General features: G+C 41.4%; 48 protein-coding genes (1 of these 48 only partly in view). 26 read left to right on the top strand and 22 right to left on the bottom strand.

What is annotated here, in order from left to right:
- Positions 1-795: 795 nt before the first annotated feature.
- The 3 genes from V7L07_RS19385 to V7L07_RS19375 all read left to right on the top strand — a co-directional run bounded on the left by V7L07_RS19385 (position 796) and on the right by V7L07_RS19375 (position 4,247).
- Positions 796-1,287 (top strand): VOC family protein, encoded by a 492-nt coding sequence (locus tag V7L07_RS19385; protein ID WP_335060531.1) that lies wholly within the window; start codon positions 796-798, stop codon positions 1,285-1,287.
- Between the two features lie 133 nt (positions 1,288-1,420).
- Positions 1,421-2,302 (top strand): ribosome biogenesis GTPase YlqF, encoded by an 882-nt coding sequence (gene ylqF, locus V7L07_RS19380; protein WP_335060530.1) that lies wholly within the window; start codon positions 1,421-1,423, stop codon positions 2,300-2,302.
- A gap of 292 nt (positions 2,303-2,594) precedes the next feature.
- The gene (locus V7L07_RS19375) at positions 2,595-4,247 is read left to right on the top strand and encodes an adenylate/guanylate cyclase domain-containing protein (protein ID WP_335060528.1); all 1,653 of its coding nucleotides are present in this window, start codon (positions 2,595-2,597) and stop codon (positions 4,245-4,247) included.
- A gap of 226 nt (positions 4,248-4,473) precedes the next feature.
- Here the strand turns inward: V7L07_RS19375 and V7L07_RS19370 are convergent, their stop codons facing one another.
- Positions 4,474-5,097 carry a Uma2 family endonuclease gene (locus tag V7L07_RS19370; RefSeq protein WP_335060526.1) on the bottom strand — a complete coding sequence of 208 codons (624 nt, stop codon included), beginning with the start codon at positions 5,095-5,097 and terminating at the stop codon, positions 4,474-4,476.
- 227 nt (positions 5,098-5,324) lie between these two features.
- On the opposite strand from V7L07_RS19370, the gene V7L07_RS19365 reads away from it, so the two are divergent.
- On the top strand, positions 5,325-6,692 hold the full coding sequence (locus V7L07_RS19365; protein WP_335060542.1) for an NAD-dependent succinate-semialdehyde dehydrogenase: 1,368 nt from the start codon (positions 5,325-5,327) through the stop codon (positions 6,690-6,692).
- Positions 6,693-6,853: 161 nt separating this feature from the next.
- Complete coding sequence (locus V7L07_RS19360; protein WP_335060524.1) at positions 6,854-8,497, top strand: acetolactate synthase large subunit; 1,644 nt, start codon at positions 6,854-6,856, stop codon at positions 8,495-8,497.
- A 249-nt stretch (positions 8,498-8,746) separates the two neighbouring features.
- Here the strand turns inward: V7L07_RS19360 and V7L07_RS19355 are convergent, their stop codons facing one another.
- Positions 8,747-8,983, bottom strand: coding sequence for a hypothetical protein (locus V7L07_RS19355; RefSeq protein ID WP_335060522.1), 237 nt, complete (start codon positions 8,981-8,983; stop codon positions 8,747-8,749).
- A gap of 243 nt (positions 8,984-9,226) precedes the next feature.
- On the opposite strand from V7L07_RS19355, the gene V7L07_RS19350 reads away from it, so the two are divergent.
- Positions 9,227-10,186: an AAA family ATPase gene (locus V7L07_RS19350; protein ID WP_335060540.1), complete on the top strand. Its 960-nt coding sequence runs from the start codon at positions 9,227-9,229 to the stop codon at positions 10,184-10,186.
- Positions 10,187-10,218: 32 nt separating this feature from the next.
- Here the strand turns inward: V7L07_RS19350 and V7L07_RS19345 are convergent, their stop codons facing one another.
- Positions 10,219-10,533 (bottom strand): hypothetical protein, encoded by a 315-nt coding sequence (locus V7L07_RS19345; protein ID WP_335060520.1) that lies wholly within the window; start codon positions 10,531-10,533, stop codon positions 10,219-10,221.
- Positions 10,534-10,897: 364 nt separating this feature from the next.
- Here V7L07_RS19345 and V7L07_RS19340 point away from each other — a divergent pair, with 364 nt between their 5' ends.
- Positions 10,898-11,980, top strand: coding sequence for a class I fructose-bisphosphate aldolase (locus V7L07_RS19340; RefSeq protein ID WP_335060518.1), 1,083 nt, complete (start codon positions 10,898-10,900; stop codon positions 11,978-11,980).
- Positions 11,981-12,066: 86 nt separating this feature from the next.
- Here V7L07_RS19340 and V7L07_RS19335 read toward each other — a convergent pair whose 3' ends face one another.
- Positions 12,067-13,527: an inorganic phosphate transporter gene (locus V7L07_RS19335; RefSeq protein WP_335060516.1), complete on the bottom strand. Its 1,461-nt coding sequence runs from the start codon at positions 13,525-13,527 to the stop codon at positions 12,067-12,069.
- Positions 13,528-14,325: 798 nt separating this feature from the next.
- Positions 14,326-14,994: a ribonuclease T2 family protein gene (locus V7L07_RS19330; RefSeq protein ID WP_335060514.1), complete on the bottom strand. Its 669-nt coding sequence runs from the start codon at positions 14,992-14,994 to the stop codon at positions 14,326-14,328.
- Between the two features lie 172 nt (positions 14,995-15,166).
- Between V7L07_RS19330 and V7L07_RS19325 the strand changes: the two genes are divergently transcribed.
- Entirely contained in the window at positions 15,167-16,333 is a 1,167-nt protein-coding gene (locus V7L07_RS19325; RefSeq protein ID WP_335060512.1) for a pyridoxal phosphate-dependent aminotransferase, read from the top strand.
- Positions 16,334-16,468: 135 nt separating this feature from the next.
- Here the strand turns inward: V7L07_RS19325 and V7L07_RS19320 are convergent, their stop codons facing one another.
- A complete protein-coding gene (locus V7L07_RS19320) occupies positions 16,469-16,657 on the bottom strand; it encodes a hypothetical protein (protein WP_334706471.1) in 189 nt (62 codons plus the stop codon).
- Between the two features lie 284 nt (positions 16,658-16,941).
- On the opposite strand from V7L07_RS19320, the gene V7L07_RS19315 reads away from it, so the two are divergent.
- The 4 genes from V7L07_RS19315 to V7L07_RS19300 all read left to right on the top strand — a co-directional run bounded on the left by V7L07_RS19315 (position 16,942) and on the right by V7L07_RS19300 (position 20,696).
- On the top strand, positions 16,942-18,129 hold the full coding sequence (locus V7L07_RS19315) for a tetratricopeptide repeat protein (RefSeq protein ID WP_335060510.1): 1,188 nt from the start codon (positions 16,942-16,944) through the stop codon (positions 18,127-18,129).
- A 50-nt stretch (positions 18,130-18,179) separates the two neighbouring features.
- Entirely contained in the window at positions 18,180-18,626 is a 447-nt protein-coding gene (locus V7L07_RS19310) for a DUF3592 domain-containing protein (protein WP_335060508.1), read from the top strand.
- Positions 18,627-18,648: 22 nt separating this feature from the next.
- A complete protein-coding gene (locus tag V7L07_RS19305) occupies positions 18,649-19,113 on the top strand; it encodes a GAF domain-containing protein (RefSeq protein WP_335060506.1) in 465 nt (154 codons plus the stop codon).
- Positions 19,114-19,418: 305 nt separating this feature from the next.
- A complete protein-coding gene (locus tag V7L07_RS19300) occupies positions 19,419-20,696 on the top strand; it encodes a ribulose bisphosphate carboxylase small subunit (protein ID WP_335060504.1) in 1,278 nt (425 codons plus the stop codon).
- A 190-nt stretch (positions 20,697-20,886) separates the two neighbouring features.
- Here V7L07_RS19300 and ilvB read toward each other — a convergent pair whose 3' ends face one another.
- The 3 genes from ilvB to V7L07_RS19285 form a co-directional block, all read right to left on the bottom strand.
- On the bottom strand, positions 20,887-22,776 hold the full coding sequence (ilvB, locus tag V7L07_RS19295; RefSeq protein ID WP_335060502.1) for a biosynthetic-type acetolactate synthase large subunit: 1,890 nt from the start codon (positions 22,774-22,776) through the stop codon (positions 20,887-20,889).
- 150 nt (positions 22,777-22,926) lie between these two features.
- On the bottom strand, positions 22,927-24,204 hold the full coding sequence (locus V7L07_RS19290; RefSeq protein WP_335060500.1) for an MFS transporter: 1,278 nt from the start codon (positions 24,202-24,204) through the stop codon (positions 22,927-22,929).
- Between the two features lie 92 nt (positions 24,205-24,296).
- Positions 24,297-24,911, bottom strand: a complete 615-nt coding sequence (locus tag V7L07_RS19285) for a hypothetical protein (RefSeq protein ID WP_335060498.1) — start codon at positions 24,909-24,911, stop codon at positions 24,297-24,299.
- 384 nt (positions 24,912-25,295) lie between these two features.
- Here V7L07_RS19285 and V7L07_RS19280 point away from each other — a divergent pair, with 384 nt between their 5' ends.
- The 5 genes from V7L07_RS19280 (at position 25,296) to V7L07_RS19265 (ending at position 30,356) form a co-directional block, all read left to right on the top strand.
- Positions 25,296-26,075: a DUF3137 domain-containing protein gene (locus V7L07_RS19280; protein WP_335060496.1), complete on the top strand. Its 780-nt coding sequence runs from the start codon at positions 25,296-25,298 to the stop codon at positions 26,073-26,075.
- Positions 26,012-27,124, top strand: a complete 1,113-nt coding sequence (locus V7L07_RS19275; RefSeq protein WP_335060494.1) for a ferrochelatase — start codon at positions 26,012-26,014, stop codon at positions 27,122-27,124. The genes V7L07_RS19280 and V7L07_RS19275 overlap by 64 nt, the downstream gene beginning before the upstream one ends.
- Positions 27,125-27,525: 401 nt before the next feature.
- Positions 27,526-27,633, top strand: a complete 108-nt coding sequence (locus tag V7L07_RS19270; RefSeq protein ID WP_335060492.1) for a hypothetical protein — start codon at positions 27,526-27,528, stop codon at positions 27,631-27,633.
- 39 nt (positions 27,634-27,672) lie between these two features.
- Positions 27,673-27,870 carry a hypothetical protein gene (locus tag V7L07_RS33515; RefSeq protein ID WP_442936069.1) on the top strand — a complete coding sequence of 66 codons (198 nt, stop codon included), beginning with the start codon at positions 27,673-27,675 and terminating at the stop codon, positions 27,868-27,870.
- Between the two features lie 311 nt (positions 27,871-28,181).
- Positions 28,182-30,356: a lipoxygenase family protein gene (locus tag V7L07_RS19265; RefSeq protein ID WP_335060490.1), complete on the top strand. Its 2,175-nt coding sequence runs from the start codon at positions 28,182-28,184 to the stop codon at positions 30,354-30,356.
- 211 nt (positions 30,357-30,567) lie between these two features.
- Here the strand turns inward: V7L07_RS19265 and V7L07_RS19260 are convergent, their stop codons facing one another.
- The 5 genes from V7L07_RS19260 to V7L07_RS19240 form a co-directional block, all read right to left on the bottom strand.
- Entirely contained in the window at positions 30,568-31,113 is a 546-nt protein-coding gene (locus V7L07_RS19260; protein WP_334779320.1) for an NADPH-dependent FMN reductase, read from the bottom strand.
- 344 nt (positions 31,114-31,457) lie between these two features.
- Positions 31,458-34,403 carry a DUF3769 domain-containing protein gene (locus V7L07_RS19255; RefSeq protein WP_335060488.1) on the bottom strand — a complete coding sequence of 982 codons (2,946 nt, stop codon included), beginning with the start codon at positions 34,401-34,403 and terminating at the stop codon, positions 31,458-31,460.
- Between the two features lie 136 nt (positions 34,404-34,539).
- Positions 34,540-34,656 (bottom strand): photosystem II reaction center protein I, encoded by a 117-nt coding sequence (locus V7L07_RS19250; protein WP_041566417.1) that lies wholly within the window; start codon positions 34,654-34,656, stop codon positions 34,540-34,542.
- A gap of 395 nt (positions 34,657-35,051) precedes the next feature.
- Positions 35,052-35,753, bottom strand: a complete 702-nt coding sequence (locus V7L07_RS19245) for an acyltransferase (RefSeq protein ID WP_335060486.1) — start codon at positions 35,751-35,753, stop codon at positions 35,052-35,054.
- Positions 35,754-36,545: 792 nt separating this feature from the next.
- Positions 36,546-36,710, bottom strand: coding sequence for a hypothetical protein (locus V7L07_RS19240; protein WP_179063512.1), 165 nt, complete (start codon positions 36,708-36,710; stop codon positions 36,546-36,548).
- A gap of 610 nt (positions 36,711-37,320) precedes the next feature.
- Here V7L07_RS19240 and V7L07_RS19235 point away from each other — a divergent pair.
- Both V7L07_RS19235 and glgP read left to right on the top strand, forming a co-directional pair.
- A complete protein-coding gene (locus V7L07_RS19235) occupies positions 37,321-37,644 on the top strand; it encodes a hypothetical protein (protein ID WP_179066084.1) in 324 nt (107 codons plus the stop codon).
- Between the two features lie 538 nt (positions 37,645-38,182).
- On the top strand, positions 38,183-40,747 hold the full coding sequence (gene glgP / locus V7L07_RS19230; protein ID WP_335060484.1) for an alpha-glucan family phosphorylase: 2,565 nt from the start codon (positions 38,183-38,185) through the stop codon (positions 40,745-40,747).
- Between the two features lie 72 nt (positions 40,748-40,819).
- Here glgP and V7L07_RS19225 read toward each other — a convergent pair whose 3' ends face one another.
- Positions 40,820-41,287: a DUF29 domain-containing protein gene (locus tag V7L07_RS19225; protein WP_335060482.1), complete on the bottom strand. Its 468-nt coding sequence runs from the start codon at positions 41,285-41,287 to the stop codon at positions 40,820-40,822.
- 37 nt (positions 41,288-41,324) lie between these two features.
- Positions 41,325-42,092 (bottom strand): DUF429 domain-containing protein, encoded by a 768-nt coding sequence (locus tag V7L07_RS19220; protein ID WP_335060538.1) that lies wholly within the window; start codon positions 42,090-42,092, stop codon positions 41,325-41,327.
- A 151-nt stretch (positions 42,093-42,243) separates the two neighbouring features.
- Between V7L07_RS19220 and V7L07_RS19215 the strand changes: the two genes are divergently transcribed.
- Positions 42,244-43,464, top strand: coding sequence for a glycosyltransferase family 4 protein (locus V7L07_RS19215; protein WP_335060480.1), 1,221 nt, complete (start codon positions 42,244-42,246; stop codon positions 43,462-43,464).
- 201 nt (positions 43,465-43,665) lie between these two features.
- Positions 43,666-44,532, top strand: a complete 867-nt coding sequence (locus V7L07_RS19210) for a calcium-binding protein (RefSeq protein WP_335060478.1) — start codon at positions 43,666-43,668, stop codon at positions 44,530-44,532.
- A gap of 248 nt (positions 44,533-44,780) precedes the next feature.
- On the opposite strand, the gene V7L07_RS19205 is transcribed toward V7L07_RS19210, so the two are convergent.
- The 3 genes from V7L07_RS19205 to V7L07_RS19195 form a co-directional block, all read right to left on the bottom strand.
- A complete protein-coding gene (locus tag V7L07_RS19205) occupies positions 44,781-45,683 on the bottom strand; it encodes an XDD3 family exosortase-dependent surface protein (RefSeq protein ID WP_335060476.1) in 903 nt (300 codons plus the stop codon).
- A gap of 597 nt (positions 45,684-46,280) precedes the next feature.
- A complete protein-coding gene (locus tag V7L07_RS19200) occupies positions 46,281-46,406 on the bottom strand; it encodes a hypothetical protein (RefSeq protein ID WP_335060474.1) in 126 nt (41 codons plus the stop codon).
- Between the two features lie 64 nt (positions 46,407-46,470).
- Positions 46,471-47,604, bottom strand: coding sequence for an SAM-dependent methyltransferase (locus V7L07_RS19195; RefSeq protein ID WP_335060472.1), 1,134 nt, complete (start codon positions 47,602-47,604; stop codon positions 46,471-46,473).
- A 128-nt stretch (positions 47,605-47,732) separates the two neighbouring features.
- Between V7L07_RS19195 and V7L07_RS19190 the strand changes: the two genes are divergently transcribed.
- The 4 genes from V7L07_RS19190 (at position 47,733) to V7L07_RS19175 (ending at position 52,220) form a co-directional block, all read left to right on the top strand.
- Positions 47,733-48,836 carry a fatty acid desaturase family protein gene (locus V7L07_RS19190; protein WP_335060470.1) on the top strand — a complete coding sequence of 368 codons (1,104 nt, stop codon included), beginning with the start codon at positions 47,733-47,735 and terminating at the stop codon, positions 48,834-48,836.
- A 435-nt stretch (positions 48,837-49,271) separates the two neighbouring features.
- Positions 49,272-50,282 (top strand): tryptophan--tRNA ligase, encoded by a 1,011-nt coding sequence (gene trpS, locus V7L07_RS19185; protein WP_335060468.1) that lies wholly within the window; start codon positions 49,272-49,274, stop codon positions 50,280-50,282.
- Between the two features lie 58 nt (positions 50,283-50,340).
- Positions 50,341-51,261, top strand: a complete 921-nt coding sequence (locus V7L07_RS19180; RefSeq protein ID WP_335060466.1) for a methylenetetrahydrofolate reductase — start codon at positions 50,341-50,343, stop codon at positions 51,259-51,261.
- 122 nt (positions 51,262-51,383) lie between these two features.
- Positions 51,384-52,220, top strand: a complete 837-nt coding sequence (locus V7L07_RS19175) for an Rpn family recombination-promoting nuclease/putative transposase (RefSeq protein WP_335060465.1) — start codon at positions 51,384-51,386, stop codon at positions 52,218-52,220.
- Positions 52,221-52,286: 66 nt separating this feature from the next.
- Here the strand turns inward: V7L07_RS19175 and V7L07_RS19170 are convergent, their stop codons facing one another.
- Both V7L07_RS19170 and V7L07_RS19165 read right to left on the bottom strand, forming a co-directional pair.
- Positions 52,287-52,835 carry a phosphate-starvation-inducible PsiE family protein gene (locus V7L07_RS19170; protein ID WP_335060464.1) on the bottom strand — a complete coding sequence of 183 codons (549 nt, stop codon included), beginning with the start codon at positions 52,833-52,835 and terminating at the stop codon, positions 52,287-52,289.
- Positions 52,836-52,923: 88 nt separating this feature from the next.
- Positions 52,924-53,847, bottom strand: a complete 924-nt coding sequence (locus V7L07_RS19165; protein WP_335060463.1) for a tetratricopeptide repeat protein — start codon at positions 53,845-53,847, stop codon at positions 52,924-52,926.
- A gap of 265 nt (positions 53,848-54,112) precedes the next feature.
- Here V7L07_RS19165 and V7L07_RS19160 point away from each other — a divergent pair, with 265 nt between their 5' ends.
- A complete protein-coding gene (locus V7L07_RS19160; protein WP_335060461.1) occupies positions 54,113-56,161 on the top strand; it encodes an elongation factor G in 2,049 nt (682 codons plus the stop codon).
- Between the two features lie 50 nt (positions 56,162-56,211).
- Here V7L07_RS19160 and V7L07_RS19155 read toward each other — a convergent pair whose 3' ends face one another.
- Positions 56,212-56,222, bottom strand: the 3' portion of a protein-coding gene (locus V7L07_RS19155) for a hypothetical protein (RefSeq protein ID WP_335060459.1). Its footprint extends 460 nt past the window's final position; only the last 11 of its 471 coding nucleotides appear in the window; its start codon lies beyond the right edge, outside the window; its stop codon occupies positions 56,212-56,214.

Below are 56,222 nucleotides of genomic sequence, written 5' to 3'. Positions count from 1 at the left end.
CTGCTTAGTGCTGTAGATTTTCATCTCTGAAGTCTGTTTCTTTTCAACTCAGCGTTGCTGAGTCTTTTCTTGTTGCCTAGTCTAAACTCCAGAAGCAAAGTCCACCTCCGTGGACTAATAATGCGAAATCAAGGGTTTTTTAACCTGCTTAGATGGGTTTTACTTACTCAGTCCTGAGTGCTGAGTAAGTAAAAAACTACTCAGAACTCAGCACGGGCTAAACGCCCCGCTACCGCTAACGGAACTCAGGACTCTTCATGTGTGTAGCGGTGATTTCTAATCGTCAAAATATATGAAAATAAATGTTTAAAATATCTTCTTGAATCTATGCAGTTGGTGACGAGTAATTATGAATTATTCGGTTAAATAATATGAAATACTAAATACAAATATTGCTAAGAGAACAGGAATTATTTTACTAAATTGTATTCGCTTTTTTTGAGCCATTTCTAAACAAGATATAGGAATCATCAGAGGCCAGAAGATAGTTGTTACCAGAAACATCACAAAGGATAAAAATTTATCTTCGGAAGTGGAAGTAGGATTACGTAGGGAAAATATTAACCAATTGCTTAAAAAATAGCATGACATTAACAAATAACTAATAGTTAAAGTCAGTTGTATCTGATTCACCGTAAGTACTCCTGAAGTTATATGAGCAATTGTGCCACACGTGGTTCCCTTGTTTTCAGCCTAAACTGCTTTGACTCTACTTTCTTAGTTTCTCACAATAATGCTTGGTTGATTTCCGCCGTGCTGTACTAGTAAGTTAAAAGTTCAAAGATACGGGCAAATATGGTTTTACAGTACACTAACGCATTTGTCACCATAGCATCGGTTAATTGGGAAAATTTAGTAAATTTCTATACTAAATTGTTGGAGCAAAAGCCAGTTCTTTTGACACCGAATGCTTATGCTGAGTTTAATTTGGTTGGTATGCGATTAGGTATTTTTCAACCAAAGAACACAAACGAATCTGAATTTGAAGCGATATCTAACGACAACCCTTTCGGGTTTGAGAGTGACACTCTCGGACTCGCTAATGCTGTGTTAACAACGGGAACCGCCAAAACTACGACCCCTGCACCACTTTATTTCTACACCAAAAGTAAGATAAGTTTGTGTTTAGAGGTGAGCAACTTAGAAAATGCGATCGCTCACCTAACATCTTTGGGCTATCCTCCACCAGGAGAAATTTCCATTGCTTCCCACGGCAAAGAAATTTATGCCTATGACCCTGATGGTAATCGCCTTATTTTACATCAAGCCAAAGAGAGTGATGAGTGATGAGTGCTGAGTTAGGAGTGATAAGTTAGGAGTAGAGACGCGATTAATCGCGTCTCTACAAGAGTTAGAAGGTATTATTCTCCCCAATCCCTCTTATTGGCGATAATAAGTAATTAATAGTTAATAATCAAAAATGGCCATAACTCAAAACTATAGATTAAACCTGATTCAATGGTATCCAGGTCACATTGCAAAAGCCGAAAGGAAGCTCAAAGAACAGCTGAAGCGCGTAGATGTAGTATTTGAGGTACGAGATGCCCGGATTCCCTTAGCGACTCACCATCCCCAAATAGGGGAATGGGTGGAAGGTAAAACACGGGTGCTGATACTTAACCGAGTAGATATGATTACGCCACAAATGCGATCGCTATGGATCGATTGGTTTAAACGTCAAGGAGAAATCCCTTATTTTACCAACGCTCAACATGGTAAAGGTATAGCAGAAGTAGCACGGGCAGCACAAGCCGCTGGGGTAGAACTCAATCAAAGAAGAAGCGATCGCGGGATGTTACCCCGTCCAGTGCGGGCTGTGGTGATTGGTTTTCCTAATGTCGGTAAATCAGCTTTAATTAACCGCCTGTTGGGAAAGCGAGTAGTAGAAAGTGCAGCCCGTCCTGGGGTAACTCGTCAACTACGCTGGGTGCGAATTTCCGAACATTTGGAATTGCTAGATGCTCCTGGTGTCATCCCTCTAAGATTAGAAGACCAAGACGCAGCATTAAAATTAGCTATTTGTGATGATATTGGTGAAGCATCTTACGATAACCAGCTAGTAGCAGCAGCCCTAGTGGATTTACTTAACTATTTGGAAGCTGTAGCCGCAGATTTATTACCAAAAAAACCATTAGAGTCTCGTTATCAACTCGATTCAACATCAGACACCGGAGATACCTATTTACACGCCTTAGCGGAGCATCGTTACAAAGGTGATATAGAGCGGGCTGCAAGGCAACTTTTAACAGATTTCCGCAAAGGGTTGTTGGGTGAAATTAGTTTAGAATTACCGCCCAATTAAATTACAATCATTTTCAGCCTGTTTTTGAGTAGTGTTCAAAAATCTGGACACTCGACTTTAGTAAAAACTGAGTGATAGTAGTAGGTCAGAACTGTTTGATGTACTACTTTTTCAGGTGATGTCACAGATGCGATCGCTCCATCACAAGAGCATTATTTAATGTAATATCTGTCACATGCAGTTGTCGGAATGCATTTAACAGTGTCATAAAGCAAAGGTGAAGGTTAACCTGTAGGGTATAACTTAACCTTAAAGTTGCTTGACCCCTAGCTTCGATGGATCTATCACACCCATGACTGAACTCACACTACGCCTACAAGAGGGAGATAACGAGACAACGATCGCAGTTGACCAAGATGTATTTACAATTGGTCGTTTGCCGGAATGTAACTTGTACTTACCTTTTGCTGGAGTATCCCGCAACCATGCTCGCCTGGTGAAAACAGCTGACGGGGTGTGGACTATTGAGGATATGGGCAGCAAAAACGGAACGCAAGTCAATAAATATCTTGTTAACTATCCCCAAGAGTTACATCACGGCGATATCATTTGGCTGGGCAATGTTAGCCTGGTAGTACTGCTCACCAGCCCTGTTTCTCAACCGACACCTGGGTATCCCGGAATTTCGGACATTAATGAGCAAAGAACAATTCTTCACAATGTCGAACAACTACAACAGCAATGGATTGCAGCTGATAGCAAGGATGGCAACATCAATAATAAAGACAAAACCATTGCCCGTCTCAAAGATTTAGTAGACATAGCGAAAAATCTCTGTGCAGCAGCCTCTATAGAAGAGATTTTTTCTCAAGTACAGCAAGTAGTTTTTCGTTACCTTGATAGTATCGATCGCTTGGCATTACTCATTGATGTCAATGGTTGCGGCCAATTGGAATTAGTGAATGCTGCTACTAGAAATATTTCTCAACAAAAACATCTCCCCGCTGATGGTAGTTGGATTAGTCGTAGTATCTGTCAAAAGGTATTTGAGGAAAAAGTCGTCATTCAAACTGGTGATACTCATCAGGATGAACGGTTTGCTAGCGAACAGAGTATTTTAGTCAAAGGCATTCGCAGCGCGATGGCTGTGCCTTTATGGGATGAAAATAAAGTTGTAGGCGTACTATATGCAGATGCCAACTTTTCTTCTTACCATTGGGCTAATGAAGGCGAAGAAGAATTGAGCTTTTTCTCAGCTTTAGCAAACCTTGTGGCTTCTAGTGTGCAACGTTGGCTATTAGTAGAGAAACTCAAAACTGAAGAGATGATTCGTCACCGACTAGAACGTTATCATTCTCCCGCAGTTGTACAGCAGTTAATCTCTGTAGGTGGATTACCAGGTGGTCGTTTAGCTCCCGCTGAGAGCGAAATCAGTATTTTGTTCGCGGATTTAGTTGGGTTTACGGCAATTTCTGAAAGGTTAACACCAACTGCGATCGCTCAACTATTAAATAATTTATTTGAAGAAATGCTAAAAGAAGTGTTTACTTGCGGCGGCACTTTAGATAAATACATTGGCGATTGCATTATGGCATTTTTTGGCGCTCCAGAACCGCAACTAGATCACGCCGATCGCGCTGTTACCGCTGCCAAGGGAATGCTTACTCGCCTCGAACATCTTAATGCCAATGGTTTTTGGCACGAACCTCTGCAATTACGCATTGCGATTAATAGCGGTAAGGCTGTTGTGGGAGATGTCGGTAGTTCCCAAAGGGTAGATTATACAGCATTAGGCGCGACGATTAATCTTGCCGCTCGGATGGAAGCAGTTTGTCCTCCTAGTGAATGCGTGATTAGTGAAGCTACCCATAAAATGCTTTCACAACCCTCAGACTTCCAAGAAATGGGAGATTATCGTTTCAAAGGGATTGAGCGACTAGTTAAGGTTTATCAGACAAATTTGCAGCAAGTGCCAACTATCATTGCTCCAATTATTAATCTTTAGGGATTGGGCTTTGAGGTCTAGATTCTGTAACCCATTTAGTGGTTTGTCCCATTAAATTTGAGGGTTAAGAGAACGAACCGCATTCGCGCAGCGTCTCGTTAGAGAAGGACGCAAAGAGCGCAAAGTTAAGAGGTAAAGAAGAGAAATTGAAATTTGATTCATCTATCAAAATGAATTTCACGGTTAAAGAGACGCGATAAATCGCCGTCTCTACAGGGAATTTATTTTAGCTGATCATACCAGCACTAAAAATTTGCTCTGCTGTCAAATCTAACTCTGGAAAAGTTGTCGACTGGATACGATCATTTCCTCGAAATTTACTAACGCGATACTCACCTTCTTCTAAACAGCAAATTAAAATAGTCGGTTGTTTGGGTTTGCCAATAAATTCCCTACCGCCCAATGCACTATAATCAACAATCCAGTATTCAGAAATTCCCATTTCTTCATAGTCAGCGTATTTTTTCAGATAATCATCACGCCAGTTTGTACTTACCACCTCAATTACTAAAGGGATTGATGCTGCTTGAGTAACAGTTGATGCTTTTTTCCACAGAGGTTCATTAACTAAATTAGTAAGATTTAGGAGCAGCAAATCTGGCGAGTAAGCTGATTCATTTTCAAGTGGTTTAACTAATACTGTTTTTGGTATACCATAGGTTAGACTGAGACGACTATATTCTAAAGTGATTTTTGTTGATAAAAATACAACAATCTCTTCATGGTCGCCTGTTGGTTGCGGTATTTCTACTACTACTCCGTCATATAATTCGTAACGTTGTCCCCTGTTATCTGGATATTTAGCAACGAACTCATCAAATGTAACTACTTTGCCTAAGACTTGAGTCATAGCTTGATTCCTCAATTGTGCAAATTATAGCAACTTTACTTGTATTGAATTCATCAATATTAATACTTATCGATTGGTATACTTTAATTCAATTAAAATTGCGAAATTGTAATATTCAGCAGCTAATTTTTGGCTAAAAGACTAGAATTTGGGTGGTAGCTTCCTCAGTTTATATGTATAACATTAGGAAGCCTACTTCAAGCTATTTTTTAACGGGAGGTCAGGTAATGGCGATCGCCACCATTAATCCCGCCACTGGGGAGACGCTCAAAACCTTTGAGGCGCTCAATGATACAGAAATTGTCGCTAAACTCGATTTAGCTAATCAGACTTTTGAACAGTATCGTCAGACTAGTTTTTTGACGCGATCGCAGTGGCTCGAAAAAGCTGCCGATATTTTAGAGCAAGACAAAGCAGAATTTGCGAAGTTAATGACTCTAGAAATGGGTAAACCATTTAAAGCTGCGATCGCGGAAGTTGAAAAATGCGCCCTCGTCTGTCGCTACTATGCCGAACACGCCCCTAGTTTTCTCGCTGATGTCAGTATAAAAACTGATGCCAGTCAGAGTTTTGTACGTTATCAACCAATGGGTGCGATTCTCGCGGTGATGCCGTGGAATTTCCCCTTTTGGCAAGTGTTCCGCTTTGCCGCACCAGCTCTGATGGCAGGGAATGTCGGCTTACTCAAACACGCTTCTAACGTACCGCAGTGTGCTTTAGCAATAGAAGATATTATCCGACGGGCAGGTTTTCCTGGAGGCGCGTTTCAAACTTTATTAATAGGCGCTGCCAAAGTTGCCGATTTAATTGCTGATGACCGCGTAAAAGCTGCTACCTTGACAGGAAGCGAACCAGCAGGTATATCCCTCGCCGTCGCCGCCGGCAAACAAATCAAAAAAACAGTTTTGGAATTGGGAGGAAGTGACCCGTTTATTGTGTTAGAAAGTGCTGACTTAGAGACAGCAGTTGTCACAGCAACTACAGCGCGGATGTTAAATAACGGGCAATCATGTATTGCAGCGAAACGTTTTATTGTCGCAGATGCGATCGCAGACAAATTTGAAAAATTGCTTTTAGAAAAATTTCAGGCGCTAAAAGTAGGCGATCCTATGCAACCAGATACCGATTTAGGCCCACTGGCAACACCTGGTATCCTCCAGGATTTAGATAAACAAGTGCAAGACGCCATCAGCAACGGTGGTAAAGTCCTCACTGGTGGACATCCTTTATCAGATCGTCCTGGAAACTTTTATCCGCCAACGATTATCATAGATATCCCGCCTGATACACCAATCGCCAAAGAAGAATTCTTTGGCCCGGTAGCCTTGTTATTCCGGGTTCCAGATATTGATGCCGCCATTAAACTCGCTAATGACACCCCCTTTGGCTTAGGTGCAAGTGCTTGGACAACCAACAACCAAGAGAGCGATCGCTTAGTTGAGGAAATCGAAGCCGGTGCCGTGTTTATCAACAGTATGGTCAAATCCGATCCTCGGTTGCCCTTTGGTGGCATCAAGCGTTCTGGATATGGCAGAGAATTGAGTATCCAAGGTATACATGAGTTTGTCAACGTGAAAACAGTCTGGGTTAAATGATAGGGATTGGGGACTGGGTATTAGGGATTGGGTATTGGGGACTGGGTATTGGGATTAGATATTAAGAATTAGCGATTAGGTATTAGGAAGGATTTTTCCAGTTCTCCAGTCCCTAGTCACCAGTCCCCAGTTCTCAATATTGTCAATAGTTAGGAAATAAAATGAATACAGCAGAATTATTGGTGCAGTGTCTAGAAAATGAAGGAGTGCAATATATTTTTGGACTTCCTGGTGAAGAAAACCTGCACGTTTTGGAAGCCTTAAAACATTCTTCGATTAAATTTATTACAACTCGTCATGAACAGGGTGCAGCATTCATGGCCGATGTCTATGGACGCTTAACCGGAAAAGCTGGAGTGTGTCTTTCTACTCTTGGCCCTGGGGCAACCAACTTAATGACTGGGGTAGCAGATGCTAACCTCGATGGTGCGCCCTTAGTGGCGATTACTGGTCAGGTGGGAACAGATAGAATGCATATTGAATCCCATCAATATTTAGATTTGGTGGCAATGTTTGCACCTGTTACCAAGTGGAATAAGCAGATTGTGCGACCGAGTATTACACCAGAAGTAGTACGGAAAGCATTTAAGCGATCGCAATCGGAAAAACCTGGTGCAGTTCACATCGATTTACCAGAAAATATTGCTGCCATGCCTGTAGAAGGCAAACCTTTACGTAAGGATAATAGCGAAAAAACTTATGCCTCTTTTGCTAGCATTCGGGCAGCCGCCGCCGCAATTTGCCAAGCTGTGAACCCATTAATCTTAGTCGGAAATGGGGCAATTCGCGCTCATGCAAGTGATGCCGTAACGCAATTTGCCACCTTGCTGAATATACCTGTTGCCAATACTTTCATGGGTAAAGGCGTGATTCCCTATACACATCAATTAGCATTGTGGTCAGTGGGATTACAGCAAAGAGATTTCATTACCTGTGCTTTTGATAACACAGATTTAGTAATTGCGATCGGCTATGATTTGATTGAGTTTTCCCCCAAGAAATGGAATCGTAATGGTGAAATTCCCATTGTGCATATTGGGGTAAGTCCAGCAGAAATTGATAGTAGTTATATTCCCAACGCCGAAGTCGTGGGAGATATTTCCGATTCCCTCTATGAAATCTTAAAATTAGCAGACAGACAAGGCAAACCCGATCCTTTTGCTATTAGCTTAAGATCAGAGATTCGGGCTGATTACGAACAGTATGCCCATGATGACGGATTCCCTATTAAGCCGCAAAAGTTAATTTATGACTTACGCCAAGTGATGGGCCCAGATGATATCGTCATCTCTGATGTTGGCGCACATAAAATGTGGATGGCTCGTCATTATCATTGCCATAGTCCCAATACTTGCATAATTTCCAACGGCTTCGCGGCTATGGGTATTGCCATTCCTGGTGCTTTAGCAGCAAAACTGGTTCATCCTAAACGCAAAGTAGTTGCTGTAACAGGCGATGGCGGCTTTATGATGAATTCTCAGGAATTAGAAACAGCCTTGCGTGTTGGTACGCCCTTTGTCACGATAATTTTCAATGATGGAGGCTATGGGTTAATTGAGTGGAAGCAAGAAAATCAATTTGGCAAAGGAAACTCATCTTTTGTGCATTTTAGCAATCCTGATTTTGTCAAATTTGCCGAAAGCATGGGTTTAAAAGGCTACCGAGTTGAATCCGCTTTAGATTTGATTCCCACACTCAAAGAAGCCCTCGCTCAAGATGTACCCGCCGTGATAGATTGTCCCGTAGACTATCGGGAGAATCACCGCTTTAGTCAAAAAGCCGGCGAGTTGACTTGTGCGGTGTAAAAAGTTAGGAGTTATGAGTTAGGAGTTATTTATTCCTAACTCCTTATTAATTTCTACTCCTTTAGTGTTTTGGTAAGGTACGTTACACTAAAGACTAACGCACCGCTTTACTTCATTTTCTAGATATATTTCTCCTCTTTCTTTGCGTCCTTTGCGCCTTTGCGGTTCGTAAAAAAAACCACAAAGCTCAGAGGTTCATTCACAATGAGTTAGAATTAATAACTTCTAACTCATTACCGATTTTTACTCCTAATTAATTGTCTTCTGGTCTAAATTTGTGCTTTCTTGTTTTTGGGCAATGTCCTCTACTGGTTTGCATTGCCTTTTGTCAATATCTGACTTAATGATGAGTCCCTTATTATTCAGCGCTATTTCAACTTGGTATTGACCATTTACCATATTAATCGCAGCGTAAGTTACTGTACCAAACATCATCACTCCGCAAAGCGATAAGGTAATTTGCAGAATTCCCAATTCTCGTTTCATTTTTAAAGCCCTTAATTCCTTACATTTCCATTACAACTTGGTGCTAGCTGAGAACGGAGTTGAGAAATAGTCATCCATTAGACGAGTTATTAGTTGATTATTAGTTAAGTTCAGGATGACTATAATTTCTAGAGTGCAAGAGGCGATCGCTAAATACCAAAGCTATTTAGCTAGTATAAAAACCTGATATACTCACAGCAGATTCTCCATGAAGAATGATGGCGCGATCGCCGTCGTCCACCTCTGCTACTATACGGTCAGCGACGTATGGGTAAAACTTCTCTCCTCAACAATATAGGAAAGTTACTACCTAGTAATATCATCCCCATGTTTATAGACCTGCAAGGCGCACCTTCATCAGCTAGTGACCATGCAGGTTTTCTCTACAATCTGGCTAGAGAGATGGAGAAGTCAGCGAAAAAGCAAGGTGTAACTCTACCGTCCCTAGCCCGCGAAGTTCTAAAATCTGACCCCTTCACTTATTTCTATGAATGGCTAGATAAAGTAGAACAGGCTCTAGAACAAAATACCGCTTTACTAGCGCTAGATGAATTCGAGGTGCTAGACAGTGCCATAGCCAAAGGTCGCTTTGATGAACAGGATGTTTTAGGAATGCTGCGTCACCTCATCCAACATCGTCCCCGCTTCAAGGTTTTACTAGCTGGCTCTCATACTATCGAAGAATATCAGCGCTGGGCTAGTTATCTTATTAATGTCCAAGTAGTGCATATCTCGTACCTCAAAGAAGCGGAAGCACGACAATTAATTGAACGTCCCGTCAAAGATTTTACCCTCCGCTATGAACCCAACGCCGTTGAAAGAGTGCTACAACTCACCCGTTGTCACCCATTTTTAGTACAACTACTCTGTGCAGAAATTATTGTCCTTAAAAACGAGCAAGACCCCTCTATTCGGCGATTAGCAACTTTAGCGGATGTGGAAGCCGCGATACCAGAAGCTTTGCAAAGTGGGGGCTTTTTCTTTGCTGACATTCAAAACAATCAAGTAGACGCCACTGGACAAGCTATTCTACATTTTATCGCCGCTCAAGGAGAAGGGGTTATAGTTAGCCGCCAAACTCTATTGCAACAATTTCCTGATGCTGACATTACTTTCAAATTGCTGTTGCAACGCGAGTTAATTGAGGAAGTTGACGACGGCTATCGCTTCCAAGTGGAGTTGATTCGCCGCTGGTTTATTTGAATCATGTCTGATAAGTTAACTTATGACAAATACTACTTGTGCTGGCGTAATTGCTCTACTATATATTCTTCCAGTTCTTGTTTTTCTCTGTTACTAGCATTTCGTTGATAAGTTCTTCCGGTTTCTTGAATAAATCTACGTTTCTCGCTGGGTGAAGATTTGAGTTTACCTCCAGTTCCTTGCAGCTTTTCCTGTAATTCTTCCCAAGTCTTTTCACCCACACTTTCACCTAGTTTGACCAGTGCCTTTGGGAGTAAAATTTTTGCCTCTCTTTGAAAATCTTCTTCTGTCTCAAGGGAAGCTAAATCTATACTGCTAAAGTCGATATCAATTTGAAACTTACTCATAGAATTACAGTTATTTTGTTCACAATTATTCCCACAATCGGGGGAAGATGGGTTTTCAATTTTCAGCTATAAGCCAAAGATAGTAGAATTGTACTGTTTGATATTGGTAACTGAACTTGAAAACCTCAATTCCGAAAGTTGATTGAATACTTCCGGTAGTATAGCCTTACTTAATCCTTCATCACAAGATTCCCGACTTATTAAAACAAGTAGGAAATCTCAGCCTTTTGGTTTTCATTTATAAAAGAAGATTGCTATATATTCAAAAAGAATACACATAATTAATGACCGTACAACCAGGTTAGCAGTATTAAAATGCTATCTTAAAGGCAAGGTCATTTGCTCAAACTTTGAGGATAATACTATGACTACAACGCTCAAAGAGGCTAATTCTATTGAGTCATTGCTAGGTAAAGAGGCTGAAGACCTGCTTACCCACAAAGCAAAAGTTTCTCGTGATTTAATACATTTGCCGGGGCCAGATTTTGTAGATCGAATCTGGCTCAACAGCGATCGCAATCCTCAAGTATTGCGTAATCTCCAGTTACTTTACTCTACTGGTCGTCTGGCAAACACAGGTTATCTCTCGATTTTACCAGTAGACCAAGGTATTGAACACTCGGCAGGCGCGTCTTTTGCGCCCAATCCGATTTACTTTGACCCAGAAAATATTGTCAAGCTAGCGATCGCAGCAGATTGCAATGCTGTTGCTACCACTTTGGGAACACTAGGTATAGTTTCGCGCAAATATGCCCACAAAATTCCCTTTATCACCAAAATCAATCACAACGAATTGCTGACTTTCCCCAATCAATTTGACCAGGTGTTGTTTGCTGATGTGGAACAAGCTTGGAATTTAGGGGCGGCTGCCGTAGGTGCGACAATTTACTTTGGTTCAGAGCAGTCTACCAGGCAAATTCACGAAATCAGCCAAGCTTTTAAACGCGCCCATGAACTCGGTTTGGTGACTATTCTCTGGTGTTATCTGCGTAATAATGCCTTTAAACAAGATAAAGATTACGACCTTGCGGCTGACCTCACCGGACAGGCGAATCATTTGGGTGTAACGATTGAAGCCGACATTATCAAACAAAAGTTACCCGAAAATAACAATGGTTACGGTGCAGTTGCCAAAGCTACTGGTAAGAGTTATGGCAGAACCGATGAGCGAGTTTACACAGAATTGACAACCGATCATCCAATTGATTTAACTCGTTACCAAGTACTGAATTGCTACTCTGGGCGTGTGGGGTTGATTAATTCTGGTGGCGCGACTGGTAAAAATGACTTTGCCGAAGCAGTTCGGACTGCTGTAATCAACAAACGCGCTGGTGGTTCAGGATTAATTTCTGGGCGAAAGACCTTCCAACGTCCTTTTGAAGAAGGTGTAAAACTGTTTCATACCATTCAGGATGTTTATTTATCGCCAGATGTGACGATAGCTTAGGGAGTGGGCAGTAGTCAAAAGGTAAAAGGCAAAAGATTCTTTTTACTTTTGCCTTTTTACTTTTTACTTTTCAATGCCCCATTATCCTACTTCAAACCCAGAATATTCAAGACTATATACAAGCCCCCCGCGTATGTAGCAGAACCAAGTAGTACGCAAACTGGCAGTGTCAGCACCCAGGCTAGCAGCAGATTTCTCAGGGTGTCCATTTGCAAACCAGAATGATTTGCCGCCATTGTACCTGCTATACCAGATGACAGCACGTGAGTGGTGCTGACTGGTAGACCGAAGTAATCCGCAGCACCAATGGTTGTCATAGCTACTAACTCGGCGGAAGCTCCTTGAGCGTAGGTCAGGTGGTCTTTGCCAATCTTTTCACCCACTGTCACTACGATGCGCTTCCAACCAATCATTGTGCCAAGACCCAGGGCAATAGCAACGGCAAATTTTACCCAATTGGGAATGAATTTAGTTACTTTATCCAACTGGCTCTTATAGCTAGAAAGTACTGCTTCTTGTTTGGGATCGGTTAATTTTTTCTGCTTGTCCAACTTTCCAATTGTTCCAGCTACTAGATACATATCGGTTCGTAATGAGCCAAGTTCATCTTTTGAAAGCTGCTTGAAACTCGTCTTACCAGTAAGCTTATCTCCAATTACACGACTCTCGGCAGCAAGAGCGGCGAATGTTTTGTCGTTGGCTTCGGCGGTTGGTTTGAGGAAGTTGGAAAGCTCATCTTTAATGTTTTGGTTATTTAATGATGTTCCAGGTGCTTGTTGTTGCAGCACTTGAATCACAGAGTTGGATGTTGCGGACAACTGAGCGATCGCAGCTGTATCAGTATCCATATTCAGTGCAAACATACCTGGTATGATACCCACCAAGATTAGCATGATCAAACCCATACCTTTTTGACCATCATTTGAACCGTGGGCGAAGCTCACACCAGTACACGTCAAGATTAACAAAGCACGTATCCAAGGTGGCGGTGGTTTACTCCCATCTGGCGCACGGTACAACTCTGGTCGGTTGATAAGTCTCTTCGCCAGAAGTAACAGCAGTGCAGCACAGGTGAATCCAACAATTGGCGAAACCAGTAGAGATGTGAAAACTTCCTGCGCCTTTGACCAATTCACGCCCTCGCCAAAGACATGACCCGAAGTTAACATTGAATTTGCTAAACCAACACCCATGATCGAGCCAATCAGGGTATGTGAACTGGATGCAGGTAAGCCCAAGTACCAAGTTCCCAAGTTCCACATGATCGCCGAAATCAAAAGTGCAAAGACCATTGCAAACCCTGCACTTGAGCCAACATTAAGTACCAACTCAACGGGAAGCAGGGCAATAATGCCAAAAGCAACGGCTCCAGTTGATGTCAGCACACCAATTAGGTTCCAACAGCCTGACCAAACAACGGCGATATTTGGCTTCAGGGTGTGAGTGTAAATGACCGTAGCAACTGCATTTGCAGTATCATGAAAACCGTTGACAAACTCGAAGGCGAGTGCAAGACCCAGCGCCAAAGCGAGAAATAAGTATTCCATTTAGCACTCCTAGTAAAAGACAAGAATGCAGCCTGACAAAAATAATTTATGTTGAAAAAACTATTAAAACTGGGAAAAAAACTGGAATTATTGCAATTCAGTGAGCTATACAAAAATTTATGGTTATAAATACAACCTTTTCCTGAACAGATTCTCTGATTGCATTTGCTATCTCGAAATAAGAATGGGTTCTAATTACAATTGAAGATTAGAATAGACAGGTTAAGAAATAAATAAGAAATAGTAAATAATAAATTAAGGAGCTTCAAATCACAGTTGTAGGCAGTGGGGAGATGAGGAGATAGGGGAGCAGAAGGGTTCATTGGTGTCAACTTAACGCGAAACCGCTTGTCAGCCGGGAATTGAAATTCCCGTATAATAGCTAAAGTCATCTGAAGATGACTAAAATATCGCCAAAAGTCTCCAGTCTACTTCAGTAGACTTAAGCTAACGTGAGTTTGATGAACCTCTCCCTCCCAACCTCCCTCTCCGAAACGGAAAGGGAGGAGCAACGAAAAATTAAGCTTTTTGCTCCCCTCTCCGTGTCGGAGAGGGGCTGGGGGAGAGGTCAAATAAGACTTGTCGAACTCACGTTAAGCTAAAAGCCAAAGAAATTTATTTTTGAAGTAATAAGTCATAAATAATGAGTAATGGGTATTACTTATTACTTATTACTCATTTATTTATTTCCGGGCGGGCATGGAAGCCAACAGATAAGCTATTTCCAGCTTAACTTGACATCAATGAGAAGGGTCGTCCCCCGCACTCTGCCCCATGCCCAATGACCAATGCCCATTTTTATCTAACGTTTCTCACTAAAAAATCTGGCTGACCACAACTTGTTTTTGATCGCTTCAAAATCTCGGCGCTACAAATACCAGGTTCGCCGTTTTTGGAGTAACAAAAGAAGACTTCTTGTAAAAATCTTCCTGAACCAGAACAAAAAGGTGCTACACCATCAGCGGTAATTTTATTATTAGCACTCACAAATGAATTTTTAAAATTTGTAATTGTGGTACGCACGGGTTTATTAGGGCGATTATAAGCTGCGGGAATAGCGATCGCATCTTTTAATTTTTTACTCAATCCCAAATATTCCGCAGGAGTTTTCCCAGAACAGGTACCATGTTTTTCCCATTCATGATCGTAAAGTTTATTACTAGGATACAAATTGGGAAACTGCCGCTTTACTTCCGTCGGTAATTTTTGTGTAGAACAATTAGCTGGATAGCCAGTTTGGTATTGCGGCCACAAACCATGTAGTACAAAACCAAGTTTCCTTCCAGAACCACACTGCTGCGGGTCACGGCTACCATTTGTCGCACAATAATCTGGCGACCAAGAAAGTGTCAGTACATAAAAGTCAAATTTCCCCGGAGTACCGCGATTTTGAGCAATGGCAGCATTCGGTATAAAAAGACTAGTAATTAACAGACAAGATGCAATGAAAAGTTTCTTAACCTGCATATAAACACTGATTTTATTCTAAAACTAAGTTTATACAAGATACATAGTTAAGAGTCAAGAATTCTTTCCCACTCTCCGATCCCCAGTCCCCAACAAATTCAGAAAAAGCAAATCTTGGTATGGATTCTGGGATATCCTTAGATAAGTGAAAGATTTGCCAAAAATAGTAAGAATGAAGCTGGCAGCAAGAGTAAGTCAGGTAACACCTTCATTAACCTTAGCGATCGCAGCCAAGGCTAAGGCACTGAAGGCAGAGGGAATAGATGTTTGTAGTTTTAGCGCTGGAGAACCAGATTTTGATACCCCAGCGCATATTAAAGCCGCAGCAGTCAAAGCTTTGGAAGAAGGCAAAACCAAATATGGTGCAGCAGCCGGAGAACCAAAGTTAAGGGAAGCGATCGCCCATAAGCTTAAAATTGATAACGGTCTTGATTACAAGTCAGAGAATGTCATCGTCACCAATGGCGGTAAGCATTCTCTGTACAACTTGATTGTGGCGCTAATCGATCCAGGTGATGAGGTAATTATCCCCGCACCCTACTGGCTAAGTTATCCCGAAATGGTGACTTTGGTCGGCGGGGTTTCAGTAATTGTGCCCACAGATGCCACGACGGGTTATAAAATTACTCCCGAACAACTCCGTAAAGCAATCACGCCGAAAACAAAGCTATTTATCCTCAACTCCCCATCTAATCCTACAGGGATGGTTTACACGCCAGATGAAATCAAAGCACTGGCGCAGGTAATAGTTGATGCAGATATCTTTGTTGTCTCTGATGAGATTTACGAAAAGATTCTCTACGACGGTGCAGAACATATCAGCATCGGTTCTCTTGGGAAGGAAATTTTTGACCGCACTTTGATTAGTAATGGCTTTGCGAAAGCTTATTCTATGACTGGGTGGCGTCTCGGTTATTTAGCAGGCCCAGTGGAAATCATTAAAGCAGCGAGTACCATTCAAGGGCATAGTACATCTAACGTGTGTACCTTTGCCCAATATGGTGCGATCGCAGCGCTAGAAAGTTCTCAAGATTGTGTCGAAGAAATGCGCCAAGCCTTCGCCAAACGCCGCCAGGTAATGCTAGACAGACTCAACGCCATTCCCGGTTTGAGTACCGCAAAACCAGACGGCGCGTTTTATCTGTTCCCAGATATCAGCAAAACCGGTCTAAAATCCCTAGAATTTTGTGACGCTTTGTTGGAAGAACATCAAGTTGCAGTCATTCCCGGAATTGCCTTTGGCGCTGATGACAACATTCGCCTTTCCTACGCCACAGATTTGGCGACGATTGAAAAGGGCATAGATAGGTTAGAGAAATTTGTCAAATCGCGTATTTAGTTAGTTTTTATTTGTGAGGAGAATTTAGCAACTCTCCAACTTTTTCACTCCACGTTTTCGATTTAGCAATAACAATGCCCTCTTAACATGAGGGCATTTTTGTAGTTATTAGACTAATAGCTCAAGAACTTTAGATTACTTCTCTTTATTCCTGTCTAGCTTCTCCTGAATTGCCTCTCTACAAAATTCAGGAGGATCATCTTGTTGCTGTATCTCTTCCTTCATAGTTTTTGTGACACGGAGGTTAACTTGTTCGGTTAATGGTTCATCACCTTTTCTTTTTCCTGGTTCTAAATTTTCTGGTGTTCCTCTGGGATTAGGCATTTATGTAGAAACGTAAATATAGATTGAATCGATTGATAGCAATCGATTACAGTGTTTAATCGGTGGTGGTTCCGTCTGACAAACAAGTTCACCACCGATACCACTTTTACAAATGGATAATTCTATTTTATCCAAAGACAACTCACGAGATTCGAGATAATATAAGATTGCTTCTCTGCATGAGTAAACATCTACGCAGATTCACAGAAAGCAGCTAACCTATTTCAAAAACAAGGGAATATCCCCCTCACCTCCCTCATCCCCCCACTCCCAATTTTTAAATTATGAGTTTGAGTCTGTGCATGATTGTGAAAAATGAAGCAGCAACACTGCCTAAATGCCTGAACAGTGTCATAAAAGTAGTGGATGAAATGGTAGTGTTGGATACAGGCTCAATCGATCGCACTCCCTATATTGCTCAACAACTCGGCGCAAAAGTGCATCATTTTAAATGGTCTAATGACTTCAGTGCTGCCCGCAATGCCGCTCTAAAATATGTCAGTGGTGATTGGATTTTAGTATTAGATGCTGATGAAACTCTAACATCAGAAATTGTACCGCAGTTACAAGAGGCGATCGCTAGCGATGAGTATCTGCTAATCAACCTCGTCCGCCAAGAAGTTGGTGCAGAACAATCCCCCTATTCTCTGGTTTCTAGACTATTCCGCAATCATCCAGATATTCGTTTTGACCGTCCTTACCATGCATTAGTGGATGATAGTGTGTCAGCAATTTTAACCAAAGAACCCCATTGGCAAGTAGGTTATTTACCAGGCGTGGCACTTTTACACACAGGATATCAAAAAAATGCGATCGCCCAAAATAACAAATATGCCAAAGCCGCTACGGCTATGGAAGGGTTTCTTGCGACTCATCCTGATGATCCCTATGTTTGCAGTAAATTAGGGGCATTGTATGTGGAAACTGGGAAAATTACCCAAGGTATGGATTTACTTCGGCGGGGAATCACTGTTGCTGAAGAAAACTACGATATTTTATATGAACTCCACTATCATTTGGGCATTGCCTACAGCCGATTACAAAAATTTCCACAAGCTATTTCTCACTATCAAGCTGCCATCAAATTGCCAATTTACCCCATGCTCAAATTAGGAGCATACAACAACTTGGGTAACTTACTCAAAGCAGCAGGAGATTTTAACGGTGCGAAAACTGCTTACGCCACAGCTTTGAAAATTGACCCGACTTTTGTTTTTGGGCATTATAATCTGGCGATGACATTTAAAGCTTTGGGTTTATTTATAGATGCGATCGCCTATTATCAAAATGCAATCGCGTTAAATCCCAACTATGCCGAAGCCTACCAAAATTTAGGAGTAGTATTACTGAAAGTTGGCAATCATCAAGATAGTTTAACAGCTTTTAGAAAAGCGATCGCTCTTCATGAAAGGTCTAATCCTGAAGAAGCTAAGAGGTTACGCCAGGGGTTACAGGAGATGGGATTGATGTAGATATGAATCAGCATTGGAGATAATTACTATACTCAAATTTTTAATATTTTATGAGTCAAGATACAAAGTTCTTTCGTATATTTGGTTCAATATTTGGTGGTGTTGGCAGCATACTTACCATCACAGGCATAATTATTGGACTAAATACTCGTTCCTTTGTTACCTCGGCAATACTAGCACAAGGGACAGTAATTGATTTGGTGAAAAGTTCATCAACTGATAAGAAGGGTCGTACTTCTTATGTCTACTATCCAGTGGTGAAATTTACCGCTCGTTCTGGTGAATCAACGATTTTTAAAGCAAGAACAGCCACCAACCCGCCAGAATATACTAAAGGTCAACAGGTAGAAATATTATACAGTCCTCAAAAGCCAGATTCGGCCATAATCAACTCTTGGCTAAGTTTATGGTTTTTACCCGCTATGTTGACCGGCTTAGGATCAATTTTTGCCTTGGTTGGAGGAATTGTACTAGTCAAATCGTTTCCGCGTTTTTAATCAAACTTAATTTATTACCACTATGACTTCAGATACCAAAGCAATTTTTGATGCCCTGGCAGACCCAGCCATCGACTGGAATCGTCTGTTGACCGAAATCCTGGCTGCTTTCGACTGTTCTACAGGTACTATCCATACCCTAGATCAAGATAGCCAATTATTGCACCTAAAGGCTTACCAGGGTATTCCAGAATTCCTGTTGCCTAAAATGACAGTAATTCCCATTGGCAAAGGGATGGCTGGTGTCGCTGCTGAACGTAAGCGACCTGTGCAGATTTGCAACTTGCAAACCGATGAATCGGGTGTGGCCAGACCCTCGGCAAAGGAAACCAAAGTAGAAGGTTCTATCACAGTGCCGCTAATGCTGAATGGCCAATTGCATGGTACTTTGGGCATTGCCAAGCCAATTCCCTACGAATTTACTCCAGAAGAGGAAGAGATACTGATGGAGATTGGAGATGCCATTAGCCGAAAAATCGTCAGTTAACAGGAATAGCTCAAGGGAGCATCTCACCTTTGCAAATATACCAGGCGATTAGAAATTGCGGCTACACAAACGTTCGCGTAGCGTCTCGCAGAGAAGTCCGCCTACGCAAACTCAAAGAATTTGAAACCCACGGAGGTGGGTTTTGTTTGTATAGCCGCGAATTCCATTCGCCAGGGCAGGCATGTTTTTACAAAAGTGACATGCTCCCTAGTTAAACTGTGTCCTGTGTGAAAGAAAAGCGATCGCTATCCCCAAAAAAACTTAACATTAAGCTTAGAAGTGTTAATTCTTCATAAGATAAGCTCATGGGTTACTACATCGCTCCTCGCTTTTTGGACAAACTTGCTGTCCACATCACTAAAAACTTTTTGAAGCTTCCTGGCGTGCGAGTACCCTTGATTTTGGGAATTCACGGACGCAAAGGTGAGGGCAAAACATTTCAATGTGAGTTAGTTTTTGAAAAAATGGGTATTGAGGTGACTCTAGTATCTGGCGGCGAATTAGAAAGTCCAGATGCAGGTGATCCAGCCCGGTTGATTCGGCTACGCTATCGAGAAACAGCAGAACTCATTAAAGTACGCGGCAAAATGTGTGTACTGATGATTAACGATTTAGATGCTGGTGCTGGACGCTTTGATGAAGGCACTCAATATACTGTAAATACCCAGTTGGTAAATGCCACACTGATGAATATTGCTGATAATCCTACAGATGTGCAGTTGCCGGGAAGCTATGATTCCACGCCTTTAATTCGTGTGCCGATTATCGTCACAGGTAATGATTTTTCTACCCTCTATGCACCGTTAATTCGGGATGGACGGATGGATAAATTCTACTGGGAACCAGATAGAGATGACAAGGTGGGAATTGTTAAGGGGATTTTTGAACCCGATGGACTGTCACCACGGGAAGTTGAACAGCTAGTTGATACTTTTATCAATCAGTCTATCGACTTTTTTAGCGCTTTGCGATCGCGCATTTATGACGAACAAATCCGTAACTATATCCATAAAGTCGGTTTTGAGCAGGTATCTCTGAGTGTGGTTAACAGTGTTGAAGGACCACCAGAATTTAAAAAGCCCAATTTCACCCTGTCTCACTTAATCGAGTCTGGTAACTTGATGGTTGGCGAACACAAACGGGTAGAAAATTCCCAATTGGTTGATGAGTACAACCGACTAAATCGAGGCAGAAATTATTATCAATCTGCCCCACCTGCTGCGGTGACACCAACTAGTCAGCCATCAAATGGCGCAACTCCAGAAGTAAAAACTAATGGATTCCAGCAAAAAGGACAAGCATCAAGTCCACATTTGACCCTAGAGACACAAGAACAGATTCGGCAATTATTATCTCAGGGTTACAAAATTAGTATTGAACATGTTGATGAACGCCGTTTTCGCACAGGTTCTTGGCAAAGTTGTGTTAACAGCCACATTGATGCCGAATCTGATGCAATCTCAAATTTAGAATCAACTCTCACAGAATATAGCGGTGAGTATGTACGTTTAGTAGGTATCGATCCAAAAGCCAAACGGAGGGTAGTGGAGACGATTATTCAGCGTCCCAATGGGAAAAATTAATAAAGAGTGCTGAGTCAACTTCAGGTGAAAAATAGCCTAGTACAAGCTTTTAGATATTATCTCGTTCCCAGTCGGAGACTGGGAATGTTTGTCTTTGAGGCTCCGCTTCTCTTACTGGCGGCAGAGCCGCTTTTGAGTTGCATTTCCAGCCTGAGGCTGGAAACGAGGTTTTAAAGCAGAGAACACAGTGTTACAACTTTGTCCCACACTCAGCACAGAAGTTGTGAGTAGGAGCATTTTTAGCATTGCAGTGACTACAATACACTGGCTCTGATGTACCTTTTGGCGCTTGCTTCTGCAAGCCGACCATTTGAGCATTGCTCTTGCCAGGGACTACCATTGGATAGCAGTTTTCGTCTCTGGTGACGTGGACATTCACAATCACGGGGCCTTTGTGTGCTAGCATTTCGGCGATCGCATCTTTTAATTCACTGCGATCGCTAATTACCATCCCTTTAATCCCGTAAGCTTTTGCCAATAACTCTACGTCTGGCATCCCTACTTCCATGTTGGAGCATGAGTAACGCTCACCATAGAAGGCTTGCTGCCACTGGCGTACCATCCCTTGCCAACCGTTATTAATAATTATCGTCTTGACATTTATCCCATACTGTGCAAGGGTTCCTAGCTCCTGTAAACACATTTGGAAACTAGCATCACCACTGATACAGATGACTTCTTCATCAGGAAAAGCCACTTTCGCACCCATCGCCGCAGGTAAGCCAAAACCCATCGTTCCCAAACCAGCGCTAGAAATCCAGCGCCTCGGGCCATTCTTCAGGAATTGTGCTGCCCACATTTGATGTTGTCCGACATCTGTGGTGTAGAAAGCGTGGGGCGCTTGGTTGCTGACTTCTACAATCACTTCTTGGGGGGAAATGCTGTCGTGATGGTGCGGCACGATAAGAGGATATTCTTCGCGCCAACGATTAACTAGATTCAGCCATTCTTGGTTTTGATTCGGTGTAGCCTTGACGCCTGCTTCTTTGCATCGACGCAACAAATCTACTAAGACGTTCTTTACATCGCCGACAATGGGCACTTCGGGAATGCGGTTTTTGCCGACTTCTGCCGGATCGATATCGATGTGAATTACTTTAGCATGGGAGGCGAATTCGTCTAATTTACCTGTAACGCGATCGTCAAATCTAGCGCCGACGCAAATCAGCAAGTCACAATCACTCACAGCAAAGTTAGCGTAAGCAGTGCCGTGCATCCCCAACATTCCCAAAGCAAGGGGATGATGTTCGTCAAATGCACCGATCCCCATTAAGGTTGTGGTGACAGGGATATCAAATAATTCAGCTAGTTGTTTGATTTCTTCATGGGCACCAGCTGCGATCGCACCACCACCTACATACAATAGCGGCCGGCGACTTTCGGTAATCAACTGGATTGCAGCATTAATTTGCCGGGGATTTCCCTTGACAGTGGGACGATAACCGCGTAATTTCACTGAACCTGGTTTTACAGGTACATAGTCAAATTCTTCTAGGGCCACATCTTTAGGAACATCAATTAAAACTGGCCCCGGACGCCCAGTGCTAGCGATGTGGAAGGCTTCGGCGACAATTCGCGCCATGTCTTTAGGATCGCGCACTACATAAGAGTGTTTGACGATTGGTAGAGTAATTCCGTAAATATCGGTTTCTTGAAACGCATCTGTACCAATCGACGGACGTGCTACCTGTCCTGTAACCACAATCATTGGAATTGAATCCATGTAGGCAGTGGCAATGCCTGTCACCAAGTTAGTTGCTCCTGGCCCAGAAGTACCAAAGCAGACTCCGACTTTTCCTGTGGCACGGGCGTAACCATCGGCAGCGTGGGCTGCACCTTGTTCGTGTCTCACGAGAATGTGCTTAATAGCACAAGTTGCTTGAACCTTATACAGATCGTCATAAATTGGTAAAATTGCTCCACCGGGATAACCAAAAATATAATCAACGCCGTGGCGGTGAAGGCTGTCAAGTAGAGCAAAACCGCCAGATGCACGTTTGGGCACGACTGGCAGGCTAGAATTACGGGACTGTTTTTGATTCTCGGTTTGTGGGAGACTAATTTGGGAAAGCGATGGCACGGTCAAACCTCAGACTATAGCTAAAGTTAATGCTGAATTCTGTAGTTAAGATTTCATTTTAATGGAAAACTTCAATTAAATTTCGATAATTTCATATATATCTATCTAATATGTTGTAAATATTAAAGCTAGATTATTAGCCTACATTAATTAAATTACGTCTTGCAAGACATTGCGGGTATTTTTCCAAGCCCAAATACCGACAACTGCAACTACAAGACTCATGCCGATCAAGACAATTCGCAAGCCAAACTCTTGATTTAACCAGCCTGTAATCGCCAGTGGTGCGGAAAGGGCGATATTAACGGCATGATTTTGAAAGCCAAAAACCTTACCATGCATAACTGGTGGAGTCTGCTGCTGAATGAGAGTTTGCATTGGTACACCAATTAAAGAACCACTCACACCCAGTAAAATACAAAATCCGAGTGCTAATACTTGACTATTGGTGAAAGAAACCACGCCCAAAATGAGTGCCATACCCAAAAAGCCAATTAAGGGTAAAGGTTTGTGATGGGTTTTTTCGCCCCAATGACCCAAAACGCCAGCACCTATAACCATACCAATTCCCACTGCGGCGATAAAGCGTCCAGATTGTTTTCCTTGTAAACCAAACTTTTCTGCTAAAGGCAGGGCAAGTACCATCAAGGCGGCAAAGACGCAGTATAAAACTGTAGTTTGCAGCATTGCATTTAACACCAAACGGTTTTTCTTGAGGTAGCGTAAGCCTTCTTTAAAGTCAGCCCAAAGGTCGATGCGATCGCCTAGAATTTCGCTCGATGATTTTTTTTCCCGAAAGTGAATCGGTAGCATAATTACAGCCGACAACAAGTATAGTAGCGCCACCACTAACTCTGGCCCATAGTTTTTAGCTATCCCAGTTTCAGCCAAACTCAGCAGCGGATCTCCTAACAAAAAACCGACAATTAAAGCACCCATCATTGTGCTAGTAAACAGCGCATTAGCTGCTATTAGACCCTCTCGCTTCACCAGTAAAGGAATCGCCGCCTGTTCGGCTGGGGCAAAAAATTGGGTAACGGTGGAAACCCCAAAAGTGATCAGCAGAAGTATATGAAAATCTCTTGGTAAAAAGGCAAGTCCAATGACAAATAGCCCACGTAAAATATCAGAGCCGATCATAATCAGCTTTTTCGGTAGGCGATCGACAAATACACCCCCTGCTGAACCAAATAAAATTGCTGGTATGGTAAACGCCACCATCAAAATGGGGTACATCGATTCTTTTGCTACTCCCGCAGGAGGAAAGTAGCTACTGTTTTTGTCTACTACCAGATCAACCAGCATCAAAAAGAAGACCTTATCTGCTAACTGAGACACCAGTTGTCCAATCCACAGGAACATGAAACCACGGTTTTTTAGCAGTGCGCCAAATCCGTTATTAACAGCAGCCGGTTCAGTTGGAAACATTTAGATACTTTCTTTGGGTAGATGGGAGTTGTGGAATGACCAATGACCAATGACTAATGACTAACTCCTGTTTAATTACTCCATTGTCCGGATTAATTTGCTTCATAACGCTTTAACAGCATAAGCAAAAATTCCGCTGCTGTCAGACGACCTTTGGGTGGAATAATCTCAATGGAAGAATCTACCCAACAGCCTTGTACAGTTTGGGGAGATTTCCAAATCGATAAATGATCGACTGCGGGATTTGCATAAAAGTTATTTTGCCCACTACCTAGCAAAGAGGAACTCCAATGAGTGAAATAATCATGACTCATCCGATGAATAGGGAAATTCCCCTGTAGTGGTACTCCCCATCCATCTATAGCAATAAACGCTTTGACACGGCCACCTAAGAGTTGCCACAAATGCGCTGCCCCTATTGCCCCAACGACGCCAGCACTAAAGCTAATGAATATGATTGGTGATTTTAATGAGCCAGTCAAGCGATACCTGCGGTAAGCTACGCTAACGCGCAAAAACTGCAAAATGTGCAATGCTGATAAAACCGAAACATCTTTAGCCGGATAAATCAGTATATTTGCGTAATCGGGTGCGTTAGCGTAGCTCACCGCAGGTATCGCACTCTGAGAAACTAAATCTAACAACTCTACTCTAAAGCTTTCAGTTAACTCTGGCTCGTGAATTCCAGGGCAAATAATTATACTCATCCGTAACACTACCTTTGATTTTTTGACTCTTGAGATATACAGAGTTTTTTCAAAAATCAAGCAATATTATTATATGTTACCTTATTTTTACTGAGCAAATTATAGCTGCTTTACATATCTCTTCCGAAAGAATACTTTTTCAAAAAACTATTAACTTGGAATATAAACAAGATTAGATTAATCTAATAAATCAAATGTTTGTTTTTCTAATTAGCTTGATAATTTTGATATTAATGATTGTTGCTGCTCTATATAATGATTTAATTCAAAAAAGAATTAAGTTGAGAATGCGTTTTCTACTGTTGATATCATTCTGCAAAAGAGGAGCGATTTGATACATAGACTTGTTACCTTATACTACTCAGATACTAGCACAGTACTGTCTTGCCGAAATATTTTTCTTTTTTCATCTTTCAATTATTTATCAAAAACCTCCGAACTGTTACAATAATTCAGCCAAAAGTTATCAACGCTAACATTCATGCTCTTAATCATGCCAAGAAACACATAATTAAATTAGAAGATCCAGAATTTGCTAAATTTTTCACTGTCTATGGTGATGACCAAATAGAAGCACGTTATGTCTTATCTACTAGTTTAATGGATAAAATAGTTAATTTTCGCAAGAAAACCAACAGGAATATTTACATTTACTTTGTTGATGACATGATATACATAGCCATTGAAGAAGCAGTAGAAAATAATTTATTTGAACCTAATTTATTTAAAAGTGTGTTAGGCTTTGCGCCTTTAAGAGAATATTTTGAAACTCTACGTCAGGAATTACGCAAAATGTCTCTCAAACTCTTATTCCTCCGTGTCACGCCAGTTGCTACAAGTCGGGGAACCCGACGCCAGTCGCTCATGGGGGAAACCCCCAAGACCGCGCTGGCTCCCCAACGCACTGGCTTCTCTGTGCCTCTGTGGTTAGATTTTCCATTATTTGTGCGTAAGTTTTGTATGTCTTTTGATGTATTATTAGGTTTTTCCCACCTATCCTATCCCCCCGGATGGGATAATAAGTTACTAGTAGGGAAAATGTCTAAACTATTCCCTAGCTCTAAATCTCTCTGCACTCTGGTTATATTGAGGAACTCATTGTGGTTGCCACGCCGGAAAAAGTACAACACACTCACGAGCATCTATCAGGTAAAGACCGTGTAGCCGTATTGCTCATGGGCTACGGCGAAGTCGAAAGCTACGAAGATTTCGCCAACTATAACGAACAGGCTTTAAATCTACTGACAGCAAAATTTGCACCAGTACCAACCTGGATTTATCCCCCCCTAGCAAAGCTTTTGGCGCTATTTGACCGCCACGAGTGGGGACATACACACCACGATTTTATCTCCCCACACAACGCCATCTTTGAACAGCAGCGAGCTGGCATTGAAAAGAATTTACAAGAAAAATGGGGTGATAAGGTTCAAGTTTTCAAAGCTTTTAACTTCTGCGCCCCTTTTCTACCCAATCAAGTCCTGGCAGAAATCAAAAACCAAGGCTTCGACAAGCTGCTAATTTACCCACTGCTAGTTGTTGATTCTATCTTTACTAGTGGTATTGCGATCGAGCAAGTTAACAATGCTCTCGTTGAGTTGACTGATGGTGATGAACACTGGGTTAAAGCACAGCGCTACATTCCTTCTTTCTTCAACGAACCAGCTTACATCGATTTGATGGCTCATCTGGTTGAGGAGAAAATTGCTGAATTAGCCGCAGCTTATCTACCTTCTCAAATCGGTATTGTGTTAATGAATCACGGCTGTCCACATAAAGCTAAAGGCTTTACTTCTGGGATTGCCGAAAGTGAAGCAATGTACGATTTAGTTCGGGATAAGTTGATTAACCGTTATCCGTTAATCTCAGTGGGTTGGCTAAATCATGACACGCCCCTAATTGATTGGACACAGCCAAATGCAGAGCAAGCGGCAAATAACCTGATTCAATTGGGTGCAAAAGTAGTGATATTTATGCCAATTGGCTTTGCTACAGAAAACCACGAAACTCTATTAGATGTACACCATATAATCCATGCTTTGGAAAAACAGCATCCTGGTACAAACTACGTGCAAATGGCTTGCGTCAATGACCATCCAGAATTTTTGGCAATGGTGGCCCAATGGGCTGATGCTCATATTGCACAGCTGTTGTCAGAGCAAACTTTGGCAGTTAATCCCCAATTAGCTGGGCATCATCATCACCATCATCATTAAGCTTTATGGGATGGTCAAGGTTTTGCCCACCTGAAATTTCTGGTGTATTTATTTGAAATCTCCCACGCTTCAAGGCGTGGGATTTTTTATTGAACCTGCGTTTTCTCTTATGGTAAAAAAATTGTAGGTTGAGTGGAGGCTTTGCGTAACTCAACCTACATCTAATGCACTTTGAAGACGTGATAAATCGCGTCTCTACATGAGGGTTTTGGGCTTATCTGAACTGTATTGTCTTATGCCCCACGGTACTGACGTATAATTATTTTTTTATCTACTGTTTTAAGTAAAATTCCGCTCAAGCCCAGTATTATCACTCAGGATATTTGGACTCTGTAAAGTTATTGTGTAACTAATAATATTAGCTGTACTACGTGTCAAGAGATTGCAAGCCAAGAAATCAGATGAGCGTCCACAAGCTCGTGATTTTTAGTCCCGATGGTAAAATCCTTGCTTCTGCTAGTGAAGACAAAACTGTTAAAATATGGGATTTAAATAGCAATGGCAATTAATTACAAACTTTCCAAGGGCATAAAGAATCGGTCAATAGCATTGCCTTCAGTCCCGATGGAAAAACCCTCGCTACTACCGTCAATAATTCAACTATTATTATTTGGGATTTAGATCAGATTGCTTTAGCTCCACTCCTCAATAGTGCCTGTAATTGGACACGGAATTATCTCACATATAGCCAGAATATACCAGAAGGTGATAAGCATTTATGCGATGGTATCGGCACTGCTCAATAGTCACGTCGCTTATCTACGAGACGCTGCGCGTAGCAAGATCCCCAAAGGGCTATGCTCCAAATTCAAAATTCAAGATATGTATTTTTATCCAATTAATTTTATTTATGTGAAAAAATACTGAACTACTGAAATCTAAAGTAAAAAATCATAAATTTTTAATATTTACTATGGCATAAAAGCGCTCTTTAATTTACTAAATTTTAATGTGTTGTGTTATCTTTGATAGATTCATAAATGCCAACATAAATATCTAATAATAAATATTTTATGCTGGTTCGCTAGTGAAAAATTTGCTGAATTCAGGAGTAATTATGTCTCTATCTTCTCAAGCAATATCTTCTTCTTTAGGTCTAACAAAATCAGATATAGAAAGTCTTTTGGTGCTTTTATATAAGCTGACAAAGCACAATAAAAGCTCATTGCCTTTTATAGAATATGAATATAATTATAATTATGTTCCGCCACTGGCTCTGACAGGTGCTACTTCATTACCAATTATTCGAGTAGAATTGCCAATTCAAGAATTACCTGATTTAAAATGGGTACTTTTAGTAGCTCAGAAATTAACACTTATTTTGGTAAATGATGCTCTAAGTAAGTTTTCTGGCTTCTTCGAGAATGGCATTTCTTACGGACTGGATAATGATGCAAAAAGCAATAGTTTAGCTCTGAATATTAAAGTACAAAACTTAGAAGATATTGAACAAAAAATACAAAATGCGGAAAATAAACAAGATTTAGAAGAAATTGCTTTAAACCTTGCATCAATTACTCAAGATATTACTGAACAACTGGTTGCAGCCGATCCATCCAATGTTGTGTCATTTGACCCTGGAGAAATCTCTGCATTTGAGGAACAGCTTCAGGACATTGACGAGCAATTTGAATTGTATCAAATAGGTATAAATTCAGGAAACATAGGATTTTCATCACCTTCTGAGTTAGAAGATTCAATCACAGACTTGCTAAGTTCTGCTTTCAAAGAAATCATTAAATCCAATGCTAAATTGTTGGAATTAGAAAGCAATCAAGCATTGCCTATAGAAGTAGAATTTTCTACACAAGCATCTGCAATTGAGCCAAGTCTTGAGGATTATAATAAATTATTTATCAAAATCCCTTTACCAGAAATTAGCGCTAGATTTCAAGAGGATTTGGTTTTTGCCTATATGCAGGTTGCTGGGCCAAATCCACTCATGCTTCAAAAGGTATCAGAGCAGGAACAACCTTTACAAATTACCAACGAACAATACCAGCAAATTATTGGTACATCGGACTCCCTTGAAGTTGCGAAGAAAGAAGGTCGGCTTTATAAAGCTGATTATTCTAAGTTAAAAAATATGGAAAATGGGGATTTTCCTAACAAACAAAAGTATATCTATTCGCCTTTGGCATTATTTGTAGTACCACCATCTGGTAGCTCATCTCACTCTCTAGTACCAGTTGCTATCCAGTGTCAGCCACAAGAGTCGGTATTCACACCTCTGAATGGCGACAACTGGACGATCGCTAAGAGTATTGTCCAAATGGCGGATAGTAACTACCATGAACTGGTTAGTCACCTTGGTCGTACTCACCTATTTATCGAACCTTTTGCGATCGCTACTAAGCGACGATTACCAGCAAGCCACCACTTAAGAATTTTGCTGGAACCTCATTTTGAGGGAACTATATTAATCAATTACGGCGCGCATAAAATTTTAATTGCCCCTGGTCGTGAAGTAGATGCGATTTTAGCTAGTAAAATTGAGAGCGATCGCCAGCTAACTGTTGAAGCTGCCCAAGATTATTTGTACCATTTCAACGATCTTATATTTCCCAAAATTTTGGCAAGTCGCGGCGTTAATAATACTTCTCAGCTACCTGAATATCCTTATCGAGATGACGGACTGCTGATTTGGAATGCTATTCATAAATGGGTGCGTGCCTATTTGAGCAGTTACTATACCAGTGAACAGCAAATATTAGCTGACCAAAAGTTACAAAATTGGGCCAAGGAATTAATTTCCGAACAAGGAGGTCGCCTCCAGAATTTTGGTGAAGATATATCAGGCACAATTAAAACGTTAGATTATCTAATTGATGCTGTTTCCACAATCATTTTTATTGCTAGCGCCCAACACGCTGCGGTTAATTTTCCGCAAAGCGAACTCATGACCTATGCACCTGCTTTTCCTCTAGCAGTCTACTCTCCAGCACCGACTAATCCTGAGCAACCAGGCGACTTTATGAGGATGTTACCCCCGCTAGACCAAGCTAAAACCCAACTTAAGTTAACTTATTTGCTTGGCTCGGTCTACTATACGCAGCTAGGGCAGTACTCTCACTCATACTTTAAATCTAAGCCACAACTGAGTTCAGCACTGCTTGCTTTTCAAAATGAACTCAAAGGAATTGAGCAAGAAATTAATCAGAAGAATTATAAAAGGATAATGCCTTACAAGTTCTTGCTACCTTCCCAAATTCCACAAAGTATAAATATCTAGCAAATATAGCGGGCGATTAGAAATCGCGGCTACACAAAAAAGTCCGCCTACGCGGACTTAAACAATTTGCAACCCACGGAGGTGGGTTTTCTCTGTATAGCTGCGTTCGCCCTTGGCGTGCCGGAGGCATGATTCCAAGGTGTGTTTTTACTAGTTTTGAGGTTCGGTAGTAAGTAATTAAGTCCTTACTACGAACTTGCCCACCCGACAATTAATTTACGCCCCGCAGTTTGCGAGTGTTATCAACTAAACTCTGAGCAAATTGATCAAATCTTTGAGATAGCTTCTCATCTAGTAGCTTGCCTTCAGGACTAAAAGCACCATAAGCCTGTCCGATCGCAATTTGTTCAGGAATCACCCAACCATGTACCCACCGAACAATTAGCCGTAGGTCATTTAGGGCGTTGCTATTAGGCTGACCACCCAAGACGCTAATTAATCCTGTCACTTTATCAGATAATTGCTCAAAGCTCATCAAATCCAGAGCATTTTTTAGCACACCACTAACGCTACCATGATACTCAGGTGTCGCTAAAATTAAGCCATCAGCCTGACTGACAGTATCCTGCAAGCGCTTAACATCTGGGTACTCTGAATACTCCTTTGCACCCGTGCAAAATGGTAGCTGCAATTGCCGTAAATCGAGAATTTCTACCTCTGCACCGAGGGCTTCTACCCTTTGCACTGCTACTTGTAAAGCAAGCTGGGTATAAGAGTTGGCTCTTAAACTACCACCAATACCAATAATTCTGACCATAATTAACCCACAAACTATTAATTAGCTACTAGTTAGTACCAGATTTCTTAAAAAACGGAATCGTTATGACTATGCCTATTTTAGCGATTTGTGTCAGAATGTGTCAAATTAATATCTACTGGTAATTGGGGAGGGGGAAGGGGCGGGGAAAGGGGAAAGAAAAAACCTTTAACCCTTACCCTTTAACCTTTTCCCCAAATCAAATTCCGAGTTAAAAATGCAAAACCCCAGTAGTATTGGGGGTAATGAGGATTGGGCAAAACAGTTTCGTTAACGGATAGCTAAGGTTTAGCCCATGCTGAGTAGGGAATCTCACTTCTTTACTCAGCACTCAGCACTCTTCATTAATTACCCTGTTCTACACCGTTCACTACTGGCTTAACTTCCGAAAATGGATCAGTGCCACCACCCCAGTTAAAATCACTAATTCGGACACTGAAGCCGCCTAGCTGCAACACCGGATTGTAACGCAAGGTGATGCCATAAGTACGACGGCTATATTCCAAAATGTAGTCGGTGCTAGTTTGTGTACCAGTATCCAAGTTAATAGATGTTTGAAAGCCTAAGCGAAAAGGGCCGTAGACTTGTTGTGATATCCCAGCGGTTAAAACTTTATTATCAACGGAGCGATCAAACAAAAAGGGTGATAATCCGTTATTTAAGCCTTGAGAAAAACTGATATTAAAGGCGGTATAGTCTAAGAAAGGTCGAGAAAAATGACCAATTTGCCCTTGTAAGCCAATAGTACCAGTTAAGGTGCTTTGATTATCACCATTGCTGTAATAACTGCTAGTACCTGTAAGTCCAGTGAACGCTTGTAAGTAAGGAACTACAGGGTTAGCTGTGTATCTTAATCCCTCAGTGGCAGTGGGTGGTAATGGTTTTCCTCGCCATAGCAATATCCCCGTACTGAGAGCAACGCTACCTTGTAAACGACCTAGTGAGATGCGATCGTTTTCGCGCACTGGTTGTAGTAAGTCTTGGCGATCGGTGTTGGCATCAATATACTGGGCACTTGCCTGATAGCTGAGGTTAATACCACTTTTTCCTAAAGGAATCACAGGAGAGGTAATAATGCCGCCAAAACTGCTTTGGACAGTTTGAAAGCCAAGGCTACCATTGTAGAGGCGATCGCGATAGTTATATTGCACATTCAATGTGTGGGGAAGAGAAGTGCCTATTGTCTGGCGCAATCCCAAATTCACCCGCAAATTGTCTTCCAGCTGGCTGAAGTCAAAACTAGTTAACTCGCCAGTTCCCTGAACTACCGTCCGTGGACTCAAAACAGAATTTATCTTGGTCTTAACAGCAAACAGTGAACCTAAGTTACCTGTGCCATCTTGCACGGCTCTCTGTACTAATAACTGGGGCGTGATTGTCCAGGTAGTATTATCTGTAGTGATCGCTGGAAAGCCACGCTCAATATACAAACCACCCCGCTTATCTCCATCAAAACCGGGGGAAACTATTGCAGGTGTAACATCCCGTTCGCGGCGGTCAATAGTCTTTTCATCCAACGGAATTGGTAAGGAGATTCTTTGATCCAATACCAAACGCTGCTTCTGTGTCCTGATGCGGTCTACTAAGGGTGTCTCTCGCGTCAGAGTTACTTTATCTGCGCGTAATTCTAGTTCTGGCGGCGAAAAAGGATCGTTGGTGATGCGAACATCTCGTGCTTGCCAGCCTTGCGGATAAAAGTCAATGTGTTCAGCTTCAAACCGGAGCCGCTTGATTACACCCCCTGTTTTCGGTGGCGTTATATTGCTAGCATCTGCCTGACCACCAAATGACACATCAATTCCTCCAGGGCTGCTCACACCGGAAGTCGGCTGATTGGCTCTAATGCGATCGCTTGGCGGACGTTTTGGCACTCCACCAGCACTGACATCGGTGGGTAAGAAAGCAAAATCTGTTTGGGCTGAGGGGACGTAAATTTCGCCTCTACCATTTTCCAGTTCCCCACTATCTTGAACAAAGTTATAGGTAAAGCGTTGCCCGCGCAGTATTTGATCGCCCCTTGTTAAAGTTACATTGCCTTCTCCCGCAGCGATCAAGTTGTCCAAATTGACTTGCAAGCGATCAGCATCTACCACCGCCCCATCAAATCGCACAACTACATTACCTACAGCTGTAATAATTCGCTGTTGCTCGTTATACTCTTGCCGATCTGAAGTCACTTCTACAATTCTCGGCCCGGCTGGCGGTGTGGTAGCTGGCGCATTTATTGTACCAGATGGTTGAGCTTGCGGCTGATTAGTGCTATCTACCTGTGATACTTGGCTTTGTTGTTGGGCTTGAGATTTGAATTCGACAGTAATGGGTACTGAGAGTTGGTTTGTGGGGTTACGGGACTTAAATGTTATAAAATTTTGTACTGATTGAGAATTCGGTGCAAGATCAGCAGCAGATACAGAGATATTGTCTCTTTTGGGAGACTGTTGTCCAGTAATATCACGTTGCTGTTTTTGTTGGGTTAACTTTTCAGCTAAAATTTCTGCTTTGGATTTGGCTAACTGGTTGCTGTTGGTGACAGTTGGAGCCGTTTCAAGAGACGGTGGAGATTGGGCGACAAGGGGAGTGGGAGAAACCTTATAGCTAAAACTAGAAGATTCCAAAAAGGTTTGTTTTTCTCCAGCGCTAGAGTTTGGATCTAGCGTAGACGCAAAGCGGCTTGTCGTTAGATATCGCTGACCGACTTTTTGAGAAGGTTCACTTTTTGCATCTTGCTCGGAAGCCTCCACTGCAACTTTTCTTGGCAATGCAGCGGCTTCTCTTTGCATCTCCCGTTTACGCAGCGCTGAAATGAGAAGAAGTTGCGATCGCTGGATGCCACCACTCGAACTTGTTTTTGTATCTTCTTGATTTTGGCGATTAGAGGTTGTAACCTCATGCGTGGGATAACCAATTACCAGCGGTTGCCCCAAAAGCCCAGCAGTTCCAGAACCAGTGAATGGGGAACTTTCTGGTGAATGAGATGAGGGAGTTTTGGCAACTACCAAGTCATCCTGAGTTGAGTTGATCGAAATTGGCAATGAAGGATCACCCTTGGCATTACCCGCTATTGCCAACTGAGCCAAAACCTTAGGCTGCTTGGATTTATCTGTTTTTTCGTGTATTCCAGTATCTACACCTGAAAGAAATTTTGTATGACTAGCAGATGAGTCGGAATTTACAGGTTGTAAAGATTCGAGGATAGGAGGCGGATCGGGTGGCAGAACTGGATGAAGCATAAGTGAGCAAAATCGGGCTAACAAACAGCCAAATGTCGGACGGAAGGATAAACTATACATTCTGCCTTCCGACTGTCGCCTTCTGCTACCTACAGCAAGCTACCTGGAGGAAGAAACTTACTAATTTTCCCTTAGTAAGTTTCCGTGGCGTTTAGTATTTTCCGCCTTCCAAAGTCGCGGATAATTTATCGCCCTTTTACTCTAAGTCCCGACGGCCGGGGTTACGAGCGGGATCGTTCGACAAAAATCCGAAGATGAAGATAGTTACGAAGAAGGCAACAACAATATAAACAGCGATTTTTAAAGTCAGCATAGAAATATCTCCAATGGGTAAAACAAAGAGAGCTTTTCTTTTAGGATCTGCCATGCAGAAAAGATAGCTACTTTATATTACCCAAATCTCGTCCCTTTTTTAGAGGACTTCGGGGACTGGGGATTGGGGACTGGGGACTGGGGACTGGGGATTGGGGACTAGGGATTGGGTACTAGCAGTGTCTATCCTATCCTACGCTTATTGAGAATAGTGCAAGATATCAGTTGTCTGACTTTTAGATGACCCTAAGAAATAACTCAGAGGACTATTGACTCTTCTGACGTTGACTGATCGCAAAGGTTTCCCAAAAAAAGGTTAGAGGTTGCAGGTTACAGGTTACAGGAAATAATCCCCAATCCCCAATCCCTAATCCCCAGTCCCCAGTCCCTAATCCCCTATTTCTCAGCTTGAACTTTTGTTATATCTTTGCCAATTCGGTTTTTAATTACTCGTGCAGGTATGCCTACAGCAACAGAGAAAGGAGGAATATCTCTATTAACAACTGCTCCCGCACCAATAACACTACCTTTGCCGATAGTAACGCCATCTAAGACTGTTACTCCATGCCCTAGCCAGCAATCATCCTCAATCACAATTCCCTTGCGAGTAACACCTTGGTATTTAATCGGCTCTATCGGATCGGCAAAATTATGATTATTGGCATATATCCCTGAGTGGGCAGCAATCAAGCAGTGTTTACCAATTTTAATGTTTCCTGGCCCCTCAATAGACACATTAGGAGCAATGAAGGTATCTTCATCAATTTGTATACATGTATCTTCCAAAGAGCCGATATCAACGTTACGCTCAATAGCGACTCTATTTCCTAGATGAATTCTATTATTTTTGTGCCCTCTAGCATCCATCCGCACACCCTTGAAAATATAGACTCCACTACCGATCTCAATACAAGAAGTACCGTTAAATTCAACACCATTTTGAATATATACTGAGTTACCTATCTGGGCAAAAATACTACGATACCCCAAATTACGCAACTTTGGCCCCAAAATAAGTGTCGGAATATCTCCTAACACCGTAGTTACTAAAAGTTCTTGCGCGCGCTGCAATTTTGAAAAATATTGCTCATTCTGCATGGCTACATATCTCTTTAATCAATTGTTGTTGACAGTGTTTAAAGTTTTTTTGGCTGTATCCTAATCTTCTGCCAATATCAATAGGCTCTGTGTGTATTAATACATGAGCTAAGGTAGCAGTATCACAAAAATTTCCCAAGATTTTTAGATGGTTCTCCAACATTTGAAAAACCAGAGTCTAGCTTTGACTATGTGAGCAATTTTTGAGGTTAGGTGTGTATACTTACCCAAGTAATATGCACAATTGCGTTAAGTTGCTAGAAGTTTTTGTACTATAGCAATCCGATTTGATTTCTGAATCACTCGTAGAGGTAAGGGACTGGGGATAAGGGGTAATCGGGACTGGGAAGAAGGAATAAAGGTGTACTGAGTTTTGTTCAAAAATCAAATATGAGTCCTATATCCTATATATGTACGTAAAACTTTAGCTTCTTTGTCACAAAATCAATTAACAAAGCAATTTCAGTGCATTGCCGAGTCAAAACTCAGATTCTTAAATTGTCTGATGGGAAAATTTGCTGGTTTAGATAGGCTACTGTTTTGGATCTAGGTCAAGAAAAGCTTGCTACCGCTAACAGCACTACTGAAGTAAATAGGGATAGTGTTGTCTATCTTGAGGCTATTTCCTCTCAAGCGGTTTTAGTCTTTTGAAACAACTCAGTTTCAAAAGCTATTTTGCAACAAAAAATACATTTAACTAGACTATATTCAAAGTTTAGATAAAATTTCTGCCTAGCATGACAATGTAATTATTGTTGGATTTTATGGGTATTTTGCCCAAATAAAATCCAATTAGGGTGGATTATCTCCCACATCAGCCATCACATTGAAGTTAACCATCGGTGCAAACAAGTAAGCGCTTCCCCGACTGCTATGACGGCTTTCTTGCAACGAATTTCTAGAGTATGCTGCTCCAATCATGTTGCACACGGATGATTTACAGACTAACCAATTCATGTTGATAATTACATGAATAGTTTTTAATAACAATTGTTTTTAACAATAACACATTTTATTTTGAGTGGAACACTCTCAAGAAATAAGTTGATTTTCAAGTTGCTTGTTGATGAAAATTCGGGAAATTAGTTATTTTTTTTACTTGAATGATTGCTACTCTGAAACATTTTTATACACTTAGATAAAATCAATTGAGAAGAGAGAGTTGAAAACTGCTGTCAAGGGGTACTTAGAATTTCTGTCCATATTTCTATCTTTGCTTGTCCAAGTAATTTTATCGTAAAATCAAGGGTTTAAGACCCCAACTCCAACTGTCTTTAATTTTGAATTTTGAATTTTGAATTGTTAAGATTGGGTGTTAAACTCGGAATGATATCTACTATACTTGTGACGTTCACAATATTCTTTTTCTCCATATACTTATATCTAAAAATTTGTAAATCACCCATTCGGGTGAGCCAAGCGGGTGATGCGTACTTGACATTACTTATTATAAATTCTATTGAAAGAAAGCTAAAACGTAGCTTAGTTTCGAGGATAAATCCCCAAAAAAAACATCAAAATTCCCAAGTTGAGGTATCGGTTTTAACTCACACACGTGGTTCAAATTATGGCTTTAATTAAAGAAATTGTACAAGAAGCTCTAACTATCGGCTATTTGAGTGTTGTAGCCGAGGATCAATTGCGATCGCAGCTTCAAGGTAATTATGACTCAGAAGACCTAGATGCCTGGATCATTTTACAACGAGCGATCGCAGCAGGTGATGTAAAACTTGAGTCGCGCCGAAAAAAAGCTTCTCTCTCTCCTAAAGCCAAGGATGCTTCATCGAGTATCAAACTTGCTTATCAAATGGCAGCGGAACTCGCCTATGCAGCAGCTGTAGCTTTGACGATGACAAAAAATACTAAAGATCAGCCTTCATTGGGTGCGTAAAATAACACGTCACTAAGTTATTTTCCTGATTTAGTATCAAAACTTAATACCAAGTAGTTAGCGTAGGCGTAGCCCGCCGTAGGCATCGCTTTTCCTGGTTAACTGCTTGGTAAGGTTTTCATCCGATTCTTATTTATAGCCTTTAGCTCCCACTTCTTTGTCAGCACAATTTTATTAAGAAATAATTAAAAATTTAACTTTCATGGACACAGCTATGGGGAATTTTTACCTTCAGCTAAGACCCTAGAATTGATCCCCGAAAGCAATACTAAAATAAATATAAATTATTTATTCAGAACTAGATTTTTTTAAGTGATACATGCCAGTAAATGATTAAATCTTAATATACCAAGTACATGGCTGAAAGTAAGGCATAGAATTAGAAACACCTTGGTGTAAACTTTAGCAACGAGGTAAAAAAGAATTCTCAATGTTTAACAAAGTCATCGCTTTTTCACAAAATACAGTGTGAAGAATTGGCAACATTGGTAAAAAGAGTAAACAATAACCATAGCTAAACTTGGAGTTTTGCCAACCTATGCAGCCAATTCGCACATTTAACGTATCCCCTTCACTACCGCCACGACTCGAACCACTACGGCGGCTAGCATATAACTTGCAGTGGGATTGGAATGTTGATACTAAAGATTTATTTCGTCGCTTAGACTCTGACCTGTGGGAGTCTAGCCATCATAATCCAGTGTTAATGTTGGGTACGATCGCTCAATCGCGGCTTCTGGAAGTTGTCGAAGATGAAGGCTTCCTAGCGCAAATGGATCGCGCTGACCGTCAGTTAGAAGATTATTTGCAAGAGCGCACCTGGTATCAGAAACAACGCGAAGACAAACCAAAAGAATGCTACGCCTATTTTTCGGCGGAATTTGGACTGGTAGATTGTTTGCCGGTCTATTCTGGGGGCTTGGGCGTTTTGGCGGGGGATCACCTCAAATCTGCCAGTGACCTGGGATTACCACTTGTCGGTGTAGGTTTACTGTATCAGCAAGGCTATTTTGCTCAGTATCTCAATGCCGATGGCTGGCAGCAAGAGCGCTACCTGAACAACGATTTCTACAATATGCCCTTGCATCTAGAGCGCAATGCCGATGGTTCAGAACTACGGATTGCAGTAGATTATCCTGGACGCAAGGTGTATGCCAGAGTTTGGCGTGTACAGGTAGGAACGGTTCCCCTGTATTTGATGGACACCAACATTGAACCAAATAATACTTACGACCACGACATCACAGATCAACTGTATGGTGGCGACATTGATATGCGTATCCACCAGGAAATCATGCTGGGGATCGGTGGTGTGCAAATGCTCAAGGCTTTGGGGCTGAAAGTCACCGCCTACCACATGAATGAAGGTCACGCCGCCTTCTCTGCCTTAGAACGCATCCGCTTGCTGATTCAGGAAGAAGGACTGAATTATGCCCAAGCTAAACAAGTGGTAGCTTCCAGCAATATATTTACCACCCATACGCCAGTACCAGCGGGAATTGACTTGTTCGCTCCCGACAAAATTTTGTACTATCTGGGCTACTATGCAGAGATATTTGGATTGCCCAAAGAGCAATTTTTAGGGCTAGGGCGTGAGAATACAGGCGACTTATCAGGGCCTTTCAGTATGGCGGTGCTGGCGCTGAAGATGGCAACATTTTCTAACGGTGTCGCACAGCTGCATGGTGTAGTTTCGCGGCAAATGTTCCAGGGATTGTGGCAGAAAGTGCCAGTAGAGGAAGTGCCGATCGCCGCAATTACCAACGGTGTCCATGCCAGGAGTTGTGTGGCGAAATCAACTCAAGAGTTGTACGATCGCTACTTGGGGCCAAATTGGTCATCAGCACCACCAGATAGTCCATTGTGGGAGCGGATGGAAGCCATACCCGATGAGGAATTGTGGCGCAATCACGAACGCTGCCGCTTAGATATGATTTTGTTTGTGCGAGAGCATTTGGTGAAACATCTGCGCGATCGCGGCGCTTCTGCCTCCGAAATTTTCCAAGCCCAAGAAGTTTTAGATCCTTACGCTTTCACCATTGGCTTTGCCCGTCGCTTTGCCACCTACAAACGCGCCACACTCTGGATGCGTGATTTGGATCGGATTAAGCGGCTTCTGCTGGCTAACAAAGACCGGAAAGTGCAATTTGTCATCGCTGGTAAAGCACATCCGAAGGATATTCCCGGTAAAGAACTGATCCGCGACATCAATCACTTTATCCGCGAACAGCATTTAGAAAAACAGGTAGTGTTTGTTCCCAATTACGACATTTACATCTCTCGGTTGATGGTTGCGGGTTGTGATATCTGGTTAAATACACCGCGTCGTCCACGGGAAGCCTCTGGTACTAGTGGTATGAAAGCCGCAATGAATGGATTGCCGAATTTAAGTGTACTAGATGGCTGGTGGGATGAAGCTGATTACGTCCGCACAGGTTGGGCGATTGGACATGGAGAGAATTATGACGATCCCAACTACCAAGATGAGGTAGAAGCTAACGCTCTCTACGAGTTGTTAGAAAAGGAAGTTGTACCCCTATTTTATGACCACCGCGATACTGATGGCTTACCCCGTCCCTGGGTTGCCAAAATGAAGGATGCAATTCGGCTGAATTGTCCATTCTTTAATACAGCGCGGATGGTAGGAGAATATGCACAGCGAGCTTATTTCCCAGCTAGCGATCGCTATCATACCCTGACTGTTGATAACTATGCCCCAGCTAAAGAGCTAGCTGCTTGGAAAGAAAAACTGGGCGAACACTGGTTCAACATCAGAATCAAAGATATAGACGTATCGGCAGTTTCGGACATTGAGGTTAACCAAACCGTTGCTGTTAAAGCCAAGGTTGACTTAGCAACTTTGAGCAATAATGATGTGCAGGTGGAGTTATATCAAGGTGCGATCGATGCCAATGGTGAGATTGTCAACGCTGTACCAGTGGTGATGGATTACCAAGGGGAAGATGCACAGCAATTGAGTATTTACACAGGTAATATCACTTATACCGCTTCTGGTTTGCAAGGCTTGTCTTTGCGTGTATTGCCGAAAAATAAAAATCTGGCTAATCCTTATGAACCAAGGTTGATTGCTTGGGCAGAATAAGAGTGCTGAGTAGTTATTGAATACTCAAAACTAGGCGTTGCTGATTTAAGTTTAGCAACGCCTTTTGTTTTTTTACACGTTTTCAGGTAGATAATTAATATCTAGCAGTTGTTCTAAGGTACAAGTACAATATTGAGGTAAATTATCTAGTTTACCCTCGGTTTTTTCAATTATATATCCTAAAGCATCGTCATAAATTGATGCTAATTCGTTTTCTAAATATTGATATAGGTTCGTTGTCAAATTACGTTTTAATTGATTCCTAAAACTTCTAACCTCTGCTTTCCAGTGTCCAGAATTATATTGAGATTCTTCTGTCCAATATTGTAGTAATAAAAGATGTCTAATAATTTGTTCTAATAAACTAGCAACCTTGGCTTTGTCTCTACGACCCAAATTTTCTAGCTCCTCAATTAAATTTTCTAAATCTAATTCTTCTAAATGGTTAGATTTCAATAGCTTGATTGTTTCCTCTAACCAGAGATGATCGTCAATTTCATAAAGCTCTTTTAAACTAAAGTTAGAACTAATTCTTTGCATAAAACTTCCTCGACTTAAATCTTAGGATATTACAATTTTAGGATAATATTCTCTGCGGGATGACAATGTAGCCTGTGGTGCGATCGCCTAATACCAAATTACGTTGTTCTCCCCAATACCACCAGTATGCAGCAATGTAAGCGCAAACTAGACTATCTAGTTTATCTTCGGTTGCTTTGAGGGCTGCGCCTGTGGTGGGGATTTCAAGAAGGAACGTAGACGCACCAGCGGCTTGCCGTAGGCTACCGCAGAGGCGCAGAGAACGCAGAGGAGGAGAAAGAGAGGGGAGGATATCGAGAAGATAATTTTGGAGTTTGGTTAGTTCTAGGCGGCGATCGCTGAGTCGGCCTTTTTTGTATTTGAGGATGCGTTCTAAGTTGAATAGGTTAACTATCGCTGGGTGGGGAAATACTTCTATTTGATATCTGCCAAGTTTTTGCGGTTCGATGGTGGGCGCGTGTGCAAAACCACGTGATTCTAATTCTAAACCAAAGTTGATGGTGCGCTCTGCGAAAGGTAGGTTTTGATTAGCTGGGTAGCATCCTGCATGATATTTACCAAAGTACTTGTGGCTGAGTTTGTCGGGGAGACGACTCCCAGTAGCGTTGGGTATGAGGGTAGGCGCATCTACGGCGATGATGGCTGGTTCGTCTGGCTTGACAGTGCGATCGATCCAGGTGAGGATATCTGCAATGGCATCTTTGCGGTCTAAATCAAGTAGTTGTAGTTGTCCATCTATCCATTCTAAAGAGCATAATCCATTTGGTTGCGATCGCCAGCCTAAATCAATGCCAATAAATTTCATGGTCATAACACGAATTTGCGATTATTTTCGCATTTTCGGGCAACCATTTACCTAAATTTACTTGCTAAAAATCGTGATGAATAATCTTATAATCTTAGGCAGCTTGTCTTAATTTATTTTATCTGGCAATAAGTTAATCAAGATTATTCCAATGAAAATTTTATTTTTACATCCCAACTTTCCCTCACAATTTCGCAATCTAGCGATAGTTTTGGGTAAAGATCCTAATTACCAAGTCGTCTTTGGGACAAATCGTCGTGAAGGTGAAATACCTGGCGTTTATAAAGCTATTTATACCCCTTCTCGTGAAGCGGCTCCCCAAACCCACCACTACGTTCGTAATCTGGAAAATGCTGTTCTCACCGCGCAGGCTGTCTATCGCGTAGCAGAAAAATTAAAAGCTGAGGGTTTCGTTCCAGATATAATTTATGGTCATTCTGGTTGGGGGCCAACTTTATTTATGAAAGATGTTTTCCCCAAAGCAGAATTATTGTGTTATTTCGAGTGGTTTTACCATGCTCACGGTTCAGATGCAGATTTTGATCCGAATGAACCACTGAATGCTGATGATGAATGCCGCATCCGCGTGAAAAATGCGCCGATTTTGACTGATTTATATAGCTGCGATCGCGGTCTTTCTCCGACGAATTGGCAGCGTCAGCAGTTTCCTAAAGAATATCATAAGAAACTCACTGTAATTCATGATGGTGTTGATACCCAATATTTTGTTCCCAAACCAGGTGCAAAGTTAGTTTTACCAAGAATAAATCTGGATCTTTCCCATGTGGAAGAGTTGGTAACTTATGTGGGACGAGGGATGGAACCTTATAGAGGTTTTCCCCAGTTTATGGAAACAGTGGCGCTACTTCAGCAGCGACGACCTAAGTGCCATGTAGTAGTTGTGGGAGAAGATCGAGTTGCTTATGGTAAAAATCTCCCCGATGGAAAGACTTATAAACAATTAATGCTAGAAAAATTATCTTTGGATTTATCGAGGCTGCACTTTACAGATCGGCTTCCTTATAATGAGTACCTTCAGGTTTTACAAGCTTCTTCTGCTCATGTTTATTTAACTCGTCCTTTTGTTTTATCCTGGTCAATGTTAGAAGTAATGGCAGCAGGATGTTTACTAGTAGCTTCTAAGACTTCGCCAGTATTAGAAGTTGTACAGGATGGGGTGAATGGACTGCTAGTAGATTTCTTTTCTCCCGATAATATTGCTAATCGGGTTGAAGAAGCGCTGAATAATCCTCAAGAGATGAGTGCAATTCGTGTAAATGCGCGAGAGACAATTTTGAAGCGTTATGATTTAGCAAAACTATTACCACAACATTTGCAATGGATGTTCGCTGGTAAAATTCTGATAGTTTGAAAAAGCGCCCAAGTTCTAAAGGATTTGGCAGAAATTAAGTAAATTCGTCATTAGCCTCTTGTATAAATATTTTTGTTTCAAGCAAAGGCGCAAAGAAAAGCCTGAAAATAACGACTTTTGTAAGAAGCATATTAATTATTTATTCATTCTTGGTAAATAACTAATAACTAATGACTAAGAAATATAAAAGCGATATTTAAAATGCGAATTATTTTTACCATTGCCCATTTTTTCAAACCTAGCGGTGAGGGTCGTCATGCTTCCCAACGAAAAGACCCACAACCTCGTTTGCAGGCATTAACTACAAGCCTTACTGCCTTACACCAATTATTTGGTAAATCTCAAAGTATCATCAATATCGCTCAACGACTAGCTTTCCCTGCTAATCAGCCACAGTCTCACGAAATCGATATTGTTATTTGTACAACGAAAGATAATCATCTTCTGAATCAGCTTCCCTTATCATCCCATTTATATAGGCATCATTCTAGCAATGCAGAACCTATGCTTTTAGGGTTTGAATGTCAAGCTGTTCTGCAAAGTTGTCTTGGTCAATATGATTACTACTGTTTTCTTGAAGATGATTTAATTATTCATGATCCTTGGTTTTTTATAAAATTAAACTGGTTTACCCAACAAACGGGTGATTTAAATTTACTCCAGCCAAATCGTTATGAAGTGTCCTCCCATGCTTTGGTTCAGAAAGCTTACATTGATGGAGATTTGGCTTTACGAGTAACTGCTCCTTTTCAAAATGTTCAACAGCAACAGGAACTAAATGGCGCAATTATGAATGCACCAATTACCTTTCGTCGTGCCCTCAATCCTCACGCAGGTTGCTACTTTTTAAATGCAAATCAGATGGCTCAATGGGCTAATCAAGCCTATTTTCTCGACCGGGATGTTAGCTTTGTTGGGCCTTTAGAAAGCGCTGCTACTTTAGGAATTATGAAGACGTTTCATATCTACAAAACCTCACCAGAGCAAGCAAGCTTTTTGGAAATTCAGCACTTTGGCACAGGATTTCTGGGGCTAATTGGCGGACAAGTAGGTTTGGTAGAAAGGTAGATTTAATTTAATAGTTTGACTATCTTTATAAGTCAATACAGTTCAGATAAACCCAAAACACTTGTAGAGACGGCGATTTATGGCGTATCGAAAACCCAAAATTGTTGCCAGTCGCCCTTAACCCAAGCGTATTGCTTTATAAGTAGAAAGTTAAATATATATTTTTACTTGCTATTTTATAGTTTTATATGAATAAAAAAATAGGGCGAGCATTGCTATGCCTACCCTATTAATAGCTACAAACTTATTTAAGCATGTTGTTTTTTCTTGCGAAGCTGTGGAAGTTGGCTGGCCATAAAACTCAAACCTGTTAAGAGTAAACCAATTGTCCCGGCTGATTCTGGTACAGACTTGAGATCGCCCTTGAGAGCTACTCCATCATTACCGCACTCCAAGAAGATATTACTAACATAATTACCCTCGCCTATTAAAGCCTTATCAAAGGAAAAGCCAATTGTGTATTGCCCAGTAGCAGAAAAGTTACCAAAATTTAGTCCAGCAGCATTGAGTTGCTGATCGTTGAGCATGGAGATATTGCCAACTTTCGTGCCTGACCCAATGGCGTTGAGAATCGGTGTATTATTCCAAGTAGGATTCTGAGCGACATTAGAGCCGTAGTAATAGTTGTAAACGTCTTGTGTAGTCGCTAAGTCTGTGCCTTGAGTATTATTCTGACCCCAGCCCCAGTCGTAATACCACTTCAAGTTGCTGTAGCCTCCATGTTGTGTAGTGATACTCTTTGCTTGGACTCCTTGGTAAACTCCTGTTGTCAAGCTACTATCATAGTCGGCAAACCTCACACCAAATAGCTGACCACTTTGACTAGCTGTTTGGAAGTCTTGACCTGAGAAATTGAAGAATAAGTCGCTCCAACCAATATGGACTGAATGACCCGGATTCCAGTAGTCATCGGAATCGGTTGTGCCACCTAGAGGCATTCCGCCTGTAAGAGCAACATAGATTTTGTCACCGGAGTCTTTGACCGCCATGCCTTTGATATCAAAAACCGAACCTCCAGAACCATCCTGGAAGGAATCTATACTATAGTTCCATCCATCGACAAGTTGTCCGGCACTTGCCTGTTGATTAGATAGACTCAGGAGGCTTACGCTGATGGCTGTAGTGGCAAGAAGAACTTTTAGAGTTTTCATATTTATGAGAATATCTCCGATTAGGCAATGATTTTTATCTGTGAAAAGCCTAACCAAACTTATGTAAATTCTGTAGTGTTCAAGATGATTTTTTTTAAAAAAATCTCGTGAATTATTTTGCTTATTTATCTTTGAAAACTCAGTATTGTACTTATTTACTCAGATTGTATTAATTTGGTTATTTCATGTCTGAGATGATTTAATATCTGGTTAATAACGTGGAAATATGTAAGGTTATGATATAAAAATATGTGTTTTTAATAAAACGCTAATTATTTCAGCGTTATATCCTTGATTTCAATTAGATTGGTATGTTTTATTAAATAGGATATTTTGGGTTTATACGTAGAATCAACTGCCGTCTGGAAGGTTAGGACGTAAAGAGAACGTAAGTTCGACAAGTTATATAGCGTCCATCTAATTGTCCGTAAAAACAGACCGCTAAGAGATTTTACTAAGCAAAACCTTCCCTCTCCGAAGGTGTACACACAAGTGGTATCTGCAAGGATTTCAAGCTTTTTAGACCCAATAAAATTGTCATTACGAGCGGAGGAAACGCAATGACGTAGTTATAAATAAATTTTCTCACCCACCTACTTAATTTGCTTTTTCTGTTTTTTGTGATTGCTGCTGTTGTTTCAATGCTTCCAGTTGCACCTTCACTTCATGACGAAAGCTGAAGAAGTATTCACCAAAACTCAATGCTACAAGGTAATCATACAATCAATGCGGTTTCTGGAGAGCGTTGTCTACGACGGGCTACGCTTACGCTACTACTCTGAGTCTATTAAGCATGAACCATTAAGTACTGACCGTTCCCATTGTATTCACCATCGCAACTAGCGAAATTCCGAACAAACCATATTAAATAAAACCTCCATATCCGACGAAATTTTGCATAATCCATGCCATAATTCAAGTCTTTAATTGTTACCTGATTTTCGTCAAAATTCTCTAGCCATTTGGCAAATGTCTGAGAGTAATTGGAACCGTTCAAATACCATCTTTCAATTGTTTTGAGGTCTTTATTCCGGCTAGGAACTGCATCGTAGTTCCAATACCTCCCGTGGGGAAAAATGTATTTGTGCGTAAAAGCACTGGATATATTATTAGGGGTACGAACTGTAATGATATGAATAAAAACCTTGCCATTATCTTTCAGCAAACTAGCTAATTTTTGAAAAGAGTTAGTTAAATTACCAACATGACAAAAAACGCCAATCGAAAGGATTTTATCAAATTTTGTTTCAAATTTTGCATCATTTAAATCTCCTTCGTACAGCGTGAATCGACCTGAGCTGAGGTTGCTTTCAGGATCTTGCATCTTCTGGCGCATATATTCACATTGCTCGTGGCTCAAATTCAGACCGACAAATTTGACATTGGGAAATTTGGAAAGAATGTAATTCGGCACGCATCCCCAACCACAGCCAAAGTCTAAGATATTATCTCCATCTTGAATATCTAACTTCTGAATTACATCATCGATCATATCTATCTGAGATTGCTCAAGGTTTAATGCTCCTTTTTCCCACAATCCCATACTGTACTTAGGATAAATTAGTTTCCCATCGCCCAACATCTTATTCAGCATCGCTTGAGGTAAGTCATACTGAATTTTCATCAAATCCCGTGGGCCTTCCGCAAGATGATCAGTTTCTTTTAATACCCATTCATAAGGTGCTAAAAGAGCGGGAAAGTACTTAAAAAAGACAGGCATACAAGTATCAAAAAGAGATTCTAGTACTGAATCAGGAACTTCTAACCCATTGATATAAGCCTCAGCTACCGCCATTTGTATCGTGTTGACTACCTCTGCTGCCCCACGCGTTGCTGTATATGCTAGTGGGGTTTTAATATTCAAATCTCCTACTAAAGGTATATACTTTTCTAGAGATTGTAGTGTATCAAGATAAACCATGTTTAAACTCCTAATTTACTTTCCGCATTCAGCTATAATAGCAATAGCAAAATTAGGGTAGAAATTAGATTAATTTTTGAAACTTTTTATTCTAATAAAACTTAAATAAAGTTCAATAATCAATATTTATGGAAGTTTGTAACGCCCAAAAGTTAATTTGCCAAGCAGAGTATGCAAAAACATTGCGTCCCCTACTTCCTGCGGAGGCATTTCTTCCCGATCCAAGTAAATTAGTAATTCTATTAATTAATTGGGCAATTTTAATTCTAGGCTGGGCGATCGCATCTTATCTAGATCGTTGGAATTTATATCTTTTATGGCTTTATTTGCCTTTAGCAATAGTGATGGGTAATAGTGTTATCGTCTTGCTATTTAGCTCCCATGATCTGATGCATGGTAGCGTAATTAGAAACTCTCATATACTACTCAGAATTATTAGCTTGCTAGGGCTAGCAATGTTGTGGATGCCACCCACCTTGTGGAAAGCAGTACATAATCGAGAACATCATAATAAAACTAATTCCTTAGCAGATCCTGATCGCAATTACTTATACAAGCAGCCGAAAACGTGGGGTAAATGGATTCAACATGTATGCGTACCTTCTGCGGAGGTTAATCCCATCAGTTTAATAGTGGGAATGGCAACTGCATGGGGAACACATAATCTTAGGAATTTGGCCTCTGTACTATTCTTTAATAGTAAATCTGTGAATTTTGTTCCTGCTGCCTTTACAGTCAAAACTAAAGAGCGTTGGTTAATCGCAGGTGAACTTTTTGTAATTTTCATGATTCATTTGAGTATCTTGGTATATTTACAATTTAATTTCCTAAAAATCGTGTTGAGTTACTTTCTGCCTATTGGAATTGGTTATGCTGGAGCAATATTTTACATCTATACAAACCACATGCTTTGTCAGATGACAAGCGTCAACGATCCACTCATTAATAGTATTTCTCTGCGTGTCCCTCAAATATTTGACAAATTGCATTTAAATTTTTCTTATCATACAGAACATCATATTTTTCCGGGAATCAACTCGGACTATTATCCCCTAGTGCAAGAATTGTTAAAGATCCACTATCCTAAACGTTTAAATTTATTAGATGCGAAAGATGCTTGGCACTTGCTTATGCAAACGCCAAGACATTACAAAAATGAAGATACCTTTACTGATTGGGCAGGAGAAAAGTCTGTTTCTTGCGCTATCATCGAGAATTACAAAATTATATAAGTAGAGCGGCATGAATAATTCAAGGTTTGTAGTGTTCGCGAAGCGTTCCCGCAGGGTAGCCCTCTCTGCGAGACGCTTTGCGAACACTACAAACTCATCTCAAGATTTTTTATTTATTCTCGCCTACTTACTTAAACTGATGTTTGCTATTATCTGGGAAGCAGTGTTCACTAAGAGATTGCACAAAGATAGGTTCGACTCTCACCGTTGCTAAGAAGTTGTTTGAAAAGTGGCTGGCTGTAATTTTAGGCACTTATTGGTGCCATGCTCCCGTTGAAATGCCAAGTAATGTCTAGGATTATCTAGGTTTTATGTAGCAGTCAACTCCAATATTTCAACGGCGAGTTGCGCTGGAAAATGTCAAAATTAAATGAGTTTTGCGTAGGCGCAAGCGACTTGACATAGGGCGGATTTGAGATAACTAAGTTGAAATTTATGGGCAAGCAACGTGTTCTTTCTGGAGTTCAACCAACCGGCAATTACCATCTAGGTAACTACTTGGGAGCTATTCGCAACTGGGTAGAAGGTCAGAGCGAATACGAAAATTATCTTTTTGTGGCTGATTTGCATGCGATTACAGTGCCACATGACCCAAAACAGTTGGCAGCTGATACCTACACTCTTGCTGCTCTTTATTTAGCTTGTGGTCTTGATTTAAATCACTCCACTATCTTTGTACAATCCCATGTTTCGGCCCACAGTGAACTCACCTGGCTGCTTAACTGCATTACACCTCTAAACTGGCTGCAAGACATGATTCAGTTTAAGGAAAAAGCTGTTAAGCAGGGAGAAAATGTCAGTGCAGGCTTATTGGATTATCCTGTGCTGATGGCAGCTGATATTTTGCTTTACCAAGCGGATAAAGTGCCAGTGGGTGAAGACCAAAAGCAACATTTGGAATTGACACGGGATATTGCAGCTCGGCTAAATCACCAATTTGGTAAACCAGATCAACCAGTTTTAAAGTTACCAGATCCTTTGATTCGCAAGGAAGGGGCAAGGGTGATGAGTTTGGCGGACGGTACACGCAAAATGTCGAAGTCCGATCCTTCTGACTTAAGCCGGATCAGTTTGCTAGATTCACCAGAACAGATTCAATACAAGATTAAGCGTTGTAAAACCGATCCGATTCGTGGGCTGACTTTTGACGATCCAGAGCGTCCAGAGTGCAATAATTTGTTAACACTGTATACATTGCTTTCTGGGCAGAGAAAGGAAGATGTAGCAGTTGAGTGTCAAGATATGGGCTGGGGACAATTCAAGCCATTGTTAACAGATTCAATTATTGAATCTCTGAAACCAATCCAAGAAAAATATCAGGCGATAACGGGCGATAAAAGTTATTTGGAGTCTGTGTTGCGGGATGGAGGGGAAAAAGCGAGAGCGATCGCCAACCAAACTTTATCACAAGTTAAAGCTGCTTTAGGCTATTCTCTGCCTCTATAAGTTTTCACCTTGAGGTGTGATTTGCTATACCATTTAAGAAATTGAGATTCTTAATTTTATGCATCACACCCATAGCCCCACGGCTTTCCAGAGAGCTGTACAAGCAGGTGAATTTCTAGTTACCGCCGAGGTAGCACCGCCGAAAGGGGGAGATCCAACGCACATGATTCAAATGGCGGCGACTCTTAAGGGGAGGGTTCATGCCGTCAATGTTACTGATGGTAGCCGCGCCGTGTTACGGATGTCTTCGTTAATCGCGTCGGTGATTTTATCACAAAACGGCATAGAGCCGATTTGTCAACTTGCTTGCCGCGATCGCAACCGCATTAGTTTACAAGCTGATTTAATGGGCGCTCATGCTTTGGGTATCCGTAATATTTTAGCTTTGACTGGCGACCCAGTAAAAGCAGGCGATCATCCAGATGCTAAAGCAGTGTTTGACTTAGAAGCTGTGCGACTGCTGCAACTGATTCGGAAGATGAATCAAGGTGTTGATTTTAATGAGAAACCTTTAACTGATGGAGCGTTAGATTTATTTGTTGGTGCAGCAGTAGATCCACAATGTAAAAGTTGGTCGGGTTTGCAAAGTCGATTTGAACGCAAAATCGAAGCCGGAGCGCAGTTTTTTCAAAGTCAGTTGATTACCGATTTTGACCTGCTAGAAAAGTTTATGGATACGATTGCCGCTGGCTATAAAAAACCAATTTTGGCAGGAATCTTTCTGTTGAAATCGGCAAAAAATGCCCAGTTTATTAATAGATGCGTTCCGGGTGTAAATATTCCCCAACATATTATTGATAGATTGGCAAAAGCCAAAGACCCTTTTGAGGAAGGGATAAAAATTGCCGCCGAGCAAGTGCAAATAGCGCGGCAATTATGTCAAGGAGTTCATGTTATGGCGGTGAAACGAGAAGATGCGATCGCGCCAATTTTAGATTTAGCTGAGGTTGCTCCAGTTAATCAGTTAGTATCCAAGTAAATAAGATAATAAATCTTTTATGAAAGCAGATGGTTCCATCTGCTTTTTTTATCCTGAATCAGACGTATATACACAATTTTTGATAGACTTTCAATATCCAATTTTTGCTTTAATAAATCCAGGTGAAAACTGACAAAATATTTTATAGCTTATTTCAAGCTTTTCCTAGCATATTTTTTGCAATAGTTGGCGATAATACTATTAATGCCAATGCCTATAAATTTGTTTCAGTTGAAGTAAAAGAAAATGCTTTTAGGATTGATGGGGTATTTATCCCTACAAGTGAAACTACAAATCAGCCACTTTACTTTGTTGAAGTCCAGTTTCAATTAGACTCAACTTTTTATAGACGCTTCTTTGCTGAAATCTTCACTTACTTTCGTCAAAACGAATCAGTCAATTTTTGGCGTGCTGTGGTTATCTATCCCCAAAGGAGTTTAGATCCAAGCGATCGCCTACCGTATGAGTTGCTTCTAGACAGTTCACAAGTGCAACGCATTTATCTAGATGAATTGGATACGAGAGAGGACTCACTGCAAGTTGCGATCGTTAAATTAATTATCGAAAGGGAAGAGACAGCCATTGACAAAGGTAGAGAATTAATTTTACAAGCAAGGCAACAACTGACAGATGAAACAACCACCAAGCAAATTGTAGAATTAATAGAGACTATTCTGTTGTACAAATTTACCCGGTTAAGCCGAGAGGAGTTAGCAGAAATGTTGGGTATAGATGACGAATTCAAAAAAACAAGGATGTATCAATCAATTAAAGAAGACGGCTTAGAGGAAGGTCGCCAGGAAGGTCGCCAGGAAGGTCGCCAGGAAGGTCGCCAGGAAGCTAAGTTAGAAGCTATTCCTCGGTTGTTGGCATTAGGATTGAGTGTGGAACAAGTGGCGGTGGCTCTCGATTTGACAGTGGCGCAAGTACAGCAAGCAGTCCAGAATCAGTCTGGCTGATAGTGGACGCTGCTTGCATCTAATGTAATTAGCAAGTGCGTAGGTGTAGCCAACGCACTTCAAAACTTATCCAAGCGGTTGGTTCTCATCGCATTGACGTGAATACTGTAATTCCAACTCATTTTGCCGTTCCCTACCTCCTCTATACACAACCGGACAAAATTTAGTGTCATGGCTTATACAATCCATGTGTGGCGTTTTAGCACACACCACGAGTAGTCCACCCAGAACAAACAACAAACCACAAATTGCAAGGGTATTAACCCAATAAATTTCCAGCGCTCCGTGAACTACTACCTCTCGCAGTAGAGATACAATTGTTACCTCAACTGCCACTCCTACAGAGATACTATGTTCTTGCAAATAGACCATTAATAGTCGGAATAACTCGACTAAAATCAACACAAATAGTATTTTTGCAGTCACATGTTTATAGTCTAGCGGCTGCGTGAGGGCGATAGCTATCCCCCACAATTGGATTAGCATGACGGCGAACAAACCCAAACATAAAACAATCACAATTAAGTCTTGAAAGGCTTCCATATTGCGAACAATTGATTGCCGATCAAGCCAGCGATCGCTAAATAAAAATCGACTTTTCTGGCGCTTTTGCATGTACGTTTTTTCCAATCTGGACTAGTTCAGACAACACCAGCGAGTCAACCCAATAGTTTTATATTATGCAATCTTAAGCTTTTGCGCCTCAGCGAGGTTGGTAATTTAAATTTTGTACTTGTTGCAACAATTGCTCGGCATTTTTCGCCCACTGAGGATTCTTCTGAGTATTGTATAAATCTCTAGCAAATTGCAATACTTGTACTGCATCGCTATATTGCTTTAACTGCATAAAAACTAACCCTGCACCATAATAAGCATTAGGATAATTAGAGTTAGCTTCGGCTGATTTTCTAAAAGCCTCTAATGCCTCTTTTAATTTACTTTGTTGAAACAAAATTGAACCGAGGTTGTAGTAAGCTTCGGGATACTTTGGATTAATTTTTATTGCCTGATGAAAGGCACTTCTTGCTTGATCAAGTTTACCTTGTTGGAGATAACACATCCCTATATGGTAAGGAGGTTCTGGTGCATTTTTGCTATATTCTATGGCTTTTTTAAAAGATGCGATCGCTCGTTTACAATCTCCTTCCTGCTCTCGTACCAACCCCAAGTTATAATGGGCGAATCCGAGTTTGGGATCAATTTCTAGCGCTCGTTGTAAGTAATCGCTAGCTAACTGTAAATTATTGCCTTCTAACAACGCACCGCCTAAATTAGCAAAAGCTGGAGCAAATTTCGGATCGGCTTGCGTCGCTCGATAAAATGCATCGGCGGCGGGTTGCAATTGTCCCGTTTGTCGGTATGCTAGCCCTAAATTATAGTACGCTGGTGCTAATGTCGAATCTAATTTAGCTGCTTGTTTAAAGGCAGCGATCGCATCTTGTACCCTTCCCGCCTGAATTGCTTGTAAGCCTTGATTTAACCAGTCTATTGCAGTTTTAGCATTTGATTGTGCCAGCTTTGAGACGATAGGAGGAGATAAAGCAAGAGAGGGGGAGGAAATACTCATAAACAGCAATGTTAAACTTGCTAACCCTGCTATGCCATATTTAGAGAATGATAATCTCATTGATTTTCTGACTCACAACACTTCCAGTTAAATTTACTTCATAAAAAGTTTTTTACAAAAGTTTTTGATTCTCTATAAAAATTTGTGATAGTTAACTTTTCTTAAGCTAAATCTTACGACAGGCTACAATTTTTTTAACTTTCGATTAAAAGGAGCATAATAACAAATTAAAGAAGGGGTAATTTTGACTCCAGAGAACCATTTTTTATCCCTTGATATCTACGGAATAATGCGGTTATAAAAGACTTACCGCAAGGGAGGTTTTATGAACGAAAAAGTAAAATCGGGTTCGCGGAATGTTGCAATTGTCGGGCCTTATTTAAGTGGAAAAACCACTTTACTAGAAAGCTTGTTATTTGTCACAGGGGCAATTTCTCGCAAAGGGAGTGTTAAGGACAGCAATACAGTAGGAGATAGTGCTGCCGAGTCGCGCGATCGCCATTTCAGTGTAGAAGTCAGCGCCGCTAGCACCGAGTATAACGGTATTCGCTTCACTTTTCTTGACTGTCCGGGAAGTATAGAATTTGCCCAAGAAACATACAATGCCTTAATCGGAGTCGATGCCGCAATTGTAGTTTGCGAACCCATCCGCGAACGAGTCCTCACCCTCGCCCCTCTATTTAAATTCTTGGACGATTGGGAAATTCCCCACCTCGTCTTCGTCAACAAAATGGATCGGGCAAATATTCACGTTTTGGAAACGTTACACGCCCTGAAAGCAGTATCTAGCCGTCCTCTGGTAGCACATCAATATCCCATCATGAATGGGGAACAACTCACCGGCTTTATTGATATGGTGAGCGAACAGGCATATCAATATCATCCAGGCGCACCTGCTGACCCCATTCCCTTCCCCGAAAATTTAAAAGAAGAAGAACATACAGCACGGGCAGAAATGCTCGAAGCTTTAGCAAATTTTGACGATCATTTACTCGAAGAACTTTTAGAAGACATCGAACCACCCCAAGAGGAAATTCTCAAAGATTTAAAAATGGAATTAGGGGCAGATTTAGTAGTGCCAGTTTTCTTTGGTGTGGCAGAACAAGATTATGGTGTTAGACCTCTATTAGAAGCCTTATTACGCGAAGCCCCCGAACCAGAAACCACAGCAGAACGTCGTTTAAAAAACTTAAAAGGCGATACAGCTTTAGCGCAGGTATTAAAAACTTTCTACACTCCTCAAGGTGGCAAACTCTCTCTAGTGCGTGTTTGGCGGGGCAAATTAACTGATGGCATTGTCCTCAATGGTATTCGCACTGGTGGAATTTACCGCCTCATGGGACAACAACAGCAGTTTGTTAATGAAGTTGGCGCTGGTGAAATTGTCGCATTGAGCCGTTTAGAAGGAATTAAGACAGGGGATACAATCTCCACAGAACAGCAATCGGTGATGGAATTACCCAAAGCTGTACAGTTAGAACCTGTGTATGCCCTCGCCATTACCCCAGAAAAGCGCAACGATGAAGTTAAACTCAGCAGTGCTATTACCAAGTTGTTAGAAGAAGACTCCTCGCTTGCTTGGGAACAACACGGCGACACGCACGAGGTAATTCTTTGGGGTCAAGGTGAGATTCATTTGCAAGTCACCCTAGACAGACTGCGCCGTAAATATAACTTGCCGATGACAACCCACTTACCGCAAGTGCCTTACAAAGAAACCATCCGTAAAACGGTGGCTTCTGTTCATGGACGCTACAAACATCAAAGCGGTGGTCACGGACAGTTTGGTGATGTTTTTCTCGAAATCAAGCCTTTACCACGTGGTACAGGTTTTAATTTTAATGAAACCATTGTCGGCGGCGTGGTTCCTAAACAATACATTCCTGGCGTAGAAATGGGCGTGCGGGAATTTCTCACACATGGGCCTTTGGGCTTTCCAATAGTGGATTTGGCCGTAACTCTAACTAATGGTTCCTATCACAACGTTGACAGTTCCGAACAAGCCTTTAAGCAAGCTGCCCGATTGGCAATGCAAACGGGGATAACCCAAGCGGAACCTACCTTGTTAGAACCAATTCTGCGGGTGGATGTTACCACACCGAGCGAATTTACCTCCAAGGTGCTGCAACTGTTGAGTGGTAGACGGGGGCAAATTTTAGGCTATGAGGGCAGAAACGATTGGCAAGGCTGGGATAATGTCTCTGCCTACTTGCCACAAGCAGAGATGCAGAACTTTATTGTAGAATTGCGATCGCTCACCTTGGGCGTTGGTTCCTTCCACTGGGAATATGACCATCTCCAGGAAGTGCCGGAAAAACTCGCCGAACGTGTCATTCACAGCAATGGCAACGGTGGTAACGGCAACGGTAAGTAATTTTGGATTTTTTTTAATCGAAGCCCTGCACTTTTAAATGCAGGGTTTTGTTAATGAATAT

It is taken from the genome of Nostoc sp., assembly GCF_036916985.1.
Taxonomy (GTDB): domain Bacteria; phylum Cyanobacteriota; class Cyanobacteriia; order Cyanobacteriales; family Nostocaceae; genus Nostoc.
Note: the sequence above shows the minus strand (reverse complement) of the source record. Positions and strands in the feature narration are given on the sequence as shown.

Coding starts and splice junctions, on each gene's coding strand:
- V7L07_RS19190 (WP_335060470.1), top strand. CDS start 47,733: ATGGAAGTTTGTAACGCCCAAAAGTTAATTTGCCAAGCAGAGTATGCA.
- V7L07_RS19300 (WP_335060504.1), top strand. CDS start 19,419: ATGGGTTACTACATCGCTCCTCGCTTTTTGGACAAACTTGCTGTCCAC.
- V7L07_RS19335 (WP_335060516.1), bottom strand. CDS start 13,527: ATGGAATACTTATTTCTCGCTTTGGCGCTGGGTCTTGCACTCGCCTTC.
- V7L07_RS19215 (WP_335060480.1), top strand. CDS start 42,244: ATGAAAATTTTATTTTTACATCCCAACTTTCCCTCACAATTTCGCAAT.
- V7L07_RS19375 (WP_335060528.1), top strand. CDS start 2,595: ATGACTGAACTCACACTACGCCTACAAGAGGGAGATAACGAGACAACG.
- V7L07_RS19355 (WP_335060522.1), bottom strand. CDS start 8,983: ATGAAACGAGAATTGGGAATTCTGCAAATTACCTTATCGCTTTGCGGA.
- V7L07_RS19205 (WP_335060476.1), bottom strand. CDS start 45,683: ATGAAAACTCTAAAAGTTCTTCTTGCCACTACAGCCATCAGCGTAAGC.
- trpS (WP_335060468.1), top strand. CDS start 49,272: ATGGGCAAGCAACGTGTTCTTTCTGGAGTTCAACCAACCGGCAATTAC.
- V7L07_RS19255 (WP_335060488.1), bottom strand. CDS start 34,403: ATGTATAGTTTATCCTTCCGTCCGACATTTGGCTGTTTGTTAGCCCGA.
- V7L07_RS19290 (WP_335060500.1), bottom strand. CDS start 24,204: ATGTTTCCAACTGAACCGGCTGCTGTTAATAACGGATTTGGCGCACTG.
- V7L07_RS19240 (WP_179063512.1), bottom strand. CDS start 36,710: ATGAATTGGTTAGTCTGTAAATCATCCGTGTGCAACATGATTGGAGCA.
- V7L07_RS19270 (WP_335060492.1), top strand. CDS start 27,526: ATGAGCGTCCACAAGCTCGTGATTTTTAGTCCCGATGGTAAAATCCTT.
- ylqF (WP_335060530.1), top strand. CDS start 1,421: ATGGCCATAACTCAAAACTATAGATTAAACCTGATTCAATGGTATCCA.
- V7L07_RS19220 (WP_335060538.1), bottom strand. CDS start 42,092: ATGAAATTTATTGGCATTGATTTAGGCTGGCGATCGCAACCAAATGGA.
- V7L07_RS19285 (WP_335060498.1), bottom strand. CDS start 24,911: ATGAGTATAATTATTTGCCCTGGAATTCACGAGCCAGAGTTAACTGAA.
- V7L07_RS19305 (WP_335060506.1), top strand. CDS start 18,649: ATGACTTCAGATACCAAAGCAATTTTTGATGCCCTGGCAGACCCAGCC.
- V7L07_RS19165 (WP_335060463.1), bottom strand. CDS start 53,847: ATGAGATTATCATTCTCTAAATATGGCATAGCAGGGTTAGCAAGTTTA.
- V7L07_RS19330 (WP_335060514.1), bottom strand. CDS start 14,994: ATGCAGGTTAAGAAACTTTTCATTGCATCTTGTCTGTTAATTACTAGT.
- V7L07_RS19245 (WP_335060486.1), bottom strand. CDS start 35,753: ATGCAGAATGAGCAATATTTTTCAAAATTGCAGCGCGCGCAAGAACTT.
- V7L07_RS19225 (WP_335060482.1), bottom strand. CDS start 41,287: ATGCAAAGAATTAGTTCTAACTTTAGTTTAAAAGAGCTTTATGAAATT.
- V7L07_RS19265 (WP_335060490.1), top strand. CDS start 28,182: ATGTCTCTATCTTCTCAAGCAATATCTTCTTCTTTAGGTCTAACAAAA.
- V7L07_RS19160 (WP_335060461.1), top strand. CDS start 54,113: ATGAACGAAAAAGTAAAATCGGGTTCGCGGAATGTTGCAATTGTCGGG.
- V7L07_RS19250 (WP_041566417.1), bottom strand. CDS start 34,656: ATGCTGACTTTAAAAATCGCTGTTTATATTGTTGTTGCCTTCTTCGTA.
- glgP (WP_335060484.1), top strand. CDS start 38,183: ATGCAGCCAATTCGCACATTTAACGTATCCCCTTCACTACCGCCACGA.
- V7L07_RS19170 (WP_335060464.1), bottom strand. CDS start 52,835: ATGCAAAAGCGCCAGAAAAGTCGATTTTTATTTAGCGATCGCTGGCTT.
- V7L07_RS19385 (WP_335060531.1), top strand. CDS start 796: ATGGTTTTACAGTACACTAACGCATTTGTCACCATAGCATCGGTTAAT.
- V7L07_RS19340 (WP_335060518.1), top strand. CDS start 10,898: ATGACTACAACGCTCAAAGAGGCTAATTCTATTGAGTCATTGCTAGGT.
- V7L07_RS19235 (WP_179066084.1), top strand. CDS start 37,321: ATGGCTTTAATTAAAGAAATTGTACAAGAAGCTCTAACTATCGGCTAT.
- V7L07_RS19180 (WP_335060466.1), top strand. CDS start 50,341: ATGCATCACACCCATAGCCCCACGGCTTTCCAGAGAGCTGTACAAGCA.
- V7L07_RS19195 (WP_335060472.1), bottom strand. CDS start 47,604: ATGGTTTATCTTGATACACTACAATCTCTAGAAAAGTATATACCTTTA.
- V7L07_RS19360 (WP_335060524.1), top strand. CDS start 6,854: ATGAATACAGCAGAATTATTGGTGCAGTGTCTAGAAAATGAAGGAGTG.
- V7L07_RS19345 (WP_335060520.1), bottom strand. CDS start 10,533: ATGAGTAAGTTTCAAATTGATATCGACTTTAGCAGTATAGATTTAGCT.
- V7L07_RS19325 (WP_335060512.1), top strand. CDS start 15,167: ATGAAGCTGGCAGCAAGAGTAAGTCAGGTAACACCTTCATTAACCTTA.
- V7L07_RS19365 (WP_335060542.1), top strand. CDS start 5,325: ATGGCGATCGCCACCATTAATCCCGCCACTGGGGAGACGCTCAAAACC.
- V7L07_RS19320 (WP_334706471.1), bottom strand. CDS start 16,657: ATGCCTAATCCCAGAGGAACACCAGAAAATTTAGAACCAGGAAAAAGA.
- V7L07_RS19310 (WP_335060508.1), top strand. CDS start 18,180: ATGAGTCAAGATACAAAGTTCTTTCGTATATTTGGTTCAATATTTGGT.
- V7L07_RS19210 (WP_335060478.1), top strand. CDS start 43,666: ATGCGAATTATTTTTACCATTGCCCATTTTTTCAAACCTAGCGGTGAG.
- V7L07_RS19260 (WP_334779320.1), bottom strand. CDS start 31,113: ATGGTCAGAATTATTGGTATTGGTGGTAGTTTAAGAGCCAACTCTTAT.
- V7L07_RS19370 (WP_335060526.1), bottom strand. CDS start 5,097: ATGACTCAAGTCTTAGGCAAAGTAGTTACATTTGATGAGTTCGTTGCT.
- V7L07_RS19315 (WP_335060510.1), top strand. CDS start 16,942: ATGAGTTTGAGTCTGTGCATGATTGTGAAAAATGAAGCAGCAACACTG.